Annotated in this window: 49 protein-coding genes and 2 rRNA genes (1 of these 51 running past the window's edge); 17 read left to right on the plus strand and 34 right to left on the minus strand. The window is 67.4% G+C overall.

All coding sequences use genetic code 11. The annotated features are described in order from the left end of the window. Positions 1–12 precede the first annotated feature (12 nt). The 4 genes from SBI67_RS26935 to SBI67_RS26950 all read right to left on the minus strand — a co-directional run bounded on the left by SBI67_RS26935 (position 13) and on the right by SBI67_RS26950 (position 7,348). Positions 13–3,128, minus strand: a 23S ribosomal RNA gene (locus SBI67_RS26935). Between the two features lie 396 nt (positions 3,129–3,524). Next, a 16S ribosomal RNA gene (locus SBI67_RS26940) occupies positions 3,525–5,044 on the minus strand. Together the 16S and 23S rRNA genes form the textbook arrangement of a ribosomal RNA operon. Positions 5,045–5,420: 376 nt before the next feature. Further along, a complete protein-coding gene (gene tyrS, locus SBI67_RS26945) occupies positions 5,421–6,740 on the minus strand; it encodes a tyrosine--tRNA ligase (protein ID WP_318983516.1) in 1,320 nt (439 codons plus the stop codon). Further along, positions 6,740–7,348 carry a DNA-3-methyladenine glycosylase gene (locus SBI67_RS26950; RefSeq protein WP_318983517.1) on the minus strand — a complete coding sequence of 203 codons (609 nt, stop codon included), beginning with the start codon at positions 7,346–7,348 and terminating at the stop codon, positions 6,740–6,742. Before SBI67_RS26950 ends, tyrS begins: the two co-directional genes overlap by 1 nt. 238 nt (positions 7,349–7,586) lie before the next feature. Here SBI67_RS26950 and SBI67_RS26955 point away from each other — a divergent pair, with 238 nt between their 5' ends. Genes SBI67_RS26955 through SBI67_RS26965 form a run of 3 tightly spaced genes read left to right on the plus strand, consistent with a single transcriptional unit; the run spans position 7,587 to position 9,737 of the window. Further along, positions 7,587–8,342 (plus strand): ABC transporter ATP-binding protein, encoded by a 756-nt coding sequence (locus SBI67_RS26955; protein WP_318983518.1) that lies wholly within the window; start codon positions 7,587–7,589, stop codon positions 8,340–8,342. Continuing rightward, a complete protein-coding gene (locus tag SBI67_RS26960; protein ID WP_318983519.1) occupies positions 8,285–9,112 on the plus strand; it encodes an ABC transporter permease in 828 nt (275 codons plus the stop codon). The genes SBI67_RS26955 and SBI67_RS26960 overlap by 58 nt, the downstream gene beginning before the upstream one ends. Positions 9,113–9,119: 7 nt before the next feature. Then, on the plus strand, positions 9,120–9,737 hold the full coding sequence (locus SBI67_RS26965; protein ID WP_318983520.1) for a TetR/AcrR family transcriptional regulator: 618 nt from the start codon (positions 9,120–9,122) through the stop codon (positions 9,735–9,737). On the opposite strand, the gene SBI67_RS26970 is transcribed toward SBI67_RS26965, so the two are convergent. The 3 genes from SBI67_RS26970 to SBI67_RS26980 all read right to left on the minus strand — a co-directional run bounded on the left by SBI67_RS26970 (position 9,709) and on the right by SBI67_RS26980 (position 13,402). Continuing rightward, positions 9,709–9,924, minus strand: coding sequence for a Trm112 family protein (locus tag SBI67_RS26970; RefSeq protein WP_318983521.1), 216 nt, complete (start codon positions 9,922–9,924; stop codon positions 9,709–9,711). The two genes, SBI67_RS26965 and SBI67_RS26970, sit on opposite strands and share 29 nt — an antisense overlap. Before the next feature lie 9 nt (positions 9,925–9,933). Continuing rightward, positions 9,934–10,371: a hypothetical protein gene (locus SBI67_RS26975; protein ID WP_318983522.1), complete on the minus strand. Its 438-nt coding sequence runs from the start codon at positions 10,369–10,371 to the stop codon at positions 9,934–9,936. Positions 10,372–10,432: 61 nt separating this feature from the next. Further along, the gene (locus SBI67_RS26980; protein ID WP_318983523.1) at positions 10,433–13,402 is read right to left on the minus strand and encodes an acyl-CoA synthetase; all 2,970 of its coding nucleotides are present in this window, start codon (positions 13,400–13,402) and stop codon (positions 10,433–10,435) included. Positions 13,403–13,533: 131 nt separating this feature from the next. Here SBI67_RS26980 and SBI67_RS26985 point away from each other — a divergent pair, with 131 nt between their 5' ends. Together SBI67_RS26985 and SBI67_RS26990 are read left to right on the plus strand one after the other, a co-directional pair. After that, positions 13,534–15,321 (plus strand): ABC-F family ATP-binding cassette domain-containing protein, encoded by a 1,788-nt coding sequence (locus SBI67_RS26985; protein ID WP_318983524.1) that lies wholly within the window; start codon positions 13,534–13,536, stop codon positions 15,319–15,321. Positions 15,322–15,339: 18 nt separating this feature from the next. Then, complete coding sequence (locus SBI67_RS26990; protein ID WP_318983525.1) at positions 15,340–16,638, plus strand: hypothetical protein; 1,299 nt, start codon at positions 15,340–15,342, stop codon at positions 16,636–16,638. Here the strand turns inward: SBI67_RS26990 and SBI67_RS26995 are convergent. From SBI67_RS26995 to SBI67_RS27065, 15 genes are all read right to left on the minus strand, one after another. Continuing rightward, positions 16,595–17,059 (minus strand): hypothetical protein, encoded by a 465-nt coding sequence (locus SBI67_RS26995; RefSeq protein WP_318983526.1) that lies wholly within the window; start codon positions 17,057–17,059, stop codon positions 16,595–16,597. The two genes, SBI67_RS26990 and SBI67_RS26995, sit on opposite strands and share 44 nt — an antisense overlap. Beyond that, the gene (locus SBI67_RS27000; protein WP_318983527.1) at positions 17,056–17,622 is read right to left on the minus strand and encodes a hypothetical protein; all 567 of its coding nucleotides are present in this window, start codon (positions 17,620–17,622) and stop codon (positions 17,056–17,058) included. The genes SBI67_RS26995 and SBI67_RS27000 overlap by 4 nt, the downstream gene beginning before the upstream one ends. Beyond that, complete coding sequence (locus SBI67_RS27005; protein WP_318983528.1) at positions 17,619–18,140, minus strand: hypothetical protein; 522 nt, start codon at positions 18,138–18,140, stop codon at positions 17,619–17,621. The genes SBI67_RS27000 and SBI67_RS27005 overlap by 4 nt, the downstream gene beginning before the upstream one ends. A gap of 111 nt (positions 18,141–18,251) precedes the next feature. Beyond that, positions 18,252–19,661 (minus strand): argininosuccinate lyase, encoded by a 1,410-nt coding sequence (argH, locus tag SBI67_RS27010; RefSeq protein WP_318983529.1) that lies wholly within the window; start codon positions 19,659–19,661, stop codon positions 18,252–18,254. Between the two features lie 88 nt (positions 19,662–19,749). Continuing rightward, positions 19,750–20,949, minus strand: coding sequence for an argininosuccinate synthase (locus tag SBI67_RS27015; protein WP_266049607.1), 1,200 nt, complete (start codon positions 20,947–20,949; stop codon positions 19,750–19,752). A gap of 29 nt (positions 20,950–20,978) precedes the next feature. Then, positions 20,979–21,455 carry an arginine repressor gene (locus SBI67_RS27020; protein WP_266049608.1) on the minus strand — a complete coding sequence of 159 codons (477 nt, stop codon included), beginning with the start codon at positions 21,453–21,455 and terminating at the stop codon, positions 20,979–20,981. Between the two features lie 3 nt (positions 21,456–21,458). After that, positions 21,459–22,382 (minus strand): ornithine carbamoyltransferase, encoded by a 924-nt coding sequence (gene argF / locus SBI67_RS27025; RefSeq protein WP_266049609.1) that lies wholly within the window; start codon positions 22,380–22,382, stop codon positions 21,459–21,461. Next, complete coding sequence (locus SBI67_RS27030) at positions 22,379–23,539, minus strand: acetylornithine transaminase (RefSeq protein ID WP_318983530.1); 1,161 nt, start codon at positions 23,537–23,539, stop codon at positions 22,379–22,381. The genes argF and SBI67_RS27030 overlap by 4 nt, the downstream gene beginning before the upstream one ends. Then, positions 23,536–24,414, minus strand: a complete 879-nt coding sequence (gene argB, locus SBI67_RS27035) for an acetylglutamate kinase (protein WP_318983531.1) — start codon at positions 24,412–24,414, stop codon at positions 23,536–23,538. Before argB ends, SBI67_RS27030 begins: the two co-directional genes overlap by 4 nt. Continuing rightward, entirely contained in the window at positions 24,411–25,625 is a 1,215-nt protein-coding gene (gene argJ / locus SBI67_RS27040; RefSeq protein WP_318983532.1) for a bifunctional glutamate N-acetyltransferase/amino-acid acetyltransferase ArgJ, read from the minus strand. The genes argB and argJ overlap by 4 nt, the downstream gene beginning before the upstream one ends. Next, entirely contained in the window at positions 25,622–26,653 is a 1,032-nt protein-coding gene (gene argC / locus SBI67_RS27045; RefSeq protein ID WP_318983533.1) for an N-acetyl-gamma-glutamyl-phosphate reductase, read from the minus strand. Before argC ends, argJ begins: the two co-directional genes overlap by 4 nt. A 126-nt stretch (positions 26,654–26,779) precedes the next feature. Further along, the gene (pheT, locus tag SBI67_RS27050) at positions 26,780–29,266 is read right to left on the minus strand and encodes a phenylalanine--tRNA ligase subunit beta (protein WP_318983534.1); all 2,487 of its coding nucleotides are present in this window, start codon (positions 29,264–29,266) and stop codon (positions 26,780–26,782) included. Continuing rightward, on the minus strand, positions 29,266–30,357 hold the full coding sequence (gene pheS, locus SBI67_RS27055; protein WP_318983535.1) for a phenylalanine--tRNA ligase subunit alpha: 1,092 nt from the start codon (positions 30,355–30,357) through the stop codon (positions 29,266–29,268). The genes pheT and pheS overlap by 1 nt, the downstream gene beginning before the upstream one ends. Next, the gene (locus SBI67_RS27060; RefSeq protein ID WP_318983536.1) at positions 30,300–31,094 is read right to left on the minus strand and encodes a rhomboid-like protein; all 795 of its coding nucleotides are present in this window, start codon (positions 31,092–31,094) and stop codon (positions 30,300–30,302) included. The genes pheS and SBI67_RS27060 overlap by 58 nt, the downstream gene beginning before the upstream one ends. Before the next feature lie 3 nt (positions 31,095–31,097). Then, positions 31,098–32,003 carry an adenylate/guanylate cyclase domain-containing protein gene (locus SBI67_RS27065; RefSeq protein ID WP_413232574.1) on the minus strand — a complete coding sequence of 302 codons (906 nt, stop codon included), beginning with the start codon at positions 32,001–32,003 and terminating at the stop codon, positions 31,098–31,100. 196 nt (positions 32,004–32,199) lie between these two features. On the opposite strand from SBI67_RS27065, the gene SBI67_RS27070 reads away from it, so the two are divergent. From SBI67_RS27070 to SBI67_RS27080, 3 genes are read left to right on the plus strand one after another with little or no spacing between them, the layout of a single operon-like run. Further along, on the plus strand, positions 32,200–33,255 hold the full coding sequence (locus SBI67_RS27070; protein ID WP_318983537.1) for an oxygenase MpaB family protein: 1,056 nt from the start codon (positions 32,200–32,202) through the stop codon (positions 33,253–33,255). Between the two features lie 4 nt (positions 33,256–33,259). Further along, entirely contained in the window at positions 33,260–34,504 is a 1,245-nt protein-coding gene (locus SBI67_RS27075; protein WP_318983538.1) for an acyl-CoA dehydrogenase family protein, read from the plus strand. A gap of 43 nt (positions 34,505–34,547) precedes the next feature. Next, a complete protein-coding gene (locus tag SBI67_RS27080) occupies positions 34,548–34,943 on the plus strand; it encodes a tautomerase family protein (protein ID WP_318983539.1) in 396 nt (131 codons plus the stop codon). A gap of 116 nt (positions 34,944–35,059) precedes the next feature. Here SBI67_RS27080 and SBI67_RS27085 read toward each other — a convergent pair whose 3' ends face one another. Genes SBI67_RS27085 through infC form a run of 4 tightly spaced genes read right to left on the minus strand, consistent with a single transcriptional unit; the run spans position 35,060 to position 37,164 of the window. Beyond that, positions 35,060–35,830: a TrmH family RNA methyltransferase gene (locus SBI67_RS27085; RefSeq protein WP_413232578.1), complete on the minus strand. Its 771-nt coding sequence runs from the start codon at positions 35,828–35,830 to the stop codon at positions 35,060–35,062. Between the two features lie 11 nt (positions 35,831–35,841). Next, on the minus strand, positions 35,842–36,231 hold the full coding sequence (rplT, locus tag SBI67_RS27090) for a 50S ribosomal protein L20 (protein WP_024451872.1): 390 nt from the start codon (positions 36,229–36,231) through the stop codon (positions 35,842–35,844). A gap of 48 nt (positions 36,232–36,279) precedes the next feature. Beyond that, positions 36,280–36,474, minus strand: coding sequence for a 50S ribosomal protein L35 (rpmI, locus tag SBI67_RS27095; RefSeq protein ID WP_318983540.1), 195 nt, complete (start codon positions 36,472–36,474; stop codon positions 36,280–36,282). A 12-nt stretch (positions 36,475–36,486) separates the two neighbouring features. Further along, the gene (infC, locus tag SBI67_RS27100) at positions 36,487–37,164 is read right to left on the minus strand and encodes a translation initiation factor IF-3 (RefSeq protein ID WP_081664344.1); all 678 of its coding nucleotides are present in this window, start codon (positions 37,162–37,164) and stop codon (positions 36,487–36,489) included. A gap of 214 nt (positions 37,165–37,378) precedes the next feature. On the opposite strand from infC, the gene SBI67_RS27105 reads away from it, so the two are divergent. The 3 genes from SBI67_RS27105 (at position 37,379) to SBI67_RS27115 (ending at position 42,581) form a co-directional block, all read left to right on the plus strand. Next, on the plus strand, positions 37,379–37,738 hold the full coding sequence (locus SBI67_RS27105) for a DUF1844 domain-containing protein (RefSeq protein WP_266049619.1): 360 nt from the start codon (positions 37,379–37,381) through the stop codon (positions 37,736–37,738). 45 nt (positions 37,739–37,783) lie between these two features. Continuing rightward, the gene (lysX, locus tag SBI67_RS27110) at positions 37,784–41,104 is read left to right on the plus strand and encodes a bifunctional lysylphosphatidylglycerol synthetase/lysine--tRNA ligase LysX (protein ID WP_318983541.1); all 3,321 of its coding nucleotides are present in this window, start codon (positions 37,784–37,786) and stop codon (positions 41,102–41,104) included. 94 nt (positions 41,105–41,198) lie between these two features. After that, positions 41,199–42,581 carry an alpha/beta hydrolase gene (locus SBI67_RS27115; RefSeq protein WP_318983617.1) on the plus strand — a complete coding sequence of 461 codons (1,383 nt, stop codon included), beginning with the start codon at positions 41,199–41,201 and terminating at the stop codon, positions 42,579–42,581. 4 nt (positions 42,582–42,585) lie between these two features. Here SBI67_RS27115 and SBI67_RS27120 read toward each other — a convergent pair whose 3' ends face one another. After that, positions 42,586–43,626 carry a hypothetical protein gene (locus tag SBI67_RS27120; protein ID WP_318983542.1) on the minus strand — a complete coding sequence of 347 codons (1,041 nt, stop codon included), beginning with the start codon at positions 43,624–43,626 and terminating at the stop codon, positions 42,586–42,588. Beyond that, positions 43,623–45,002 carry a hypothetical protein gene (locus SBI67_RS27125; RefSeq protein ID WP_318983543.1) on the minus strand — a complete coding sequence of 460 codons (1,380 nt, stop codon included), beginning with the start codon at positions 45,000–45,002 and terminating at the stop codon, positions 43,623–43,625. Before SBI67_RS27125 ends, SBI67_RS27120 begins: the two co-directional genes overlap by 4 nt. A gap of 69 nt (positions 45,003–45,071) precedes the next feature. Here SBI67_RS27125 and SBI67_RS27130 point away from each other — a divergent pair, with 69 nt between their 5' ends. Continuing rightward, positions 45,072–45,542, plus strand: a complete 471-nt coding sequence (locus SBI67_RS27130; protein WP_318983544.1) for a hypothetical protein — start codon at positions 45,072–45,074, stop codon at positions 45,540–45,542. On the opposite strand, the gene SBI67_RS27135 is transcribed toward SBI67_RS27130, so the two are convergent. The 3 genes from SBI67_RS27135 to SBI67_RS27145 all read right to left on the minus strand — a co-directional run bounded on the left by SBI67_RS27135 (position 45,491) and on the right by SBI67_RS27145 (position 49,022). Beyond that, positions 45,491–46,858 carry a CHAT domain-containing protein gene (locus SBI67_RS27135; RefSeq protein ID WP_413232575.1) on the minus strand — a complete coding sequence of 456 codons (1,368 nt, stop codon included), beginning with the start codon at positions 46,856–46,858 and terminating at the stop codon, positions 45,491–45,493. The two genes, SBI67_RS27130 and SBI67_RS27135, sit on opposite strands and share 52 nt — an antisense overlap. Then, positions 46,840–48,459 (minus strand): hypothetical protein, encoded by a 1,620-nt coding sequence (locus tag SBI67_RS27140; RefSeq protein ID WP_318983545.1) that lies wholly within the window; start codon positions 48,457–48,459, stop codon positions 46,840–46,842. The genes SBI67_RS27135 and SBI67_RS27140 overlap by 19 nt, the downstream gene beginning before the upstream one ends. Positions 48,460–48,527: 68 nt before the next feature. After that, a complete protein-coding gene (locus SBI67_RS27145) occupies positions 48,528–49,022 on the minus strand; it encodes a lipoprotein LpqH (protein ID WP_318983546.1) in 495 nt (164 codons plus the stop codon). 111 nt (positions 49,023–49,133) lie between these two features. On the opposite strand from SBI67_RS27145, the gene SBI67_RS27150 reads away from it, so the two are divergent. Beyond that, positions 49,134–49,373, plus strand: a complete 240-nt coding sequence (locus tag SBI67_RS27150; protein WP_318983547.1) for a hypothetical protein — start codon at positions 49,134–49,136, stop codon at positions 49,371–49,373. After that, positions 49,363–50,532: a winged helix DNA-binding domain-containing protein gene (locus SBI67_RS27155; RefSeq protein WP_318983548.1), complete on the plus strand. Its 1,170-nt coding sequence runs from the start codon at positions 49,363–49,365 to the stop codon at positions 50,530–50,532. Before SBI67_RS27150 ends, SBI67_RS27155 begins: the two co-directional genes overlap by 11 nt. 61 nt (positions 50,533–50,593) lie before the next feature. Here SBI67_RS27155 and uvrA read toward each other — a convergent pair whose 3' ends face one another. Further along, positions 50,594–53,506 carry an excinuclease ABC subunit UvrA gene (gene uvrA, locus SBI67_RS27160; RefSeq protein WP_318983549.1) on the minus strand — a complete coding sequence of 971 codons (2,913 nt, stop codon included), beginning with the start codon at positions 53,504–53,506 and terminating at the stop codon, positions 50,594–50,596. A gap of 91 nt (positions 53,507–53,597) precedes the next feature. Between uvrA and SBI67_RS27165 the strand changes: the two genes are divergently transcribed. Then, positions 53,598–54,284, plus strand: coding sequence for an MBL fold metallo-hydrolase (locus SBI67_RS27165; RefSeq protein WP_318983550.1), 687 nt, complete (start codon positions 53,598–53,600; stop codon positions 54,282–54,284). Between the two features lie 4 nt (positions 54,285–54,288). Beyond that, entirely contained in the window at positions 54,289–54,789 is a 501-nt protein-coding gene (locus SBI67_RS27170; protein ID WP_318983551.1) for a DUF427 domain-containing protein, read from the plus strand. Between the two features lie 12 nt (positions 54,790–54,801). Here SBI67_RS27170 and SBI67_RS27175 read toward each other — a convergent pair whose 3' ends face one another. Together SBI67_RS27175 and SBI67_RS27180 are read right to left on the minus strand one after the other, a co-directional pair. Then, positions 54,802–56,100 (minus strand): cytochrome P450, encoded by a 1,299-nt coding sequence (locus SBI67_RS27175; protein ID WP_318983552.1) that lies wholly within the window; start codon positions 56,098–56,100, stop codon positions 54,802–54,804. Positions 56,101–56,355: 255 nt separating this feature from the next. Continuing rightward, positions 56,356–56,799 (minus strand): universal stress protein, encoded by a 444-nt coding sequence (locus SBI67_RS27180; protein WP_024451889.1) that lies wholly within the window; start codon positions 56,797–56,799, stop codon positions 56,356–56,358. A gap of 444 nt (positions 56,800–57,243) precedes the next feature. Between SBI67_RS27180 and SBI67_RS27185 the strand changes: the two genes are divergently transcribed. Next, on the plus strand, positions 57,244–57,671 hold the 5' end (the start) of the coding sequence (locus tag SBI67_RS27185; RefSeq protein WP_318983553.1) for a glycosyltransferase family 39 protein. Its footprint extends 1,096 nt past the window's final position; the window shows 428 of its 1,524 coding nt (coding positions 1–428); its start codon is at positions 57,244–57,246; its stop codon lies beyond the right edge, outside the window.

Genomic DNA, 57,671 nt, shown 5'->3' on the forward strand with positions numbered 1-57,671 from the left:
GGGGGTGTGGGTGTGTGTAAGTTTTCGGCCGGTTAGTGCCAGTTCCCTGAACCTATTACTAGGTGTGTAGGTCTGGTCTATCAATCCCGTGGTCTGCGGGGGGCCTTATCCCTCCTAGAGGGTGAGAAGCCTGGTCTTGGAAGAGGTTTCCCGCTTAGATGCTTTCAGCGGTTATCCTGTCCGAACGTGGCTATCCAGCCGTGCCCCTGGTGGGACAACTGGTAAACCAGAGGTTCGTCCGTCCCGGTCCTCTCGTACTAGGGACAGGTTTCCTCAAGCTTCTGACGCGCGCGGCGGATAGAGACCGAACTGTCTCACGACGTTCTAAACCCAGCTCGCGTGCCGCTTTAATGGGCGAACAGCCCAACCCTTGGGACCTGCTCCAGCCCCAGGATGCGACGAGCCGACATCGAGGTGCCAAACCATCCCGTCGATATGGACTCTTGGGGAAGATCAGCCTGTTATCCCCGGGGTACCTTTTATCCGTTGAGCGACACCCCTTCCACTCAGAGGTGCCGGATCACTAGTCCCGACTTTCGTCCCTGCTCGACATGTCCGTCTCGCAGTCAAGCTCCCTTGTGCACTTACACTCAACACCTGATTGCCATCCAGGTTGAGGGAACCTTTGGGCGCCTCCGTTACATTTTAGGAGGCAACCGCCCCAGTTAAACTACCCACCAGGCACTGTTCCTGAACCGGATAGACGGTTCGAGGTTAGAGGCCCAATACGGTCAGAGTGGTATTTCAACAACGACTCCACAACCACTGGCGTGGCCGCTTCACAGTCTCCCACCTATCCTACACAAACCGAACCGAGCACCAATACCAAGTTGTAGTGAAGGTCCCGGGGTCTTTTCGTCCTGCCGCGCGTAACGAGCATCTTTACTCGTAGTGCAATTTCGCCGAGTCTATGGTTGAGACAGTTGAGAAGTCGTTACGCCATTCGTGCAGGTCGGAACTTACCCGACAAGGAATTTCGCTACCTTAGGATGGTTATAGTTACCACCGCCGTTTACTGGGGCTTAAATTCTCCGCTTCACCCTTACGAGTTAACGGGTCCTCTTAACCTTCCAGCACCGGGCAGGCGTCAGTCCGTATACATCGTCTTGCGACTTCGCACGGACCTGTGTTTTTAGTAAACAGTCGCTTCTCACTGGTTTGTGCCACCCCCCACCGCTACCCACCGCAAGGGTGTTGACAGTAGGAGGTCCCCCTTCTCCCGAAGTTACGGGGGCATTTTGCCGAGTTCCTTAACCATAGTTCACTCGTACGCCTTAGTATTCTCTACCTGACCACCTGTGTTGGTTTGGGGTACGGGCCGTGTGTGAGCTCGCTAGAGGCTTTTCTCGGCAGCATAGGATCACCAAATTCGCCTCAATCGGCTATGCATCACCTCTCAGGAAAAATGCTGGACGGATTTACCTATCCAACTCCCTACAGGCTTACCCCAGTATTACCACTGACTGGTATGGCTACCTTCCTGCGTCACCCCATCGCTTGACTACTACCAGAGAAGGTCCCACGCAGCCGGCGACTTTCCGCTCCCGAAGGATTAGATAGGCCACCATTTGGGTGGTTAGTACCTCTGATTCATCATGGGCGCGCACACACGGGTACGGGAATATCAACCCGTTGTCCATCGACTACGCCTGTCGGCCTCGCCTTAGGTCCCGACTCACCCTGGGCGGACTGGCCTGCCCCAGGAACCCTTGGTCTTTCGGCGGGCAAGGTTCTCACTTGCCTTATCGCTACTCATGCCTGCATTCTCACTCCCACACCCTCCACAGCTCCATTACCAGGCTGCTTCACTGGGTGCAGGACGCTCCCCTACCCAACGATTACTCGTTGCCGCGGCTTCGGCGGTGTGCTTGAGCCCCGCTACATTATCGGCGCACAATCACTTGACCAGTGAGCTATTACGCACTCTTTCAAGGGTGGCTGCTTCTAAGCCAACCTCCTGGTTGTCTTCGCGACTGCACATCCTTTTCCACTTAGCACACGCTTAGGGGCCTTAGCCGGCGATCTGGGCTGTTTCCCTCTCGACGCACGGAGCTTATCCCCCGCCGTCTCACTGCCACGCTTACACTTACCGGCATTCGGAGTTTGGCTGACGTCAGTAACCTTGTGAGGCCCATCGGCCATCCAGTAGCTCTACCTCCGGCAAGAAACACGCAACGCTGCACCTAAATGCATTTCGGGGAGAACCAGCTATCACGGAGTTTGATTGGCCTTTCACCCCTACCCACAACTCATCCCCTCAGTCTTCAACCTAAGTGGGTTCGGGCCTCCACGCGGTCTTACCCGCGCTTCACCCTGGCCATGGGTAGATCACTCCGCTTCGGGTCCAGAACACACCACTACACCAGCCACTCTTGACTGGATACGCCCTATTCAGACTCGCTTTCGCTACGGCTACCCCACCCGGGTTAACCTCGCGACATGTCCCTGACTCGCAGGCTCATTCTTCAAAAGGCACGCCATCACCCCACCACAAAGGAGGGCTCTGACGGATTGTAGGCACACGGTTTCAGGTACTATTTCACTCCCCTCCCGGGGTACTTTTCACCATTCCCTCACGGTACTAATCCGCTATCGGTCATCAGGAAGTATTCAGGCTTACCGGGTGGTCCCGGCAGATTCACAGCAGATTTCACGGGCCCGCTGCTACTCGGGGACAGTTCCACAACAGAGTGCATGTTTTCGCCTACGGGGCTCTCACCCTCTACGGCAGGCCATCCCAAGACCCTTCGACTAACACACACCTTTATCACTGCTGCCCAGCACGGCGGTGCTGAGAAGAAACGCCCCACAACCCCGCACACACAACCCCCGCCGGGTATCACATGCATACGGTTTAGCCATCCTCCGCTTTCGCTCGCCACTACTCACGGAATCACAATTGTTTTCTCTTCCTACGGGTACTGAGATGTTTCACTTCCCCGCGTTCCCCCCCAACGCCTATATATTCAGCGTTGGGTAACACGACATCACTCGTGCTGGGTTTCCCCATTCGGACATCCTCGGATCCACGCTCGGTTGGCAGCTCCCCGAGGCATATCGCAGCCTCCCACGTCCTTCATCGGCTCCTAATGCCAAGGCATCCACCATGCGCCCTTAAACACTTACAACACAAAAAACCAGAAAAAGAAAAAAAGAAATTGCACATCAAACACACACAACAACACCCCAGCCCCTCACGAGACCGGAATCTTCCTGTATGCGAGATGCTCGCAACCACTATCCACAAATCAAACACCACACCCCACCACCAAAGCAGGGCAACAACAAGCAACCGTCCACACCAGGAAAAACCCGGCACTCGCGGCCGACACCACCCTCCCGTAGGCGCGAGGTGTCGCTGGGCCTGTTGTCTCAAAGCCCAATAGTGTGTCTGGCAGTTCCACAGAAGTTTGTTGTTGCACCAGACCCGCCTCCACTACAGAGGTCGAGCCATCCAACGAATCGCCTCGATCACCGAACCCCCACACGATGTGGGCGGGCCGAGGTCTCGTGGTGCTCCTTAGAAAGGAGGTGATCCAGCCGCACCTTCCGGTACGGCTACCTTGTTACGACTTCGTCCCAATCGCCGATCCCACCTTCGACGGCTCCCTCCCACAAGGGGTTAGGCCACCGGCTTCGGGTGTTACCGACTTTCATGACGTGACGGGCGGTGTGTACAAGGCCCGGGAACGTATTCACCGCAGCGTTGCTGATCTGCGATTACTAGCGACTCCGACTTCACGGGGTCGAGTTGCAGACCCCGATCCGAACTGAGACCGGCTTTACAAGGATTCGCTCCACCTCACGGCATCGCAGCCCTTTGTACCGGCCATTGTAGCATGTGTGAAGCCCTGGACATAAGGGGCATGATGACTTGACGTCATCCCCACCTTCCTCCGAGTTGACCCCGGCAGTCTCCTACGAGTCCCCGGCATAACCCGCTGGCAACATAGGACAAGGGTTGCGCTCGTTGCGGGACTTAACCCAACATCTCACGACACGAGCTGACGACAGCCATGCACCACCTGCACACAGGCCACAAGGGAAACCACATCTCTGCAGTCGTCCTGTGCATGTCAAACCCAGGTAAGGTTCTTCGCGTTGCATCGAATTAATCCACATGCTCCGCCGCTTGTGCGGGCCCCCGTCAATTCCTTTGAGTTTTAGCCTTGCGGCCGTACTCCCCAGGCGGGGTACTTAATGCGTTAGCTACGGCACGGATCCCAAGGAAGGAAACCCACACCTAGTACCCACCGTTTACGGCGTGGACTACCAGGGTATCTAATCCTGTTCGCTCCCCACGCTTTCGCTCCTCAGCGTCAGTTACTGCCCAGAGACCCGCCTTCGCCACCGGTGTTCCTCCTGATATCTGCGCATTCCACCGCTACACCAGGAATTCCAGTCTCCCCTGCAGTACTCTAGTCTGCCCGTATCGCCCGCACGCCCACAGTTAAGCTGTGAGTTTTCACGAACAACGCGACAAACCACCTACGAGCTCTTTACGCCCAGTAATTCCGGACAACGCTCGGACCCTACGTATTACCGCGGCTGCTGGCACGTAGTTGGCCGGTCCTTCTTCTGCACATACCGTCACTTGCGCTTCGTCTGTGCTGAAAGAGGTTTACAACCCGAAGGCCGTCATCCCTCACGCGGCGTCGCTGCATCAGGCTTGCGCCCATTGTGCAATATTCCCCACTGCTGCCTCCCGTAGGAGTCTGGGCCGTATCTCAGTCCCAGTGTGGCCGGTCACCCTCTCAGGCCGGCTACCCGTCGTCGCCTTGGTAGGCCATTACCCCACCAACAAGCTGATAGGCCGCGGGCCCATCCCACACCGCAAAAGCTTTCCACCCCAACCCATGAAGGCCGGAGTCCTATTCGGTATTAGACCCAGTTTCCCAGGCTTATCCCAAAGTGCAGGGCAGATCACCCACGTGTTACTCACCCGTTCGCCACTCGAGCACCCCGAAGGGCCTTTCCGTTCGACTTGCATGTGTTAAGCACGCCGCCAGCGTTCGTCCTGAGCCAGGATCAAACTCTCCAAACAAAAACCCCTCGAACAAACGAGGCAGAATTCGAATCAGAAAAATCCGATCACAAACAAAAGACACCAAAAACTGGCATCAAAAAAACAAACCATCTTATGTGGCGGGAAGACGGGGAGTCCCCCACCAAGATGGCCAAAAAACAACAAACAAAAACCACCAAACACACTATTGAGTTCTCAAACAACACGCCCGATCCTGACCGCGCAACAAGTCCGCGGCTAAAAGCCGCGGTCCGTAGTGCGGGCAGTGAGGAACTCCCTTGTTAAGGGAATCTCTCTCGGATTTGGTCTTCGCTTCCCGGCCGGGGCCGTGTCGCTCTGACTTGGAATAAGTTACGTGAGGGCTAACAGCGAGTCAAATCCGCAGGTCAGCGCCCTATTTCTGCTGGTCAGAGGCGGTGCCGCGGCGCACGCCCGCGATGTGGCGCTTGCCACGCCGCAACACCAGCCAACGGTCATGCAGAAAGTCCGTCGTTTGTGGTAGCCAATCGGCGCTCTCGACACGCGCGTTGTTCACGTACACACCGCCCTCGGCGACGGCCCGCTTGGCCTCGCCGCGACTCTTCGACAGTCCCGTCGTGACCAGCAGGTCGGTGATGGCGTCCGGGCCGCCCGGCGGAAGTTCGGCGACATTACCGTTTCCTGCCTCGGTGAGCGCGGCCGCGAGAGTCGGTTCGTCGAGGTCAGCGAGCTCCGCTCGCCCGAAGAGCGCCTGACTGGCCAATTCCACCGCGGCGGTGGCCGCCGATCCGTGCACCAGCGTGGTGAGTTCCCTGGCCAACCGCCGCTGCGCCGCCCGCTCATGCGGGCGTTCCACGGTCGCCGTCTGCAAGGCACCCAGCTCCTCGGCGTCCAGGAAGGTGAACCACCGCAGATACCCGATGACATCCGCATCGCCGGTATTGACGAAGTACTGATACCAGGCATACGGCGAGGTCAGCTCCGGATCCAGCCACAGATTGCCGCCGCCGGTGGACTTGCCGAACTTCTTGCCCTCGGAGTCGGTGACCAGCGGCGTCGTCAGGGCATGCACGGTGGCGCCCTCCTTCTGGCGGACCAGTCGCACCCCGGCCACGATGTTCCCCCACTGATCGGAACCCCCGACCTGCAGCGCGCAGCCGTGCCGTCGATGCAGCTCAACGAAGTCGTTGGCCTGCAACAGCATGTAGCTGAACTCCGTGTAAGAGATGCCCTCGCCTTCCAGCCGGCGCCGCACGGTGTCGCGGTCCAGCATCACGTTCACCGAGAAGTACTTCCCGAGATCGCGCAGGAACTCGATGGCCGACAGCGGCCCCGTCCAGTTCAGGTTGTTCTCGACGATGGCACCGGTCGGCGAGTCGTCGAACTCGACGAAGCGCTCCAACTGGCCGCGTATCCGGTCAGCCCAGTCGGCGACGGTGTCGGCGGTATTCAGGGTTCGCTCCCCGGTATCGCGCGGATCGCCGATCATCCCGGTCGCTCCGCCGGCCAGCACGATCGGGCGGTGTCCGGCCTGCTGGAATCGGCGCAGCGTGAGCAGCGGGACGAGGTGACCGGCGTGCAAGCTGGGCGCGGTGGGGTCGAATCCCGAATAGACCGTCATGGGCCCGGTGGCCAGATCGGACGCCAGTGCGTCGCGGTCGGTCGACTGCGCGATCAGGCCGCGCCATTCCAGCTCTTCGAGGATGCCCGTGCTCACGGTGCCATCTTCCTGCATCAGTCGCTGCTACCCGGCATCGGCGCCCGCGGACTGCGCCGATAGGCCGACACCTCCGGATAGCCCGCCAACCAGAACCGCCACGGCCGATCCGCGGCGGTGCTCACACCAACCCGCGGGCCGGGCACCGCACCGGTGACCGGATTCAATCTCAGCCGCACCGGACTCCCCTCGGCTGCGAGGTCAATCCCGTTGTCCTCCATCAGGATTCCCAATGCCGAGCACAGGTTTCCCGGCCCACGCGCGAGCGCGGGCGAGGGCACGGCCACTCCCCTGCGGCTACGGGCCAGCTCCTCACCTTCGGTCACCACAGCCGCCCGCAAGAGCACAGCGGCCGCGAAACCTTCAGGCCCACACACCACATTGGCGCATACGTGGATCCCGTGGCTGCGATAGGTGTACATCCGGCCCGCAGGCCCGAACATCACCAGGTTGCGCGGCCGCGGACCACGGTAGGAGTGTGCCGCGGGATCCGGCCAGGGCTCGTCTAGAGGCCCGCCGTAGGCCTCGACCTCGACGACGGTGGCGACGACGCCGCGACTGCTCAGTTCTGCGCCCAGTAACAACCGCGCCGCGGTCACCGGGTCCACCGCCAGCGCATCGGCCAAAGTCCGGTCAGCCCGTCGCTCCGCTCGCCCTGCGCCTATCCCCCGTCGCTCCGCTCGCCCTGCGCTCATCCCCCGTCGCTCCGCTCGCCCTGCGCTCATCCCCCGTCGCTCCGCTCGCCCTGCGCTCATCCCCCGTCGCTCCGCTCGCCCCACACCTAACCCCCGTCGCTCCGCACCAATCCCCCGCATTGTGCCCGGCCTCTTGACACCCACACCCAGCGGGCGCAATATTCATCACATGATGACTTCATCGCACGATGAATTTTCTGGCCGGCACAGCGAACCGGCGATCCGCATCGACCATCTGCAGGTCACCCGCGGTAACCACCACGCCGTGCGCGATCTGTCGGTACAGATTCGGCCGGGGACCATCACCGGACTGTTGGGCCCCTCGGGCTGCGGGAAGACCACCCTGATGCGGGCCATCGTGGGCACCCAGGTCATCGCCTCGGGGACGGTCACGGTGCTGGGCCATCCGGCGGGCTCGGCCGAATTGCGCCACCGCGTCGGCTATGTCACGCAGGACGCGACCATCTACCGTGACCTGCGGGTCATCGACAACGCCCGCTACTTTGCCGCCCTGTACGGCGCGGACACCCAAGCCGCCGAGGACGCGATCGCCGCGGTAGGCCTGAGCGATCATCGAAACGCATTGTGCGACAACCTCTCCGGCGGCCAGCGCACACGGGTGTCACTGGCCTGTGCACTGGTTTCGCACCCCGACCTGCTGGTGCTCGACGAGCCCACCGTCGGACTGGACCCGGTGCTGCGCGTGGACCTGTGGGAGCAGTTCCACCAGCTCGCCCGGGCCGGCACCACGCTGCTGGTGTCCAGCCACGTCATGGACGAAGCCGACCATTGCGGCGAGCTGCTGCTCATGCGGGAAGGCCACCTGCTCGCCCACACCACCCCCACCCGATTGCGAGAGGACACAGGATGTTCGTCACTGGAGGAAGCGTTCCTGTCCGTCATCCGGCACAACACCGCAGCGTGAAAAAGCCGGGCACGCTGAGCCCGCGGGCGTACCTGGCCACCACCGGCCGGATCTTGCGCCAGCTGGCCGGCGACCACCGCAGCGTGGCGATGATCGTCGTGGTGCCCACGCTGATCATCACGCTGATGTATTTCATGTTCGATGACGTGCCGCACCGGCCGGGTGCGCCGTCGCCGTTCAACAACGCCTGCCTGGTCATGCTCGGCGTCTTCCCCCTGATCGTGATGTTCCTGATCACCTCGATCACCATGCAACGGGAACGGGTGTCGGGCACGCTCGAACGGATCCTGACCACGCCGCTGCGCCGGTTCGACCTCCTCGCCGCCTACGGCACTGCGTTTTCCATCGCGGCCACCATCCAAGCCACGTTGGCCTGCGTCGTGGCGTTCTGGTTCCTCGGATTCGACACCGCGGGCAGCCCGGCACTGGTGTTTCTCATCGCCATCATCAACGCGGTCCTCGGCGTGGGCCTGGGCTTGTTGTGCAGTGCCTTCGCCCGCACCGAATTTCAGGCCGTGCAGTTCATGCCGGTGGTGATCGCCCCGCAGTTGCTGCTGTGCGGGATCATGGTGCCCAGGGACATGCTTCCGGAGTGGCTGCAGTGGATCAGCAATGCGCTGCCGGCCAGTTACGCTCTGGAAGCACTGCAACAGGTCGGCGCACACAGCGAACCCACGGCCATCGCGGTCCGCGATATCGCGGTGGTCATCGGATTCGCGATCCTGGCCTTGGCGCTGGCCGCGGCGACACTCCGGCGCCGCACCCCATGAGGAGACCGTGACCAGCCACCACACCGAACGAAAACGGCCAGGGCGACCGCCCGGGGCGTCCGGCACTCGCGAGCGGATTCTGGCGAGTGCCCGGGAACTGTTCTCCCGCAATGGCTTCGACAAGACCTCGATCCGTGCGATCGCGACGGAAGCCGGCGTGGACGGCGCCCTGGTGCACCACTACTACGGCACCAAACAGCAACTGTTCGCGGCGGCGATCCAGATCCCGATCGACCCGATGCAGGTGATCGGGCCGCTGCGCGACACTCCGGTGGACGAGATGGGCCTGGTGCTCCCGTCGCTGCTGCTGCCGCTGTGGGATTCCGAGATCGGAAAGGGCTTCATCGCGACGCTGCGCTCGATTCTCGGCGGAGCCGACGTCAGCCTGGTGCGCTCGTTCCTGCAGGAGGTGATCACCGCCGAGGTCGGCTCCCGGGTGGACAACCCACCGGGATCCGGGCCGATCCGGGTGCAGTTCGTGGCGTCCCAGCTGGTCGGCGTAGTGGTGGCGCGCTACATCCTGGAGCTGGAGCCGTTCGCGTCGCTGTCGCCCGAGGCCATCGCCACGACGATCGCACCGAACCTGCAGCGCTATCTCACCGGGGAGCTGCCGAGCCTGAGTTGACCAGGCGGTCATGCTCGGCATCATCGGTCACCTCGACCGCTTCGTCGATCAGCAGCACCGGGATGTCGTCGACTATCGGGTAGCGACACCGTAACCGCGGGTTGTACAGGCACTCACCGGCGATATAGAGCAGCGGTCCGTGATCCTGCGGGCAGACCAGGATGCTCAGCAGTTTGGAATCGACCACGACAGCAGGTTATCCGCCACCCAGTGGCGGGCCGCTGATGGTGAAGCCACCCAGCACGCTGTCGTTGGCCGGGTTGTAGGTGTTGATCCCGATGGTGGTCGGGTTGGACGGCTTGACCGTGCGGGCCTGCGTCTTACGCTGGAAGTCCACCGTGTTCTTCAGCGCGTTGATCAGCGGCACCTGGTTCGGCCGCCGGTCCAGGCCGTCCTGGAGGTCGGCGTAGTTGCCCTTCGACGGCAGGAAACCCAGCGCACGCAACTTGAGCGCGTCGTGGATCAGATTGGAGATCTGACCACCACCGGCACCGGTGTCGTATTCGGCGGCAATATCGTCGAGCACATCGGCGCTGGCGATCCCGGATCCGAAAGCGGCCATCAAGCCGGTGGCCACCGCAACGCCTGCGATCGCGCGGCGCCAGCCGTTCGCCCGCTGTGACTCCGGTGCCATAGAACCTCCATTGCGTCGCGCCATCACGGGGAGCCTAACAGCGTCAAGGGCACCGGACTCGTCAAAGATCCCCGAGCTCGGCCCGCACCGCCGCCGTCAGGCGCTTGTACTGATGCGTATCGGCGTCGAAATACCAGGCGTTACGCGAGGCCTTCGGGACCCCCGCCGCCCGCAGCGGTCCCACCATGGGACGGTAGGACGCGCTGAGCGTCATGGCCGGTGTCACGTACACGATGTCGGGGCCGGCGCCGACGGGCAGCGCCGCCAGCGCGTCGTTGAGTTCGGCGCTGGGCACACTGCCGCCCGGCCGCAGCGTCACGGCCGTCACCGCGAGGCAGCGCCGCGGCAGGTCGAGGCTGTACGTGACGGCCAAATCGACCGATTCCACCTGGCTGACGGCGTCGTTGACCGCGGCGGTGAACACCGGGCCACGCGCGGTGCGGATCACCGCGCTGCGATTGTCGACGAACCAGTAGTCGCCGTCCTCGTCGCGCCGGAACAGCGACTCGGTGGACACCCAGGTGTCCGCGGCGGCGAAGACACCCCGCTTGACCGAGGCCGTCGGATCGACCGGGCCGCGCGGCTGCGCGAGCAGCACGCCCACTTCGTTGGTCTGCGCCAACCGCACGAAACCGTGCTCGTCCTCCAGGATCAGGTCGTCGACGGCGTCGTAAGCGGCCAACTGCACCCGGCCACCGCCCGGCAGCGGCCGGCCCTTGCTGCCGAACTTCGCGCCGGACACGTTGGCCAAGACCGCCTGCCCATCGGTGGTGGCGAAGAACTCCACCACATGCGCCGGATCGAACACGTCGACCACCCTGCGCCACAGCCCGGTCGGCATACCGGACCCGATGAACAACCGCACCGGGTGGTTACCGGACAGCCGGAACGCCGGATCGTCGATCACCTCACCGAGCATCGCCCAGGTGTAGGACACCACCGTGACCCCGTACTGCCGGATCTCGTGCAGGAAGCGGTCCGGGGACAGGCCTCTCGACAGCGCGATCCGGGTTCCGCCGACGACGGCACCGCCGAGGCTGACCAGCAGACCCGACTGATGGTGCAGCGGGGTCAGGCAGTAGACGGTGTCTCGGTTGCTCAGGTTGGCCGCCGAGGCGGTACCGAACGCCGACAGCGCCCAGCGGAAGTTGGTGATCTGGCGGGCCACCAACCGCCCGCGCGTGCCGGCGAACGCGACGTAGGCAAGGTCGCGAGCGAATCCCGGGTTCGGCTTGTACCAGCCGGGCAGGATGACCTTGTCCGGGTCGATGCGCTCCATGTCCACCACGTCGTCGGTGTCACCGGGCAGATGCAGGTCACGCGATTCACCGCCGCCGAGCACCAACACCCGGATGCCGAGGCCGCGGGCCACCTCCAGGTTGCCGGGATCGGCGAGCACATCGGCGATCCCGCCGATCCGGACCACCTCGGCCAGGTCGGCGTCCGGCGGGATGAGCACGGCCACCGCGCCGAGCCGGGACAGGGCGGCGATAGCCACCAGCGCACTGGGGCGGGTTTCCATCAGCACCCCGACCCGGACGCCTTGCCGGATGCCCACCTGGATGAGGCCACGCACCACGTTGTTGACCCGGCGGTCCACCGCCTCGTAGGTGTGCACGCGGCCGTCGAACAGCAGGAACTCGCCGTTGGGGTTGTTCTCGGCCTGCTCGGACATGATCCGGCCCAGCGAGATGCGGGTGTGGTCGTTGATCTGACCGAGGCGCGCCAACCTGGGCAGCGTGCGTGCGGTCTCCACCGCCAGTGTCCGGGCCGACTTCTGTGCCGCCACAACGGCATCCGCGGCCGTCCGGGCCAGACCGAACGCCACCTCGGTGGCCGCCGCGGTGCCCGCGGCTACCCGGGAGGCCAGCGGGACACCGCTTTCGGTGGCTGCGGTGGCCGGCCGATGCGCCATCGGCGCCACATCGTCGGGCAGCGGACCCTCACCGCTGCGCCATTTGACCCACGCCGCGACCGTCGGCCACGTCTGAGTGGCCGCCTTCGACCCGACGACGAGGCCGAAATGCCCTGCCCTGATCAGGTATTCGTACACGTCGGCCTTCGGAGCCGCGGCTCTGATACCGCGCACCGCGGCCGGCTGGCCGATATCGTCGACCTCACCGACCACCGCCAGGATCGGGCAGTCGATATCGGCGAGGGTCACCAGATCGCCGCGGATGGAGAACCCACCGGACATCATCCGGTTGTGCGCGATGAACTGCTTGAGCAGCTCCGAGATCGCGGGTCCGGACCAGGCGATCCAGCCCTCGGAGTCCAGGAAACGGCGCTGCTGTTCGCGCGGCAGCAACGCCTCACGATCGTGCAACTGGCGCAGGAAGTCCAACCGGGCCTGCGCGGTCTTGAGGGGGTCGAGCATCTGAAAACCGGTGCGCGCCAACCAACCCGGGATGTCGATCCGCGAGAACACGTGGTCGGCCATGAAGTTCGCCGCGACGGCGCCCATATTGGGCGGGATCCCCATCGGCAGCGCGGCCAGCGTGTCGACCGGGGAACCGAAGGTGATGATGCTGGCCAGGTCCTGCGCCCGCCGGTAGGCCGCCGTCTGGTAGCAGAACATGCCGCCCTGCGAATAGCCGGCCAGGTGGACGTCGCGGTCGGTCAGCTTCTTGACGGTGTCGATGGCCTCGCTGAGGGCCACCACGTGATCGGCGAGGTTGCGCCGCATCCCGCCCTCGATCTGGTCGGGTGACCCGAAATCGATGACCCACGGGTCGAGACCGGCGTTGTGCAGGATGCCGGCCGCGCCGTCGGCCCGGGTCACGTCCCACATATCGGCCGACATCATCATCGGGTGCACCATGAGCACCGGCGGCCCGGGCGTCGCCGCGCCCGGCCGGCTGTCCGGCGGAAAGTAGCGGCGCAGCTTGTACATCGGGACACTCTCGATGATCTGGAACGGTGACGGCACCGCGCCGGTCTCCAGCCCGCCGTAGCGGAGCACCTCGATCCCGTTCTGCGCGGTGGCCAGAAGACGGCCGACCGGTCCGGTGATCAGTGAGAAATCGACCAACGCCCGCTCCCCTAACGCCTCATAGTCCATTCCCCCGATGCCCCGGCCATCATGGCATAGCAGCATCGGGCGGCCACCGCGAATATGGTGGGTGAATGTCCGGCCCGGCGCCCGCCTAGCCTGGTGGGGACATGGCGCATCTTCTCGGGGCCGAGGCCCTTCACCTGGAATACCCCACCAAGGTCGTCTTCGACTCCGTCTCGCTGGGCGTGAACGAAGGTGACCGCATCGGCATCGTCGGTCGCAACGGCGACGGCAAATCCAGCCTGCTCGCCATGCTGGCCGGACGGGTGCGCCCCGACGGCGGCCGGGTCACCGTCCGGGGTGGGGTACGCATCGGCGTCCTCGATCAGGCCGACACGCTGGACCCGACCGACACCGTCGGGCACGCCGTGGTGGGAGACGTTCCCGAGCACGTATGGGCGGGCGACCCGCGCGGGCGCGACGTCATCGCCGGGCTGCTGGGCGACCTGGACTGGCAGGCGGTGCTGGGCACCCTGTCGGGCGGTCAGCGCCGGCGGGTTGCGCTGGCCCGGCTGCTGGCCGGTGACCACGACGTGCTGGCGCTCGACGAACCCACCAACCATCTCGACGTGGAAGCCATCACCTGGCTGGCCGACCATCTGAAACGACGGTGGAGCCCGAACGCCGGCGGACTGCTGGTGGTCACGCACGACCGCTGGTTCCTCGACGAGATCTGCACGACGACGTGGGAGGTGCACGACCGCATCGTCGAACCCTTCGAGGGCGGCTACGCGGCCTACATCCTGCAGCGCGTTGAGCGCGACCGGCAGGCCGCCGCGGTGGAGGCCCGCCGGCAGAACTTGGCCCGTAAGGAGCTGGCCTGGTTACGCCGCGGCGCGCCGGCGCGGACCTCCAAGCCGAAGTTCCGCATCGACGCCGCCAACGCCCTGATCGCCGACGTCCCGGAGATCCGCGACAAGGTGGCGCTGCAGTCGCTGGCGGTCACCCGCCTGGGCAAGCAGGTCGTCGACCTGCTCGATGCGTCGGTGAGCTACGACGGTCGGGAGGTGCTGCACGAGGTCGAATGGCGCATCGCGCCCGGCGAGCGCACCGGCATCCTGGGCGTCAACGGTGCGGGTAAGTCGACCCTGCTCGGGCTGATCGACGGCACCGTGGAGCCGACCGCGGGCCGGGTGAAACGCGGGAAGACGGTCAAGGTGGCCGCGCTGACCCAGGGTGTGGACAAGCTGGCCGAGCATCTGGACGAGCCGGTGCGCGTGGTGCTGGCCCGGCTGGCCACCACCTACACGTTCGGGGCGGGCTCCAAGGCCCAGGAGCTGACGCCCAGCCAGCTGCTGGAGCGGCTCGGCTTCGCCAGCGCGCAGCTGTCCACCCCGGTCAAGGACCTCTCCGGCGGTCAGCAGCGCCGGCTGCAGCTGCTGCTCATCCTGCTCGAGCAGCCCAACGTGCTGATCCTCGACGAGCCGACCAACGACCTGGACACCGACATGCTGGCCGCGATGGAAGACCTGCTGGATTCTTGGCCGGGAACGATGATCGTGGTAAGCCACGACCGGTATTTCCTGGAGCGGGTCACCGATCAGCAGTACGGCATCCTCGGCGGCCGGCTGCGCCACCTGCCCGGCGGGGTGGACGAATACCTGCGGCTGCGTGCCGCGCACGCCGCACAGACCGGCGCCGCACCGGCGAAAACCGAAGCTCGGGAAGGGTTGTCCGGCGCGGACCTGCGGGCCGCGCAGAAGGAGATCGCCTCGATCGAACGGCGGTTGGAGAAGCTGACCGGTCTGATCGACACCGCCCACCACCGCCTTGCCGAACACGATCAGGGCGATTACGAAGGGCTGCAACGACTTACCGGCGAGTTGCGCGAGCTGGAGGCCGAGGTCGAACAACTCGAGGAGAAGTGGCTGGAGCTCACCGAGCAGCTGGGCTGACCTCGCTACCATGAGGCGGTGCGCTATCTGCTGATGCCGGTGACGCTGTGCGTGCGTTACTTCCCGCAGCTGGTGGCGTGTTACCTGCTCGGCTACCTCGGCCGGATCGGTGCCATCGAGTGGGCGGCCTGGGCGGGATACGACAACTACCTCTGGGCGTCGCTGATCATGCCGCTGGCCGGGATGGCGCGGCTCGGGTCCTACGTCGCGATGTTCATGGTGATCCGGCCGGGCATCCCGGAGCTGGCCGGTCTGCCGCCGCGCTCGGCACGCCAGATCGACATCTTCGCGACGATCATCGTGCCGTTCTTCGCGATCTACCTCGCCTGGCAGATGTTCCGGGAGGACTGGCTGACGTTCCTCTACCGCGCCGGGGACTATCAACTCGACAAGGCGCTCACCTCCACTGCGCCCGTCGAGCTGGACCCGAACATGCTGCCGGTCAGCACGGTCAGCATCGCCGTCATCGTCGTCGCCCTGGTGGCGCGGCTGGTCCTCGGCCGGCTCAAAGACCGGGCACCGGGTTGGCTGCTACCCATCCGGGTGTATGTGGACGCGTTGTGGGTGTTCCTGGTGCTGACGGTGTCCGCCAGTCACGGTCTGACGCTGCTGATCAACCCGTCGGCGTGGCTGTCGGAACGGCGGATCATCGTGTGGTTCGACCACACTCGGGAGAGCGTCTTCTCGCATTTCGCACCGTTGGAGACGCTGTGGGACGGCGCGGTGTGGGCGGTCAAGACCGCGTTCGGCGGGGCCGCGGTCCCGTTGATCTGGCTTGCGGTGGCCTGCATCGTCTACGGCGCGACGGCGAAAGCCGATTGGCAGGCCGCGGCGCGCCGGGTCGCCGGCGATCGGTGGGGCCACTGGATCGACCGTTCCGAGGCCACCCGCACCCGGCTGAACACCGGGTGGAAACGCCTTCCCGGCAAAGTGCGCACCGAGGTGTACGACCAGCTGACCGGTCAGATCGGCAAGTTCAAACCGATCACCGACTCGGCGCATGTCATCGCCGCCGCCGGTGTGCTCGCGCTGGCCCTGTACGTGCTGGCCTATCTGGGACTGGCGTGGCTGGACATGTCGGGCAGCTACTACCGCGCGCAGCTGGGTTCGGGCTATCTGCTGCGCGCGATGGCCTGGCTGCTGGGGCCGCACGATGTCACGTTCTGGTACGGCACCTGGGATGCGATGGCACTGATTTCCCATTCGATCGTCGAACCGTTGCGCATCTGCGTCATCGCCACCGCGCTGGCCTGGTGCGTGCGGCGCAGCGCGGCTACAACTGCAGTCGAAGCAGAATCGAGCCATCCGATTTCGTGACGTCGACCGCCTCCGGTTCCGCGCTCGCCGGAATCAGGAAGCTCCACGGCATCGTCACCGCCGCACCGCAGGGCGGTCCGGCCGACGCCCGCCAGGACCTGTCCCCCTGGATCAGGTAGCCGGTGCAGCCGAATCCGTCCGCCGGGGCTCCCGATCGTTCGACGACGACATTCATCAGGACCGTCCCCTCGGGCAGCGCCGCGCCGGACCCGGCCGCCCGCGTCGAGCGGCTGACGGTCCGCACCGACCAGGTCTGCCCGTCGACGTCGATCGCCTGGTGGGGCGCTGCGATGTGGGCAGGTTGGACGGTGCGCTCGTAGTTCTGCCACGCCGGTCGCACGGTGGTCACCACGATCACCGCGAGCGCCGCCGCGGCGACCCCGGTGCCGATGAGGTTGCGCTGCCAGAGCCGGACGCTCATGTGCCGACCTGGGTGGCGGGTCCGAACGCGACGACGTCGGTGCGCTGTACCCGGGGATCGTCGAGCGGGATCGCGATGACCAGCCGGGAGTCCTGACGCCAGTCGTCCACCCAGACCCGCAGGGTGATGGTCTGTGCGCCGGGCGCGACGAGTTCCGGTGGCACGTCGAAGATCCACGAACTGCGCACGGCGATACCGGGAGTCAGATTGCCGGTGAGTGCGGTGAAACCGAGTCGGTTGGTCGGCACGTAGGTGTTCGGGCCGACCAGTAGATCGACGGTGGGCACATCATCGGCCACGGTGGTCATGGCCTCCCCGTCGATGACCACCCAGGTGCCGAGGGCATCGACGAGGCCCGGCGGGTACTGGGTCTTGCGGATCCGCGGGCCGATGCGCACGCCGGTGACCTGCGCGGTGATCGGTTCACCGGTGGCCCGCTGGCCCATACCGGCATGCACGTCGAACGATCCGTACACCTCGTCGGGGGTGGGCAGGTTGTGCCACATCCATGCTGCCGCTGCGATCACCACGGTGCTGGCCAGCGCATACAGCGGCCGCCTCACGGTCGGCCTCGCACCGGGACGGTCAGCTGGGCGTAGTCGTCGCCGCGCACCCACGCCTGTCCGGCGGTGACACTGGCCTTACGCACTTCCTTGTAGACCCGGACCGGTAATTGCGCGCCGACCGCGAGCGCGTTCTCGGGCAGCCGCCACAGCAGCACGATCTCGTCGGTGAGCCCGGGTCCCAGCCGTCCGGCGATGGTGCCATCGGCCACCCGCATGGCGGCCAGCGCCTCCGCGGCGGGCTGGTCGATCAGCCGTATCGGCTTGTCCACGACGCCGGGCAGGGTGCCGATGTTGTGCGCGGTGACCACCAGGCCGAGATAACGGCTGCCCGGCTTGCCCGCGTAGAGCACGCGGCTGCCCGCCCGCACCTCGGTGACCAGGGTGGCCCGCTGGATCGTCATCTCGAACTCACCGGTGTTGAACATCTCGCCGGGCGCGATATCGGTGATGTGGTCGTTGACCGTGTCCAGTCCACCGAAGGCCGCGGTGCCGGCCAGCACAGCCGTCAATGCCACCCGGCGCCACTCCTTGACACCCCACCCCGAGACCCAACGCCAAACACGCTGGCGGACACCCACCGTCGGCGTGGCGGTGCTCCCCCCGGGCTCCATGGCTGCCGATAGTACCTAGCGCAGTCCGATCCGAAGTCGATCCAAGGTGTCCCGCACGATACCGAGCTGGCGGGCCACCTGGGCCGGCGCGGTGCCGCCCCTGGCGTCCCGGGAATCGACCGAGCCCGCGATGGTGAGCACCTCGCGCACCTGCGCGGTCAGGCCGGGATGGATGCCGGCGAGCTCGTCGTCGGCGAGTTCCTCCAGCCCGACACCTCGCGACTCGGCGGCCTTGACCGCCGCACCGGCGGCCTCGTGCGCGACCCGGAACGGAATACCCTGGCGCACCATCCATTCGGCGATGTCGGTGGCCAGCGTGTAGCCCAGCGGCGCCAGCTGCGCCATCCGGTCGGTGTCGAAGGTGAGGGTGCCGACCAGTCCGGCCATGGCGGGCAACAACAAGGTCAGCTGCGCCACCGAGTCGAAGACGGGCTCCTTGTCCTCCTGCAGATCCCGGTTGTAGGCCAATGGTTGCGCCTTCAGCGTGGCCAGCAGCCCCGCGAGATTGCCGATGAGCCGCCCGGACTTGCCGCGGGCGAGCTCGGCGATGTCCGGGTTCTTCTTCTGCGGCATGATCGAGCTGCCGGTCGACCAGGCGTCGTGCAGTTTCACGTAGCCGAATTCGGTAGTGCTCCACAGGATGATGTCCTCGGCCAGCCGGGACAAATCCACCGCGATCATGGCGAACACGAAGGCCGCCTCGGCGGCGAAATCCCTTGCGGCGGTGGCATCGATGGAGTTGTCGGCGGCCGCATCGAAGCCCAGCTCGGCGGCGATGGCGTCGGGATCCAACCCCAGCGAGGACCCGGCCAGCGCGCCGGATCCGTACGGGGACACCGCCGCCCGCTTGTCCAGATCGATGAGCCGGTCGGCGTCGCGCAGCAACGGGTGAGCGTGCGCCAGCAGATGGTGGGCCAGCAGCACCGGCTGCGCCGACTGCAGATGTGTCTTACCCGGCATGATGGCCGTCGGGTGGGCGGCAGCCTGGGTGGCCAGCGCAGCGGCCACGTCGAGCACGCCGGCACCGACCGTTTTGATGGCGTCGCGCAGCCACATCCGGAACAGGGTGGCGACTTGGTCGTTCCGCGACCGACCGGCCCGCAACCGGCCGCCCAGTTCCGGACCGACCCGGTCGATGAGGCCGCGTTCCAGCGCGCCGTGCACATCCTCGTCGGTGGGCAGCGGACCGAAGCTACCGTCGGCGACGTCGGAACCCAGGCTGTCCAGACCGGCGAGCAACCCGTCGCGCTGCTCGTCGGTGAGTAGTCCAGCACGGTGCAGCACCCGGGCGTGGGCCTTGGACGCGGTGACGTCGTACGGGGCCAACACCCAGTCGAAATGCGTCGACTTACTCAGCGCGGCAAGGGCAGCGGATGGCCCGTCGGCGAACCGGCCGCCCCACAGGGAACCTTCGTTGGTACTCATTTCTGTCCTATCCCGTCCGCGAGCGGCCCCATTTGCACACCCAATGCGGCGTGTCGCTGTGCAAACACGGCCGCTCGCGGAATGAAGGTCACAAGCCGAGGTCGCGCTTGGCCGAGATCTTGGACGACAGGCCGTGCACGTGCACGAAGCCCTTGGCCGACGACTGGTCGAAACTGTCGCCCTCGTCGTAGGTGGCCAGGTTGAAGTCGTACAGCGAGGTGGGGCTGCGCCGGCCGTTGACGGCGATGTGCCCGCCGTGCAGCACCAGCCGGATCTCCCCGGTGACGTGCTCCTGGGTGTGCGCGACGAAGGCCTCCAGGGCGCGCTTGAGCGGCGAGTACCAGAGGCCGTCGTAGACCAGCTCGCCCCACTTCTGGTCGGTGCCGCGCTTGTAGCGGCCCAATTCGCGCTCCAGCGTGACGTGCTCGAGCTCGGTGTGCGCGGTGATGAGCACCATCGCCCCCGGCGCCTCGTAGATCTCGCGGCTCTTGATGCCGACCAGGCGGTCCTCGACGACGTCGAGCCGGCCCACGCCCTGAGCGCCGGCACGCCGGTTGAGCTCGACGATGGCCTCCAGCACGGTGACCGGGCGGCCGTCGATGGACACCGGCACACCCTTCTCGAAACCGACGATCACCTCGTCGGGAGTGCTCCAGTTGAGCGTCGGGTCCTCGGTGTAGTCATAGACGTCCTTGGTCGGCGCGTTCCAGAGATGTTCCAGGAAGCCGGTTTCCACCGCACGGCCCCACACGTTCTGGTCGATCGAGAACGGCGACCGCTTGGTGACGTTGATCGGGATGTCGTTCTCCTCGGCGAAGGCGATGGCCTTCTCCCGGGTCCAGGCGTAGTCGCGCACCGGGGCCAGCACCTGCAGATCGGGTGCCAGCGAGGCGAATCCGACCTCGAAACGCACCTGGTCGTTACCCTTACCGGTGCAGCCGTGCGCGACGGTGCCGCCACCGTGCTCGCGGGCGGCCTTCACCAGGTGTTTGACGATCAGCGGCCGGCTGATGGCCGACACCAGCGGGTAGCGGTCCATGTACAGCGCGTTGGACTGGATGGTCGGCAGGCAGTACTCGTCGGCGAACTCGTCCCGCGCGTCGACGACGACGGCTTCGACGGCGCCGCAGTCCAGCGCTCGCTGGCGTACGACCTCCATATCCTCGCCGCCCTGGCCCAGGTCGATGGCCACGGCCACCACCTCACGCCCGGTCTCCTTGCCGATCCAGCTGATCGCGACCGAGGTGTCCAGACCGCCGGAATACGCCAGGATGACGCGTTCGGACATTCGTTGCTCTCCCTTATTTGTCTGTACTGCTATTTCAAGTTCTCGAACATGGCCGCGAGCTCGGCGCCGGTCATCGGCTCACGCGCTATCACGAAGATGGTGTCATCACCGGCCACCGTGCCGACCACCTGGGGCAACGATGCCCGGTCGATGGCGCTGGCCAGGTAGTGCGCGGCTCCCGGCGGAGTGCGCAGCACGGCCAGGTTGGCGCTGGCGTCGGTGGACACCAGCAGCTCGCCCAGCAGCTTGGTCACCCGTTCGGTGCCGCCGGACACCCCGCGCACCGGGCTGCCGTCCTCGGGCACCACGTACACCCCGACACCGCCGTCGGCACCGCGCAGCTTCACCGCGCCGAGCTCCTCCAGGTCCCGCGACAGGGTGGCCTGGGTGACCTCGATGCCCTCTTCGGCCAGCATCGCGGCCAGCTCGCTCTGGCTGCTCACCGCATGCGCTGCCAGCAGCGCGACGATGCGGGCCTGACGGCCGACTCGGGTCGGGGTACTCATCGGTTATCGCTCCAACAGCCAGACCAGCAGTGCTTTCTGGGCGTGCAAGCGATTCTCGGCCTCGTCGAACACCGCGCTCTGCGGCCCGTCCATCACCTCGTCGGTGATCTCGTGCCCACGGTGGGCCGGAAGGCAATGCAGCACAACGGCTTCCGGGTCGGCCAGGGTGAGCAGCTCACTGTTGACCTGGAACGGCCGGAACGGGCGCACCCGGTCCAGTCCGTCGTTCTCCTGCCCCATCGACGTCCAGGTGTCGGTGACCAGCACGTCGACGCCCTCGGCGGCGACCTTCGGATCGCTGCTGACGGTGACGGTGGCGCCGGTTTCGGCGGCACGGCGCCGCGCGGCGTCGACGAACTGGGGATGCGGTTCGAACCCGGCCGGAGCGGCGATGGTGACGTCGATGCCCGCGGTCACGCCGCCCAACATCAGCGAGTGCGCCATGTTGTTGGCGCCGTCCCCGAAGTAGGTCATCTTCAGGCCCGTCAGCCGGCCCTTGCGTTCGGCCAGCGTCTGCAGATCGGCCAGCACCTGGCACGGGTGGAATTCGTCGGACAGTGCGTTGACGATCGGCACTGTCGAACCGCTGGCCATCGCGGTCAGGCGTTCCTGGGCGAAGGTGCGCCACACGATGGCATCCACATACCGCGACAGCACCACCCCGGTGTCCTCGAGCGTTTCCTCGCGCCCCAGCTGGGTGCTACGTCCGTCGACGACGATGGCGTGCCCGCCCAGCTGTGCGATACCCATCTCGAACGAGAACCGGGTGCGGGTGGAGTTCTTCTCGAAGATCACCGCCACCCCGCGCGGGCCCTCCAGGGGCCTGCGGCTGAACGGCTCCTTCTTCAGTGCGGCGGCCAGGGCCAGCACCTCGGCCTGCTCGGCGGGACTGAGGTCGTCGTCGCGGAGGAAGTGTCGCAGTGTCATGAGGCATCCAGGATCTCGGGAAGGGCGGTGAGGAACTGATCGATCTGCGCTTCGGTGATGATCAGCGGCGGGGCCAGCCGTACCACGTCGGGCGCGGCGGCGTTCACCAGGAATCCGGCATCGCGGGCCGTGGTCTCGAATACCTTGGCGTTGGGTTGGGTCAGCACGATGCCCTGCAGCAGCCCCTTGCCCCGGACGTGGGCGACCAGCGGGTGGCCGAGTTCCTCGATGCCGTGACTCAGGGTCTTGCCGAGCACACCCGCCTTGGCGATCAGGTCGTTTTCGGCGAGCGCCGTGAGCACCCCGAGTGCGGCCGCGGTGCACACCGGGTTGCCGCCGAAGGTGCTGCCGTGCAAGCCCGGGGTGAGCAGATCGGCGGTGGCGCCGAGGGCCAGGCAGGCGCCGATCGGCAGGCCGCCACCCAGGCCCTTGGCCAGCGTCACGATATCGGGGGTGATGCCGTCATGCTGATGCGCGTAGAAGGCGCCGGTACGCCCGACACCGGTCTGCACCTCGTCGAGCACCAGCAGCGCACCGTGTTTCGCGGTGATCTCGCGGGCCTTCACGAGGTAGCCCGGCGGCGGGACGACCACGCCGCCCTCCCCCATGATCGGTTCCAGGAACACCGCGGCGGTGGTGTCGTTGACGGCGTGTTCGAGTGCGTCGACGTCGCCGTAGGGCACGAAGGTGACCTCACCGGGCAGCGGCTCGAACGGCGCGCGCTTGGCAGGCTGGCCGGTGAGCGCCAGCGATCCCATCGTGCGGCCGTGGAATCCACCCTCTGCCGCAACGACTTTGGTCCGGCCGGTGAGCCGGGTGATCTTGAACGCGACCTCGTTGGCCTCGGTGCCGGAATTGCAGAAGAAGGCCCTCGCGGGCTGGCCCAGGTGCCCGACCAGCTTTTCGGCCAGCGCGATACCGGGTTCGGTGGCATAGAGATTCGAGGTGTGGCCCAGGGTGTTGAGCTGGGTGGTGACGGCCTCGATGACCGCGGGGTGACGGTGGCCCAGCACGTTGACCGCGATACCGCCGAGCAGGTCCAGGTAGGACTTACCGTCGGTGTCGGTCACCACCGCGCCGTCCCCACCGGCCAGGGCCAGCGGCGGGGTGCCGTAGTTGTTCATCATCACCGCGTCCCAGCGCTGCTGAAGTGTCACGAGGGGTTCACCACCTTGGTTCCGGTGCCTTCGTCGGTGAGAAGTTCGACGAGGACACAATGTTCGACGCGACCGTCGATGACGTGTGCGCTGGGCACCCCGTTGTGCACCGCCCGCAGGCAGGCCTCGATCTTGGGCACCATGCCCGATTCCAGTTTGGGTAGCAGCTGGGTCAGTGCGGCGGTGTCGATCTCGCTGACCAGCGATGCGCGGTTCGGCCAGTCGGTATAGAGCCCTTCGACATCGGTGAGCATCAGCAGCTTCTCGGCGCCGAGCGCCTCGGCCACGGCGGCCGCGGCGGTGTCGGCGTTGATGTTGTGCACCACGCCGTCCTTGTCGGGGGCGATGGTGGAGATCACCGGAATGCGGCCGGCCGCAATGAGATCCAGTACGGCCGCGGTGTTGACGTGCTCGACGTCGCCGACCAGGCCGATATCGGTGGGCACGCCGTCCACCAGGACACTGCGCCGCACCGCGGTCAGCAGGCGGGCGTCTTCCCCGGTGATCCCGACGGCGTACGGTCCATGGGCGTTGATCAAGCCGACCAGTTCGCGGCCCACCTGACCGAACAGCACCATCCGGGCCACGTCGAGCACTTCCGGGGTGGTGACCCGGAATCCGCCCTTGAACTCGCCGTCGATGCCGAGTTTCTTGAGCATGGCACTGATCTGCGGACCGCCGCCGTGCACCACCACCGGGTGCACTCCACAGTTGCGCAGGAACACCATATCGGCGGCGAAGGCGGCCTTGAGGGTGTCGTCGGTCATGGCGTTGCCGCCGTACTTGACGACGACGATCTTGCCGTTGAGCTGTTTGAGCCACGGCAGCGCCGCCGCGAAAACCCCTGCGGCGGTCGCCTGCGCCTCACGCGTCACGATGAGTAGGCCGAGTTCTCTTCGACGTACCCGTGCGACAGGTCGGTGGTCCTGATCGAGGCCGCGTCGTTGCCGACGGCCAGGTCGATGACCACCTCGATATCGGCGCCGGACAGATCCACCTCGCGCGCGCCCGGCGCGCCGGCGCCGTCGACGCAGACCGGAGAACCGTTGAAGGACACGCCGATCCGCTGCGGATCCAGTTTCACCGGCGCGATGCCGACGGCGGCCAGCACCCGACCCCAGTTCGGATCGGAACCGAACAGCGCCGTCTTGACCAGGCTGTCGCGGGCCACGGCGCGGGCGGCGACGAGGGCATCTTCTTCGTCCGCGGCGCCTTGCACGGTGATGGTGACCCGCTTGGTGACACCTTCGGCGTCGGCCTGCAGCTGGGCGCACAGGTCGTCGCACACCTGGAACACGGCGTCGTCGAGTTCGGCTTGGCTGGGCGTGATCTCGCTGGCACCGGAGGCCAGCAACAGCACCGTGTCGTTGGTGGAGCAGCTGCCGTCGACGTCGAGGCGGTCGAACGTGCGGGCGGCGGCGCGCCGCAGCGCGGTGTCGAGCGCCTGCGCATCGGCGACGGCGTCGGTGGTGAGCACCACCAGCATGGTGGCCAGCGACGGGGCCAGCATGCCCGCACCCTTGGCCATGCCGCCGACGGTCCAGTCACCGGGATGATGCAGCGCAACCTGTTTGGGCACGGTGTCGGTGGTCATGATGGCCCGCGCCGCCTCTTCTCCGCCGGTGAGGCCGCCTGCCATCTCGTGGACGATCTCGGTGACACCGGCCAGCACCTTGTCCATCGGCAGTCGATCACCGATCAGTCCGGTGGAGCAGACCGCGACCTCGATGGCGCCGGTCTCGGTGCCCCAGTCGCTCAGTGCGGCGGCCACGGCCTCGGCGGTGGCGTGGGCGTCCTGGAAGCCCAGTGCGCCGGTGCAGGCGTTGGCGCCACCGGAGTTGAGGATGACCGCGCGCAGCCGGCCGGTGGTGAGCACCTGCTGTGACCACTGCACCGGGGCGGCCTTGATCTGGTTGCGGGTGAACACCGCGGCCGCGCCGTAATCCGGCCCCTCGTTGAATACCAGCGCCAGGTCCAGATTGCCGGATGCCTTGATACCGGCCGAAATTCCGGTGGCCCGGAAGCCGGCGGGGGCGGTGACGCCCTGGTTCCGGACGAGATTGCCGGTCGCCGCTTGTGATGTCACGGTGCCACTCCCACGATGGACAGTCCTTCTGTTTCGGGCCAGCCGAGGGCCAGGTTCATCGATTGCACGGCGGCACCTCCGGTGCCCTTGGTCAGGTTGTCGATCGCACTGATCGCGACCAGTGTCTTGGCGTCGGCGTCGACCGTGACGGCCAGCTGCGCGGCGTTGCTGCCGATCACAGAACCGGTCTTGGGCAGCTGCCCCTCGGGCAGCAGGTGGATGAACGGTTCGTCGCCGTACGCCTTTTCGTAGGCGGCGCGGATCTCCTGCTCCGACGCGTCGGTGCGGGCGGTGCAGGTGGCCAGGATGCCGCGGGCGGTGGGGATGAGCACCGGGGTGAACGACACGGTGACGTCCTTGGCAGTCACACTGCGCAGCCCCTGGGCGATCTCCGGCGTATGCCGGTGCTTGCCCCCGACGTTGTAGGCCCGCGCCGACCCGATGACTTCGGAGCCCAGCAGGTCGACCTTGGCCGACTTACCGGCTCCTGATGTGCCGCTGACGGCGACGACCGTCACGTTCGGTTCGACCAGGTCGGCGGCGACCGCGGGCAGCAGCGCCAACAGCGCGGCCGTCGGATAGCAGCCGGGCACCGCGATCCGGGTCGCGCCGCGCAGTTTGTCCCGGGCGCCGGGTAGTTCGGGCAGGCCGTAGGGCCAGGTGCCGGCGTGCGCGGATCCGTAGAACCGCTCCCAGTCGGCGGCGTCGGTGAGCCGGAAGTCGGCTCCGCAGTCGATGATCACGGTGTCACCGAGCTGTTCGGCCAGGGCCGCGGAATGCCCGTGCGGCAGGCCGAGGAACACCACGTCGTGCTGGGCCAGCAGATCGGCGTCGGTGGCCTCCAGCACCCGGCCGGCCAACGGCAGCAGGTGCGGGTGATGTTCGGCCAGGGTGGTGCCGGTGCTGGCGGCCGCGGTCAGGGCGCCGATGGTGAGGCGCCCGTCGGCGTAGGCGGGGTGGCCGAGCAACAGGCGCAGGATCTCACCGCCGGCATACCCGCTGGCGCCGGCGACAGCTACCGAAGTCATGCACCGATCTTTGCATCGTTATGCATCGATATGCAAACTCATTAACACGACTCGCGTCGAGATCGACGTTTGGCCCGGTGCCACTCGCACTTTTCCGCCCGTTTGCGCAATTGGGCGGGGAGGGGGTCAGGCGCGTTGGGTGGCGCCGAGTTGGGTCGCGGCGGCGGCCACGGCGGCGTCGCGGGCGGCGCTGGCCTCGTCCTCGGTGAGGGTGCGGTCGGCGGCGCGGAACCGCAACGCCAACGTCAGCGACTTGCGGCCCTCCCCGATCTGCGGACCGGTGTAGACGTCGAACAGCCGGACATCCTCCACCAGTTCACCGGCACCGGCGCGGACCACGTCGATCACCGATTGGGCCGCCACGTCCTCGGCGACGATGAGGCTGACGTCCTGGAACACCGCCGGAAACGGCGACACCGACGGAGCGGGCAGCCGATCCACAATCGGGATCGCATCCAGGTCCAACTCCACCGCGCAGGTGCCCTTGGGCAGCCCCGCACGCTCGACGACGGCCGGGTGCAACTGCCCGGCGAAACCGACGGATATCTCCCCGGCGAACACCTCCGCGCACCGGCCCGGGTGCCACGGCAATTCCTGGGCGGCCCGAAGGGTCAGGTCGACGCCGACGGCTCGGCCGATCACCCGCACCGCCTCGAACGCATCAGCCGCCTCCACCTTGCGGCCCGGCCCCCACGGCCCGGCCGGCTCGCGCAGTCCGGTGAGCACCACACCGACATGCTCGGGCTGACGCGGCAGCGAGGCGTCCAGCGCCGCGATCTCCTCGTCGGTGGGCCGTCGATCGGTCGGGATGCGCTGCACCGCGCGGGTCTGCGGCGTCGGCAGCACCACCTCGGCGATCGCGAACAGCGCGACATCCACCGCACCGCGGGAGACGTTGCGCGCCAACGCTTCCAGCAGACCCGGAAGAAGCGTCGTCGCCAGCTCGGGCCGGTCGGCTTCCAGCGGGTTGAGCACCTTGGTGGTGTTCCGGCGCGGATCATCGGGGTCCAGACCCCAGGTGTCGAACACCCCGGCGGGCAGGAACGGGGTCGGCAGCACCTCGACGAAACCGGTCAGCGCGAGCGACTTGCCCACCGCGCGCCGGCGTTTCTGGATCGGGGTCAGGCCGCGTCCGGCCGGGGCGTGCGGCAGCACCGACGGAATGAGGTCGAGCCCTTCCAGGCGCAGCACCTCCTCCACCAGGTCGGCGGGTTCGCGCAAGTCCGGGCGCCAACTCGGGGGCACCGCGGTCACCACACCGTCGGCGACCGACACCTGCGCACCGATCTGACGCAGCCGCTTCGGCGTCACCCCTTCGGCGTAGCTCACGCCTGCGGTGCGATCGGGCAGATCCACCGGCATGCTGACCGGCGGGTGCGACCAGTCCTCGCGCGGCGGATCACCGCGCCAATCGGTCAGGGTGGGTTCGACTGTGCCACCGGCGATCTCGGCGAGCAGGCTGGCGCAGCGGTCCAGGGCGGCGACCGAGATGGCCGGGTCCACGGTGCGCTCGTACCGCCGGCCGGCCTCGCTGGTCAGGTGCAGGCGGCGCTGGGTGCGCGATACCGCGGCCGGATCCCACACCGCGGCCTCCAGCAGCACATCGGTGGTGGTGTCGCGCACCTCGGTGGTCCCGGCGCCCATCACACCGCCGATGGCCGCGGTCGCCACGTCGTCGACGATCAGTACGTCGCCGGCGTTGAGGGTGCGGGTGACGTCGTCGAGCGTCACCACCTTCTCCCCCTGCTCGGCGAAACGCACGGTGAACCCGCCGGTGATCAGCGACCGGTCGTGCGCGTGCATCGGATGCCCGATCTCGAGCATCACGTAGTTGGTGACGTCCACCGCGGGCGAGATGGCCCGGATCCCGGACAGCAGCAGCCGGCGTTGCAACCACCACGGCGACACCGCTGCCGGGTCGATGCCGGTGACGGGCCGCAGCCCGAACCGCTGCACACCGGTGCCGGGCTGGATGGTCAGCGGCCAGGCCTCACCCTGCGCCGGCAACGCCGGGACGTCGGCGGGGTCGACGAAGTCGAGGTCCAGCGCGCAGGCGATATCGCGGGCCATGCCGCGAATGGACAAGCAGTAACCGCGGTCCGGGGTGATCGCGAGGTTGAACACCACGTCGTCGAGCCCCAGCACCTCGATGCCCGAGTCCCCCGGTTCGGCGGTGCCCGGCGGCAGCACGATGATGCCGGACTGGTCGGCGCCCAGGTTCAGCTCGGCGGCCGAGCAGATCATGCCGTCGGAGGTGCGGCCGTAGGTCTTACGCTTGGCGATGGTGAAGTCACCCGGAAGCGTTGTACCGGGCAGGGCCACCGCCACCAGATCGCCGACCGCGAAATTGCGTGCCCCGCAGACGATGTCGCGCGGCTCGGCTTCACCCACGTCGACCTTGCAGGCCCGGATCGGCTTCTTGAACTCGGTGAGCTCTTCGATCTCGACGACCCGCCCCACGGTGAGCGGACCGGTGACCGGACCGACCGGCAGGATCTCCTCGACCTCGTGGCCGATGCGGATCAGCGTCTGCTCCAGCTCGTCGACACCAAGATCCCAGCCCGGCGCGCCGGCCCGGATCACGTCGCGGAGCCAGCTGTACGGAATACGCATCAGGCGCCTACTCCGAACGGCAGGGAGAAGCGCACGTCACCCTCCACCATGTCGCGCATATCCGGAATCCCGTTGCGGAACTGCAGGGTTCGCTCCAATCCCATTCCGAAGGCAAAGCCCGAGTACTCGGCCGGGTCGATACCGCAGGCGCGCAGCACATTCGGGTTCACCATGCCGCAGCCGCCCCATTCCACCCAGCCGGGGCCGCCCTTCTTGTTCTCGAACCAGACGTCGACCTCGGCCGAGGGTTCGGTGAACGGGAAGAAGTGCGGCCGGAACCGGGTGCGCCCCGCCGGGCCGAACTCGGCGCGTGCCAACGCATCCAGCGTGCCGCGCAGGTGCGCCATGGTCAGGCCCTTGTCCACCGCCAGCCCCTCCACCTGGTGGAACACCGGGGTGTGGGTGGCATCGAGCTCGTCGGTCCGGAAGGTCCGGCCCAACGAGATGATGTACACCGGCAACTCGCGCTCCAGCAGGGCGCGGATCTGCACCGGGGAGGTGTGGGTGCGCAGCACCTGCCGGGAGCCTTCCTGGGCAAGCGGAGCGCCGGGCTCAGACACAGGAGATATCTGGAAGGTGTCCTGCTCACTACGCGCCGGGTGATCGGGCGGGAAGTTCAGGGCGTCGAAGTTGAACTGCTCGGTCTCGACCTCGGGCCCCTCCGCCAGTTCCCACCCCATGGCGACGAAGGTGTCGGCGATGCGCTCGGTGAGCAGGGTGATCGGGTGCCGGGCGCCGACCGGCTGCCGGGTGGACGGCAGGGTCACATCGATGCGTTCGGCCACGAGTACCGCGGCGTCGCGTTCGGCGCGCAGCTGGGCCAGCCGGTCGTCGAAGGCCTGCTGCGCCTGCGTCCTGACGACGTTGACCCGCTTCCCCGCATCGGCGCGCTCGGTCTTGGGCAGCGAGCCGAGAGCCTGCCGGGCCAGCGCGATCGGCGAACGGTCGCCGAGATGTTCGGTCTTGGCGCGGGCCAGGGCGTCCAGATCGGCGGCAGCGTCGAACGCCGCGCGGGCCGCGTCGACCGCCTCGGTCAGGGCTTCTTCCGAGAGGTCGGCGGGCTCACCTTGTCGTTCAGTCTGGACAGCCACCCGGCGATCATAGCGACGGCCGGCCGCCCGCCCGCCGCCAGCGCTGCCGCGGCGGCAATGACGGTCACCACGGCAGGCGCGTAGGCAACGACCACCAGGTAACCGAAGGCCGACCCGACGGCCAGCAGGCCCAGTCGAGTCCGGGTCCAGCAGACGGGCCCACCCAGCCGGGTCGACACCAGCATGCCGAGCAGCAACGCGACCAGATGACCGGCGTCGGTGAAATCCCGGCCGGCCGCCACCACAGCCACCCCGAGCGTGATCCACCAGCACAGCCAGGCCGGGCGCCAGCGCGGCGGGATGGCGGCCGTCAACATGCCCAGGACGCCCATCGCGCCGTAACTCATCCCGACGTCGGTGGCCCGGGTGATCGAGCGGGGCATCCAGCCCTGGTGCACGGCGACGGCCAGTGCGGCCGCAATCACCAGCGTGGCGCCGATGTGGGCGAGCAGGAAGGTGGTCAGCAGTCTGCGGCTGCGCCACAGCAACTCGGCCAGCGCCAGCAGGCACACCAGTCCGGGCAACCACAGCGCCATGGCACCGACGTCGACGACGAAGGCACTGCCGAGCAGGGTGCCGATCCGGCCGTGCGCCAGGTTGTGCAGATTGGTACTCGCGTGCCGGATCACCCGGTCGTGCACCGCGGGCCCCAGCGCCGCAAGAACCGCTGCGACGGTGACCAGGGCGGCGGCGTAGCCGATGGTCACCCGCAGGCCCCAGACCCACTTGAGTGGCATGGGTCAGCCGCCGGTCGTGATGTCGTCCTCGGCATCGGCGCCGGCCTCCTCGGCGCGGGCGCGCAGCCAGTACATCTGCAGGTCGTCGGGCACGCCGCTGGGCCGCGGGCCGAACAGCTGTTTACGCACCCGCTTGGTTTGCAGGCGCATGGCCGCGAAATCCTCGTCGGAGATGCCGTCCAACGTGGGCTGCGACACCACGAGGCCGCCCCTGGTGGCCCGCTCCATGACCCGGGCGGCAATGTTGACGTCGACGCCCAGCCAATCCGACCCGATGCGCTGGGGCCTGCCGGTGTGGATCCCGGCCCGCATGGTCGGCGTGTAACCGTCCACCTCGACACCACCCACCGCGTCCAGCGCGGTCAGCACCGCACGCACCGCGGGCACCGGGTCCCGGAAGACCACCATGGCGCCGTCGCCCATCCGCTTCACGATGCGACCGCCGGCTGCCAGCAGGGGCGGCTCGACGACGGAGGTGACCCGGCGCAGCAGCCGCAGCGTGGCGTCGTCACCGACGCGTAGCGACCAGTCCGAGAAACCGACCAGATCGGTGAAGACCAGGGTGACTTCGTTATTGGCAGGCCGGCCCGAAACCCGCTCGGTGAGCGCCTGCCACACCTGCAGCGCACCGAGGCTGGCCTCCCGCGACGCCGCATCGCGTTCGAGCAGCCGATCCGCGGCACGGGCAGCGGCGCGCGGACCACCGTCACCGGCGGCCGACAGCGGATCGCCGAAGTCCGGATCGCCGGGTAGCGCCCGGCGCACCCGCCGGATCAGCGCGATCACCCCGGGGTTGTGGTTCGTGTCCTTGAGCCATTCCAGCGGTGTGCCCAGCGGCCCGACCGGGCGCGGCAGATCAACCGCTTGTTCTAGGCCGCCGGCCGGTTCGTCCAACCGTTCAGCGTCCACGACGCCACGATAGGTGGCACCACCGGTAGCGGCAATCACGCCGCGACACGACGTTGCTCACATATCGAAAGCGGCAGGTCACGGACGCGCGGCGACCAGATCGCCGGTCCATCACAGCGCCACCGCGGCGATGGACAACGCGCGTTGTCAAGAATAGGCTGGCCGGACAACCGTGGGTTTCGTCAGCGAGGACGCCATGACAACAGCACACTCCCGCGCCGCTACCGATGCGCAGCCCGGTATTCCGCTCGGCCCGGACTCGCTCACCTGGAAATACTTCGGCGACCTGCGCACCGGCCTGTTGGGGGTGTGGATCGGCTCGATCCAGAACATGTACCCGCAACTGGGTGCCGCTGTGGAGGAGCACTCGATCCTGCTGCGGGAACCGCTGCAACGAGTGGCCCGGTCGGTGTATCCGATCATGGGCGTGGTCTACGACGGTGACCGCGCCGCCGAGACTGGAGAGCAGATCAAGAATTTCCACCACGACATCAAGGGCGTCGACGATGCCGGCCGGCGTTACCACGCGCTCGATCCGCAGACCTTCTACTGGGCGCACGCGACGTTCTTCATGCTCATCATCAAGACCGCGGAGTACTTCTGCGGTGGGCTGACCGAGGCCGAGAAGCACCAGCTGTTCGACGAGCACGTGCAGTGGTACCGGATGTACGGGATGAGCATGCGGCCCGTCCCGGCCACCTGGGAGGACTTCTGCGAGTACTGGGATCACCAGTGCCGGGAGGAACTCGAGATCAACCGAGCCACCTTGGACATCTTCAGCATTCGCATTCCCAAACCGTGGTTCGTCCTGATGCCGACCCCGGTCTGGGATCAGTTGTTCAAGCCGATGGTCGGGGCCCAGCGCTGGGTGGCGGCCGGTCTGTTCGATCCGGCACTGCGGGAGAAGGCCGGGATGCGCTGGACACCCGGCGACGAGGTGGTGCTGCGACTGCTGGGCAAGATGGTCGAGCTGGCCTTCCTCGCGGTACCCGACGAGATCCGACTGCATCCCCGTGCGGTGGCCGCCTACCGTCGTGCCGCCGGAAAGGTGCCCGAGGACGCCCCGCTGGTGGAGGCGCCGGCTTTCATGGCACCGCCCAAGGACCGGCGCGGGCTGTCCATGCACTACCAGCCGCCGCACAAAACGCTGCTCGACCGCGCCGGGTCCCTGGTGCACACCACCTTCTCGCTGGCCGGACTGGGCCGACGCCCGTCATCCAGAAGGCCTGCGACCAAACGAAAGGCAGCCTGACACGATGCTGGACTGGTCTGACGTCGATATCGCCGTGCGCGACGCGGTGCGTGAATTCATCGACAAGGAGGTCCGGCCGAACATCGACGCCCTCGAAGACGGCGACATGGAGCCCTACCCCATCGTCCGGAAGCTGTTCGCCACCTTCGGTATCGACCTGATGGCGCGTGAAGCGCTGGAGCGCCGGTTGTCCCGGCTGCGGGCCGGGGAGGCTCCGAAATCCGGCAAATCCTCCGGCGGCATATTCGGCGGCGGACCCGACCAGGCCGGCATGGGTTTCGTCCTGATCAGCGAATTATGCCGGGTATCCATGGGTTTGGTGACGGGCATGGGTGTCAGCCTCGGCCTGACGGTGCCCACCATCCAAAGCCGCGGGACCCTGGCCCAGCAGGAACGCTGGCTGCCCGGGCTGGTGACCTACGAGAAGATCGGGGCATGGGCCATCACCGAGCCCGATTCCGGGTCGGACGCGTTCGGCGGGATGAAGTCCTATGTCGTGCGCGACGGTGACGACTACATCCTCAACGGGCAGAAGACGTTCATCACCAACGGGCCGGATGCCGATGTGGTGGTGGTGTACGCCAAGCTCGACGAGGGCGACAAGACCGATAAGCGTGACCGCAAGGTGCTGACCTTCGTATTGGATCGCGGGATGGAGGGCTTCGTACAGTCGAAGCCCTTCCGCAAGATGGGGATTCACTCCTCACGGACGGGCGAGTTGTTCTTCAACAATGTGCGGTTGGGTCGCGACCGGCTGTTGGGCGAGACCGAGGACAACAGTTCCGGGGACGGCCGGGACAGCGCGCGGTCCAGCTTCTCCGCCGAGCGTATCGGCGTCGCGGCGATGGCTCTGGGGATCATCGAGGAGTGTCTGCGGTTGTCGGTCGACTACGCCAAGAATCGGGTGCTCTGGGGTAAGGAGATCGCCCAGTTCCAGTTGATCCAGCTCAAGCTGGCCGGCATGGAGGTGGCGCGAATGAACGTGCGCAACATGCTGTTCCGAGTGATCGAGTCGGCCAAGGAGGGCGTCCCGATCTCGCTGGCGGAGGCCTCGGCGATGAAGTGGTACTGCTCGCAGGCAGCCACCGACGTGGCGATGGAAGCGGTGCAGCTCTTCGGCGGTAACGGCTACATGACCGAATACCGGGTCGAACAACTGGCGCGCGACGCGAAATCGCTGATGATCTACGCCGGCAGCAACGAAGTGCAGATCACGCACGTGGCCAAGGGGTTGTTGCGGGACGGGTGAATATTCGCGCGACCGGAGTCGGTACGGCGTGTGAAAATCCGCTATGCCCAGCACAACCATCGAAGTCCGGCGGCGATACACGCCGGCTGAGGAAGGCGCCATCATCGACGCGGTGCACGGCGCGCTGGTGGCGGCATTCCGGATACCTGTCGTCGATAGGCACGTCTGGCTGGTGTCGCACGAGCCGCACCGGTTTGCCGTCCCACCCGGCCTCCAGACGCCGGAGTTGTACACCCTGGTCGGCATCGATTGTTTCGCCGGACGATCAGTGCGGGCCAAGCGAGATCTCTACCGCGAAATCACCGATGCGTTGCACGCCTTGGGCATTCCGCATGACCACGTCACCATCCTGGTGCGGGAAAGCTCGCTGGAGAACTGGGGCATCCGCGGCGGCCAGGCGGCCTGCGATATCGACCTCGGGTTCGACGTCACCGTCTGAGTCCCTCCGACGAGATTGAACCCAGGGCTGCTGCCTGCCACCACGACCGTGAGTGCAGTCTCGTCGGAGCAGCCGAACAGATACCCATTCCGGGACCTCGCACGGAAAGTGGGACTCTATGCCTGGTCGCGGGGCACGGCCTGCGCGCTCGCGTACAGACAGATCGCCGCGGCGGCGGCGATGTTGAGGCTCTCGGCGCTGCCGTGCATCGGGATGGTCACCCGGGCATCAGCAGCGGCGGCGACGGCGGGCGCGAGCCCATGTGCCTCGGAACCGAACAGCCACGCCGTCGGGACGGCCAAATCGGCTGCAGGCAAGGGAGTCTCACCGTCGAGCGTGGTGGCCAGCACCTGCAGTCCGGCACCGCGCATCGCGGCGATGAGCTCCAGCGTGTCCTGCGCCTGCACCACCGGCACCCCGAAGATGCTGCCGGCCGACGATCTCAGGCATTTGCCGTTGTACGGGTCGACCGAGTCACCGGCCAGAACCACGGCATCGGCGCCCATGGCGTCGGCCAGCCGGATGAGGGTACCGGCGTTGCCCGGTTCGGATGTTTCCACCGCCACCGCGACCAACCGCGCGTCGGTCAAGACATCGGCCAGGGACACCTCGGGTAGCCGGCACACCGCCACCAGACCGACCGGGGTCACAGTGTCCGACAACGCCTTCGCGGCGCGTTCGGTCACCTCGTACACGGGGGCGTCCCCGAGCAGGTCACCGAAGCGATCGAGGGCCGCGGCGGTGGCGAACACCTCGGAAACGACACCGCGCCGCAGCGCTGCCTCGACAAGGTTGGGACCTTCGGCGAGAAAGCGTGCGGCCCGGCGACGTGCGACGGCGCGATGCAGCTTGACGGCTGCGGCTACGCGGTCGGCCCGCTCGGTCAGCGGAGTGGTGCTCAGGCGGCCTCGTCCGAAGGAGCATTCACATCGGCGGGCAGCGCGGCCTTGGCGACCTCCACCAGCGCGGTGAACGCGGCCGGGTCGCTCACGGCGATCTCGGCGAGGTTCTTGCGGTCCACCTCGACACCGGCGGCCTTGAGGCCCTGGATGAGGCGGTTGTAGGTGATGTCGTTGGCGCGGGCCGCGGCGTTGATACGCGAGATCCACAACTTGCGGAACTCACCCTTACGGGCGCGACGGTCGCGGTAGGCATAGGTCAAGGAGTGCAGCTGCTGTTCCTTGGCCTTGCGGTAGAGCCGCGAGCGCTGGCCGCGGTAACCCTTCGACGCCTTGAGGACTGTGCGCCGCTTCTTCTGGGCATTGAGTGCGCGCTTCACGCGTGCCATGGGAGTGTTCCTATTCTTACGGGGGGAGGTTCAAAGGTGAGGCGGCTGTTAGCCGTTCAGCAGCTTGTTGATACGGCCGGCATCGCTGGCGGCGACCACGGCGCGGCCGTCGAGGCGACGGGTGCGCTTGCTGGCCTTGTGCTCCAGCAGGTGGCGGCGGTTCGCCTTCTGGCGCACGATCTTGCCGGTGCCGGTCTTACGGAAGCGCTTCGAAGCTCCGCTGTGGGTCTTTGCCTTGGGCATGTGTCCTCAGTTCTAACTCGATGGTTCTTGGTTCTCGCCGGACTCGGCGGTGCCGCGCTGGGCTGGTGGCGCATCGGCGTCATGGGCCGCCTTGGCGCGAGTCTTCGCGCCGCGGTGCGGCGCCAGCACCATCGTCATGTTGCGGCCATCCTGTTTGGCTGACGTCTCGACGAAGCCGTAATCGGCGACGTCGGCGCCCAGGCGCTGCAGCAGTCGGTAACCCAGTTCGGGGCGGGACTGCTCACGACCGCGGAACATGATCGTGACCTTGACCTTGGATCCGGCCTCCAGGAAGCGGACCACATGGCCCTTCTTCGTCTGGTAGTCGTGATCGTCGATCTTCGGCCGCAGCTTCTGTTCCTTGACGACGGTCTGCTGCTGGTTCTTGCGAGACTCGCGCTCCTTGAGTGCCGTCTCGTACTTGAACTTGCCGTAGTCCATGATCTTGCAAACCGGGGGTTTGGCGTCCGGAGCTACTTCGACAAGGTCGAGATCGGCGTCGACGGCGACGCGGAGCGCATCTTCGATGCGCACGATGCCTACCTGTTCACCACCCGGTCCGATCAGGCGGACTTCAGGTACGCGAATGCGCTCGTTGATGCGGGTCTCAGTGCTGATGGGGCCTCCTACGTTGTCTTCTCGTCCACGACCGTGGGGAGACGACGGGGCCAGCGGGGAATCCGACACCATCAGCACTCTGCTCTTGCGAACAGAAAGGCCCTGCACGTAGCAGGGCCCGATGCCGACCGATCACGGCTTTCGCCGTCCGCGCGGTGCGCAGAACAGGACATCCGCAGATGCCTGCGACCGGACCGCTGGACCGGTATGGTCTGCGGTGGGAGCGGGACTCCACTTGCTGTCCCTGGCGTTCGCCGGGACGGTCGATCATGCCAGTCTATCAGGCATGACCGATGATCCGAAAACTCCAGCCGCCGCAGACCCGCAGGTGAGGGAACTCGCCGAGATCCCCGCGGTCGAGGTGATCACCCGTTCGGCCGTGATGCTGATGAGCGCGGCCGCCGAGAAACTCGGTCTGGCGTCCGAAGATCCCGACGAAAGCCCGCATCGTGACCTCGACGAAGCCCGCCGGCTGATCACCGCGTTGGCCGGTCTCGTCACCGCATCTGCGGAGTTTCTCGGCCTGCACGCGGGCCCGCTGCGGGACGGCCTGAAGAGTCTCCAGTTGGCCTTCCGGGAAGCCAGCGCCGCCCCCGAAGAACCCGGAAAAGGGCCTGGCGAGAAATACACCGGCCCCGTCTGGTAGCCACTCACACGAAATTCATTGGCCGAAGGCATATCCTCGCGGCCTATGACCTCGACAATCGCCCCGCAGTCGAGAACGGGCCACCGGTCCCGATTCACGTGGGTACCCGCGGTCGCCGGCTGGATCGTCGGCGTCATCGCCACACTGTCGTTGTTGGCCAGCGTCTCACCTCTGGTGCGAGTCCTCATCCGGGTACCGCGGGAGTTCGTCAACGACTACATCTTCAACTTCCCCGACACCAGCTTCGCCTGGGCCGTGGTGCTGGGCCTGCTGGCCGCCGCGCTGGCCGCCCGCAAGCGCATCGCGTGGTGGATCCTGGTGCTCTACATGGTCGCCGCGGTCGGCTGGAACCTCGGCGACCTGGCCACCGGCGACGAGACGGTCGCCGAGGAGATCGGCGAGGTCATCGGCCTGGTGTTCCACGTCGCCTCCATCGGCGCGCTGGTGCTGGCCCGACGGCAGTTCTGGGCCAAGGTGCGCCGCGGGGCGCTGTTCAAGGCTGCCGCCACCCTGGTCGCCGGCATGGCCGTCGGCACCCTCGTCGGCTGGGGGTTGCTGGAGCTGTTCCCCGGTTCGCTGGCCCCGGCCGACCGGCCCTGGTATGCGCTGAACCGGGTCAGCGCGTTCGCCGGCGCCGACGCCGACGCGTTCAGCGGGCATCCGCACGGTCTGGTCAACGTCCTGCTCGGGCTGTTCGGCGCGCTCGCGCTGATCGTCGCCGCGGTGGTGCTGTTCCAGTCCCAGCGCGCCGCGAACGCGCTGACCGGTGAGGACGAATCCGCCATCCGCGGTCTGCTGGAGTTGTTCGGCAAGAACGATTCGCTGGGCTACTTCGCCACCCGCCGGGACAAGTCGGTGGTGTTCGCACCCAACGGCCGCGCCGCCATCACCTACCGCGTCGAGGTCGGCGTCTGCCTGGCCAGCGGTGACCCGGTCGGCGATCCGCGGGCCTGGCCCGCCGCCATCGAGGCCTGGTTGCACCTGTGCGAGACCTACGGGTGGGCGCCCGGAGTCATGGGGGCCAGCGCCGCCGGCGCGCAAGCCTTCCGGGAGGCCGGTCTGAACGCGCTGGAACTCGGCGACGAGGCGATCCTGTATCCGGACAATTTCCGACTTTCCGGGCCAGATATGAAACCGGTGCGCCAGGCGGTCACCCGGGCCCGCCGCGCCGGACTGACGGTGCGCATCCGCAGGCACCGCGACCTGACCACCGATGAGATGGCCCAGGTCATCGAGCGCGCCGACACGTGGCGCGACACCGAAACCGAGCGCGGATTCTCGATGGCGCTGGGCCGGCTCGGCGACCCCGCCGACAGCGACTGCCTGTTGGTCGAGGCCATCAAGGCCGGTGACGACGGCGCAGCCGACGACGTGGTGGCGCTGTTGTCCCTGGTCCCGTGGGGCAGCAACGGCGTGTCGCTGGACGTCATGCGTCGCTCACCGCAATCCCCCAACGGCACCATCGAATTGATGGTCAGTGAACTCTGCCTGCAGGCAGAGGACCTCGGGATAAGCCGGATCTCACTGAACTTCGCGATGTTCCGGTCGGCGTTCGAGCAGGGCGCCCAACTGGGCGCCGGCCCGATCGCCCGACTGTGGCGTGCCCTGCTGGTGTTCTTCTCGCGGTGGTGGCAGCTGGAGACCTTGTACCGGTCGAACATGAAGTACCAGCCGGAATGGGTACCGCGATTCGCCTGCTACGAAGATGCCCGGCTCATCCCGCGGGTCGGCGTCGCCTCGGTGATCGCCGAGGGCTTTCTGGTGCTGCCGTTCTCCCGGCGCAAGGACCACACCGGCGAACACATCGCCGCCCCGCAGCGGTTGGTGGACAGCGGCCTCCTGCACCAGGACGGCAGCGCCCCGGACGTCAGCGGCCTGCGCGCCGACCTGCCGGACGACGAAGCGCCCCGCCTGCCCGATCAGGTCCGGGTCCGGATGGCCAAGCTCAAGGACCTGCAGGACCGGGGCGTGGACGCCTACCCGGTCGGTCAGCCGCCCAGCCACACCGTGGCCGCCGCGCTGGACGTCACCGATCCGACGACCGTCGTCACCGTGGCCGGGCGCATCCTGCGCATCCGCGATTACGGCGGTGTGCTGTTCGCCGTGCTGCGGGACTGGTCCGGTGAGGTCCAACTGCTGCTCGACGGCCCCCCGGCCACCCAGGACTACCCGGACTTCGGGGCGTCGGTCGATCTCGGCGACCTGGTCGAGGTAACCGGCACCATGGGACACAGCCGCAACGGCACCCCCTCGCTGCTGGTGACCGACTGGCGGATGACCGGAAAATGCCTGCGCCCGTTGCCCGACAAGTGGAAAGGGCTCACCGACCCCGAGGCGCGGGTACGCACCCGGTACGTGGACCTGGCGATCAACACCGATGCGCGTGACCTGATCACCGCCCGCAGCGCGATCCTGCACGCCATCCGCGAAACATTGGTGGGCAACGGTTTTCTCGAGGTCGAGACGCCGATCCTGCAGCAGATCCACGGCGGGGCCAACGCCCGCCCCTTCCAGACCCACATCAACGCCTACGACCTGGATCTGTATCTGCGGATCGCCCCGGAGCTCTATCTGAAGCGGTTGTGCGTGGGCGGCGTCGAGCGGGTCTTCGAATTGGGCCGCGCGTTCCGCAACGAGGGCGTGGATTTCAGCCACAATCCCGAGTTCACCCTGCTGGAGGCCTATCAGGCGCATGCCGACTACACCGTCTGGATCGACGGGTGCCGCGAGCTGATCCAGAATGCCGCCCAGGCCGCCAACGGTGCGCAGGTCGTCATGCGGCCGGGTGCAGACGGAGCGCTTCAACCGGTGGACATCTCGGGCGTGTGGCCGGTGAAGACGGTGCACGGCGCGGTCTCGGAGGCGCTGGGCGAGGACATCGGTCCCGACACCGCACTGGCCCGGTTGCGTGAGCTGTGCGACGGCGCGGGCGTGCCGTACCTCAAGCACTGGGACGCCGGAGCAGTGGTGCTCGAACTCTACGAACGGCTGGTCGAAGGCCAGACCGAGCACCCGACGTTCTACAAGGACTTCCCCACCTCGGTCTCGCCGCTGACCCGCCCGCACCGCAGCATCGCCGGTGTCGCCGAACGCTGGGATCTGGTGGCGTGGGGAGTCGAACTGGGTACCGCCTACAGCGAGCTCACCGACCCGGTCGAGCAGCGGCGGCGGCTGCAGGAACAGTCCACCCTCGCCGCCGGCGGCGACCCGGAGGCGATGGAGCTCGACGAAGACTTCCTGCAGGCGATGGAGTACGCCATGCCGCCGACCGGTGGCCTGGGCGTCGGGGTGGATCGGGTGGTCATGCTGATCACCGGGCGCAGCATCCGTGAGACGCTGCCGTTCCCGCTGGCAAAACCGCGCTGACGCAACGTCGGGAGCGGACTCACAGCTACCCCCAAGGATCGGCAGCCACGATAGTGGCGTGACACCTTCGACGAAGACGGTCGCCGCACCCTTGATGGCCGATGCCAATAACGAATTCTTGCAGCACATTTCGCTGATGCACGGGTGGCTTCCGGTGATCGTGCAGTTGGTCGCCGCCGCCGTGGTGATCGCCGCCGTCGGGTGGCGCAGTAAGCGCTGGCACCAGCTGGGCCTACCGATATCACTGGTGGCCGGGGTGGCTGTGGCTACCGCCGTGCACTGGTACATCAACAGCCAGGGGCTGGCCGGTGACCCCGCCCCGCATGCGTTGTGGATATGGGTGGGATTGATCGGCTTCATGGCCGCCGTGTTGGTGACCGGTTGGCGGCGCACCGGCTGGTGGCGCCGCGGGGCCACCGCACTGGCGGTACCGCTGTGCGCCCTGTGCGCCGCGCTGGCGTTGAACCTCTGGGTCGGATACTTCCCGACGGCCCAGACCGCCTGGAGCCAGTTGACCGCGGGACCGCTACCGGACCAGACCGACATGGCCACCGTCACCGCCATGCAGCAGAAGCGGATGATCCCCGCCAACGGCACCGTGGTCCCGGTGGACACCGGTGACGCTGGATCCGGCTTCCGGCATCGCGGCGAACTCGTGTACCTGCCCCCGGCCTGGTACGCCACCAATCCCCCGCCGAAACTGCCGACCCTGATGATGATCGGCGGTGAATTCAACACCCCCGCCGACTGGCTGCGGGCCGGGGACGCCATCCGCGTGGTCGATCGGTTCGCCGCCGCGCACAACGGCAACGCGCCGGTGCTGGTATTCGTCGACTCCGGCGGCGCCTTCAACAACGACACCGAATGCGTGAACGGATCGCGCGGCAAGGCCGCCGACCATCTCACCAAGGACGTCGTGCCCACCATGATCGCGAAATTCGGGGTGAGCGCCGCGCCCGCCAACTGGGGCTCGGTCGGGTGGTCGATGGGCGGCACGTGCGCCGTCGACCTGACGGTCATGCACCCGGACATGTTCTCGGTGTTCGAAGATATCGCCGGTGACATCAGCCCCAACTCGGGCACGAAGGCGCAAACCATCGACCGGCTGTTCGGCGGCAACGTCGCGCAGTATGCCTCCTTCGATCCCACCACGGTGATGAACCGGCACGGCCGCTACTCCGGCATCGCCGGCTGGTTCGCCGTCAACGACCCCGGCACACCGCCCGGCACCCACCCGCGGGCCAGCGATCAGGCCGTCGCCGCCCAGTCGTTGTGCGGCCTGGGCGCCACCAACGGCATCGACTGCGCGGTAATCGTCCAGCCAGGTAAACACGACTGGCCGTTCGCATCACGTGCGTTCGAAGCAGCGCTGCCGTGGCTGGCCGGTCAGATCGGCACACCGGACGTGGCGCGGGTCGCGCTCCCCCGCTCGGGGCCGCCGACCCTGCAGGCCTCCGGACCGGGGATGGCCCGCTGACCGGTCAGTAATCGGATTCGGCGGCCAGGATCTCGGCCAAAAACGCGTCATCGGCCGGACCGGCCAGGCGGGCTCGGGCGAACGTGCGCAGGCGGTCGCGGACCTCGCGGGTGTCACCAGGATCGGCCGGGCCCCCGACGGTCGTCACCGCTGACGACCAATCCTGATTCCAGGCAGCCGATTCCGAGACCGGTAGGGCGATGGTCGCTCGCCCCTGCTCGTCCAGCACCCCGTCGGCACCGTCGAAGCGCACCGGTATCCCGTTCGCCGGTCCGATCAGTTCGGTGCGAATCTCGGCCTGCACCACCCCCGCCACGGCGGTGACCACCCAGGAGACGGTGTCCTCGGCGGCATCGAACACGCGGGGCGGTACCGCACTCCATGGGATGGATGCGGTTCCCGACGCGATCGTGCCGGTCCGCTGTCCCCCGGCCGCGCCGGCGGCCAGCGCGTAATCCTGCTGTCGTCGCTGCGCCGGAATCTCGTCAAGGTCAACCCAATCCACCACCGAGTCGACGAGCGCGGCCACCCGTGGGTCTCCGTCTGCCATCAGGGCCGCCAGCGACGCGCGGTGCGGTTCGAGCAGACCGCTCACGTCGGAATCGAAGGTATCTCCGGCGAAGAACTCCTCGGCCGCCGCGGTGAGTGCGGCGATCTCGGCGTCCAGCACGGCCGCGTCGAGTTCGGCGATACCGTCGCGGACGCTGGCCGGCCACCAGCGGCGCAGCCAATGTCCCAGTGCCAGGCGCCGCAGCGGAGCCAATGCGGCAGCGGCCCAGTGAACATCGACGAGATCGACCGCGGCCGCGGTGTGCGCCGGCCGCCCGGACAGCGCTTCGACGAAGCTGACATGACCGGCTTCGCCCAGCACCCGCCACAGCCAGTCGGCGGCGCCCACGTCGGTGAACGTGACGGCGACCGGCGCGTGCGGCTCATCGACGGTCCAGGCCAGGACCGCGCCCGCCACCTCGAGCACGGCGACCGCGGGTGGCGCGGCGACCGCCTGGCCGGTGGTCCATAAACCTTGTTCTACAACGAGTTTCATTGTGCTGCCGCCATTTCCAGCATCGCCTTGATGCGCTGCCGGTGATCCAGGCTGACCGATCGGGCCACACCTTCCAGCAGAGCGCGGACGTCGTCGACATCGGCGCAGGATTCCTGCCAGACGTCACGACCGTGCAGCCGGGCCCACAACCGGCTCAGGTAGGGCCTGGCGAAGGCGGCCAACTCGTCGGTGACCTGTTGCTGGCGCGGATGCAGCGCCGCGTCGGCGGTGAGATAGCGCCGCGCGTGCAGCACATACGCTTCCTTGCGCAGACGGGCCTGAATCTGCTCGGCCACCCGGTAACGCGGCGCGGCGTCCTCGCGCAACGGTGCCAGCTCGACGGCCACTTCCACTCCGGCCACGAGCGTGGCCTGCATGTCCTCGGCCAGCAGACCCCACGGCGCGCAGGCCCGGTCCACCTCCTCCGCACACAGCATGGGCACGTCGGGCAGCTCGTCGCGGTCGAGCGCGCGCCGCAGGGTGGCCCGAACCCGGTCCACCACACTGCGATCGAGCGGACGGTCACCGTCGGATCCCCCGTAGACCGGTGGCGGCTGTTGTGGCACAGCCGAACTCAGGCCGATATCGACGATCGACCAGGGCAGCTGCGCATCCGGACCGTGCGCACGGGCGCCGAGGTTGTACGGCGTGGCGTCGGCCACCAGCGCCGTCCACACCCGCTGCCGGGCCGACCGCGCCGAATGGCCCTCTGCGTCACCGAGAACCGTGGCCAGACCGGCCAGGAAGGGCGCGGTGATGGCCTCCGACGGGCGCACGTCGCGCCAGCTGCGCTGCACCTGCGCCGAGAGCGCCGCCATCGCGGCGGCATCGGTCACGTACCGGTTGAGAACTTCGATGGCGGTGCGGTCCCGGTCCCCGTGCACACCGCGCAACACCCGCTCGGCGGTCTCCGAAAGATCGCAGTCTCCTTGTCCGGGTTCACCTTTGGTGACCGCCAGTTCGAAACACACCGGGAAATAAAGCTCCTGGGCGTTTCCGGTGGTCAACCGCAGCCGTCGCCGGTGGGTTTTGAGCACCGCAAACCAGGCGGCCGTGGCGCGCAGCCGGCCGGCGTGGGCCAGGATCAGCTGGTGCATCTCGTCGGCCACCTCGGCGGTGACCACCGGCGCGGAATACTGCGGGTTGGACCGCAGCCGCAGCACCAATGGATCCAGGATGCGTTTGACCGTCCGGCTGAGCGGACCGCCGTCATCGCTGCTGAGCACCTCGACACCCGGCCCCAGCGCCCGCCAGGCCCGGTCGATGACGGCGCGGCGTGGGGCGGCCGGGCGCGTCGCGAACCCGGTGTCATTTCCCGTCGCTTCGCTCGCCCCGGCATCGTTCCCCGTCGCTTCGCTCGCCGAGGTGGTGGACATCGCCCCAGGATAGAGGGGCGCGACCAAACTTGGGTTCGGTAGCCGACGGTCACCCCGATGCTGGTCGGCATGTTCGAAGTCATGATGCTGGTGCTGCTGTTCATCGCAGCGGCCGCCGCGGCCGCATTGCTCGCACTGGCCTTCCTGCGTCGGGGCACCGAGCCGACGACAGATGACGACCCCGCGGCCGCCGAACGGCTCGTCCGGCCCGACGAAATCGCCGCAGCGCGTGCCACCTTCGACCGGATGCTGCTCGACAAGGGTTTGGTGACCGACACCCAGTTGGAACTCATCCGGCACGGCACCCGTAGTCACGGCGTGGTGACCGCGTCGCAACCGACCGGCACCGCGCGGGAGGGCCACCGCGAGGTGGTACTCGATCTGATGGTGCGCAAACCCGAGGGCGGCCAATTCCCGGCGCATGAGACGGCGTTGATCCCGGTGACCGCGCTGGACCGCATCTGCCCGGGCAGCATCGTGGAGGCCTACTACCGCAGCGGCGACGAGTCGGCGGTCGCGGTGTGCGTGCCGCCGGCCTGAGACAGGGCGAAGGTCGCCAGCGCGGCCCAGTACACCGGACTGGCCGAGGTGTCCCCGTCCCGCCAGCGGCGCATCTGTTCGCGTTGCCAGCGGTTCACCGCGCGGGCGGCCGCCGCGACGGACTCCTCCTGGTGGGCGGTGTCGACCGCGGCGATGACCTCGCCCATCGGGTCGGCGGGCCCCGCGATATCGACGCGGTCGGCGAACCGCCGGTAGCCGGCGGTGGTGGGCAGCGACCACAACGTGGCGGTGACGATCTGGGCGCCACCGAGCACCATCGCGGCCACCAGACCAGTGGCCTCGTCGAAGCGGTAGTCGCCGCCGGAGGCACAGGCCAGCAGGGCCACCCGGCACGGGATCACCAGGTCGGCGGCCATCAGGTCCGCCGCGGTGAGGGGTCGGTGGTCCCCGATCGGCTCGGCCAGACCCGGCGCGCTCGCGCGGCACGCCAAGTGCAGGGCCGCCCGGTCGGCATTCCCGAGATCGCCGTCGGCGACGCTGGCATGCCCGACGAACACCAGCCGTCCCGGACGCTGCGCGAGCATGCCTGCCAGCCAGCTGCGATCGGCATCGGTGCGCCGGAACAGTTCCACGGCGGTGTCGACGCGTGGCAGCACCGCTTGCCGCTCCAGAACATCCGCGTAGTGGCGGGCCAACAAGGTGTCCGGGGCCGGACGACCAAGGACAGAACCCAGGGTCGAGTCCGGGCGCTGGCCGGGCACCCGCGGATCGAGGATCAACAGCGGATCACCGCCGGCCGTTGGCGCGGTGGCACGGCGCGATGCGGCGATATTCGTGGGCACCGCCATCAGTACGTCGACCAGTTCCATCAGCCGGTAACCGTCGGTGAGTTCGGCGGTGACGGCCTCCGCGCGGCGCTCCAGCACCTCGTCCGCCGTCGGGAACGACACCGGCTTGGCCAGCAGACTCCACGGCACGCGGCCCAGGCGGGCACTCGGTGCGACGAACAGCACGGCCCGCGGCGAGGTCACGCATTCGGCCAGCAACTGCCATGCCTGTTCGGCGATGAGCAGCACGCCGAGGCGGTAGGCCAGCGCCAGCTCGGTCGACGGTGCGGTGAAGGCACCGTCCGAAAGCGCGCGCGCCAACCCCTGTAGCGGCGTTTCGTCATGGCGGGGGTCTGGCAGTGCCGCAGCGAGTTCATCCAGTGCGGCAATAAGAATGCGCTCGGCCACCACCCAGGTGACGGTCCGCTCGGGTTGTCCGACGATGCGCAGGCTGGCATAAGTGGCGACACCGACATCGGCGTAGCGCAACACCAGGGTAAGCGGTTCGGTCACGGCCAGGTGGCCCATTCGGGCTCGAGGGAGGTGACGGTGATCCCGTACCGCTGTTGGGCGAGTTCACGGTAGCGCGCCAGCACCGGCCCGGTGGTCGGATCCATGCGCAGCGGCGGCAGGGCACCGAGCCGCGTCAGCGAGCCGCGGGCCACGGATACGGATCCGGACGCGACCAGCGCGTAGTCGTCCGCCTCGTCGACGGGCACCGCCGCGGTCGCGGTATCCGCCCAGTCCACCGCACCTGCTGCTGCCGGCACGCTGAGTGCGCCTCGGGCGCAGTGATATTCGACGAGTTCACTGCCCAGCGTCGTGTTACCCCAGTCCCAGGCGACGGCGAACGCCCCCGCCAGCAGCCGCGCCGAGACGTGGGTTGCCCATCGCATCCGTGCGTCGGCGTCGACGATGGCGTACCGCACCGTGTCAACCGCCAACGCGGCGGGCAGTTTGAGTTCGGCGGCCTGAGCGAACTTCCGATCGGCGTTCGCCGGGTCGGCCAGCGCCTCGGCACGCAGGATCGAGCCCAGGTGATCGTCGAGCCGTGCGTACTGCAGCCAGGTGTGGCGGGGCCAGCCGTCGAGCAGCGCACGGGCCGCGTCGGCTCGGTCGGTGGCGGCCGCGAAGTCGCCACGAAGGATATCGACCCAGCTGCGCTGCAACAGGATTCGGTGAATGTGCAGCGGCTTTTCCACCTCGCGCCAGTGCCGCTCGGCATGACCGAACCGTTCGTCGGCGTCGTCGAGGGCTCCGACCGAGAGGCTGATCAGCCCGAGGTACAGCCAGCTGCGCGAGACGTCGTGGGCGCGGGCGTGCTCGGCGATCACCGGATAGGCGCCGTGCACCAAATCCTGCGCACGGGCCCGATCCCCGGCCGCCCACGCCGCGGTGGCGCGTTCCAATTCCGTTCTGGCCGTGGCCAGGTACCAAGCGCGTGCCTGCGCCCGGGAACCGGCCCGGCGCAGCCAGGGCTCGGCTTCGGTCAGCCGGCCCGTCTCGACACAGAACCGACCGTAGCCGGTCGCGGCCAGGACGCGCAGGCTGTCGTCGGACTCGCTGCCGTCACCCGGCCCGTCGAGGGTATCGAACACCTTCTCCCACAGCGGAAGTGACTGCACGTGCAGGTCATCGTCACACAGGGCGACCGCGCACAGGATGCGGGCATGGGTCACCAGATAGGCATGCTCGACGGCCAGATCGTCGAATGGCGCCGGATCTTCGACGAGCGACTGCAGGGCCGCGGCCGCTGCCTCGTGCTCACCGTGGGCGGCGGCCAATCCGGTCTGCAGAAACCGGGCACGCCGGGTGTACCGGCACACCATGTGGTCGATCTCGGCGTCGGTCATGGTCGTCTGTGCCGCGAGATCGGGTCGCGTGCCGGCCCTGATCTCCCGATAGATCCGCAGGCAGTCATCGATGCGCTTGACCGCCTCGACCACCCCGTCGTAGGCCGTCCGCACCAGGTAGAGCTCGCCGAGCTGGGCGAGCACCTCCAGCATCAGGTCGTCCCTGTTGGCTGCCTCGATGGGCGCCATCAACGACAGCAGCAGCTCTTTGGCACCGACTTCATCGGAGGCGAAGGCCAACGAACGAGCCCGCTCCAATTCGTCGGGGATCGACATCGCGCCATCATAAAGCGATAGCCGAAGGCGGCGGGCGCAGTGCGCCCGCCGCCCACGAGGTGATCCGGTCAGTTGCAGGAGACCTTGATCTCGAACTTCTTGCTGATCATCCCGGCCATGGGGTTCTTCAGATCGGCGCCGGTGGCCTCCCCGGTGATGGTGTAGGTGTTGCCGTCCACCTTGACGTCGGCCGAACCGGAGCTCGCACCACCCATGGCGGCCACGGCCAGCGCGTTGCCGTCCACCACCAGGCCCAGCGATTCGACCTTCGGGGTGGCCTCGTCGGTCATCACGACCCCCAGGCCCTGCTGCCCGCCGATCGCACCGCTGGCGATGTTGATCTTGCCGCCCTGCTTCACGCAGGTCACGGTCTTGACGTCGAGGCCGGCCAGGTCCTGTCCCTCGACCTTGACCTCGGTGTTGCCGCCGGTGCTGACCTGGGCGTTGCCGTTGCCGGCAGAGGGCGCGTTGCCCTTGGCCGAGTTGTCATCCGAGCAGCCGACCAAGACCGCGGCCGCCGCGATCATCCCGATGCCCGCGACCAATACGCGATTCTTCGTCATTTCCGTTGAGTCCCTTCGTTTCGCCCTGCGCCCCGGTGGCGCGGCGTACGCCAAGTAGATGCGGCCGCCATTGCTACCGATCCCAAAGTCCGCGGTGGGTATCGTGACGATATGGCCGATGACCAGCAGCCTTCCCCGCCCGACCCGGCGTACGACGCCGGCGGGGTGCCGACCTTCGACGCCGTCCGGGAGAAGATCGAGACCCGGTTCGGCACGGCGATCGGCGCCGCCGAACTGGCCCAGGACACCCCCGAGGGCCGCTCGGTGGCCGAGCAATACCAGCAGCGTCAGGAAGCGGCCGCCGAGCGATTGCGTCAGATCAGGGAGTCGATGGCCGACGGTGCGGACTGAGCGCGTCTTCACGGTCGAGGAACGGCGCGCCCGGCTGGCCCGGCGGCATTTCCTGGCCGCGCCGGGCGGCACCGCGGAGACCGTCACGGCGGCCCTGGTCGGTCTGCATGCCACCGATCCGGCCACGCCGTATCTGTCGTTGTGGGCGCGGGTGCCCGAATTCGCCGTCACCGATCTGGACGAGGCCCTCTACCAACGCCGTTCGCTGGTCAAGCACCTGGCGATGCGCCGGACATTGTGGGTGGTGGCCGCCGACGACCTGCACGCCGTGCAGGCGGCGTCCAGCGACCGGGTGGCCGCCAACGAGCGGCGCAAGCTGATCGCCGATATCGAGAAGGGCGGCATCGCGACTGACGGGGCGGCCTGGCTGGACACCGCATGCGCCGCGGTGCTCGAGTATCTGGACTCCCATGGTGCGACCACTGCCGCCGAATTGCGCGCGGCGCTGCCGGAGCTGGCCGGCAGCTACGATCCGGCACCCGGAAAGCGTTGGGGCGGAGCCACTCCGGTGTCCCCTCGGGTGTTGACGGTGCTGGCCGTGCGCGGCGATATCGTGCGCGGACCGAATACCGGTGGCTGGACGGTGTCCCGACCACGCTGGGCATCGCGCAGGTCCTGGTTGGGTGCCGGCGCGACAGCGGACGCCGATGCCGCCGGCGCCGCACTGGTCGGCACCTGGCTGCGGGCGTTCGGTCCGGCGACCGTCGCCGATATCGCCTGGTGGTTCGGCCACACCCGCACCTGGACCGGGAAGGCGCTGGCCGCCGTCGGCGCGGTCGAGGTCGACCTGCACGGATCCCCGGGCGTGGCACTACCCGATGACCTGGAGTCCGAACCGCCCGTCGAGCCGTGGTGTGCGCTGCTGCCGGGCCTGGATGTCACCGTGATGGGCTGGTTCGACCGGGAGTGGTATCTGGACGGGCACCGTGGGCAGGTGTTCGACCGCAACGGCAATGCCGGTCCCACCGCCTGGGCCGACGGCCGGGTGGTCGGCGGTTGGGTGCACGACACCGACGGCCGGGTGCAGCTTCGGCTCACCGCGGACGTCACCACGGACACCCTGAAGGGGTTGCAGCACAAGGCCGACGAGTTGACCGACTGGCTGGACGGGGTGCAGGTCAAGCCCCGGTTCCCGTCCCCGCTCAGCAAGGGCAGTTGACATGGCGCTCACGGCGGCAACTACTCGCACATTCCCGCCATGAGCGCCAAGTCGACGCGGGCTACGCGCTGACCTTGCGCCGCTTCCGCACCGGCGCGGGGGCCGGGGCCGCTGCGGGCGGGTCCAGCATCTCGGCGAGGAACTGCCCGGTGTAGCTGCCCGCGGTCGCCGCCACCTCTTCCGGGGTGCCCTGCGCGACGACGGTGCCGCCGCCCGCACCACCCTCGGGACCCATGTCGACGATCCAGTCCGACGTCTTGATGACGTCCAGGTTGTGCTCGATGACGATGACCGTATTGCCCTTGTCGACAAGGCCGTTGATCACCCTGAGCAGCTTTCGAATGTCCTCGAAATGCAAACCGGTGGTGGGCTCGTCGAGGATGTAGACCGTGCGGCCGGTCGAGCGCTTCTGCAGTTCGGCGGCCAGCTTCACGCGTTGCGCCTCGCCACCGGACAGCGTCGGCGCCGGCTGCCCGAGCCGGACGTAGCCCAGACCGACGTCCACCAGCGTCTTGAGATAGCGGTGGATCGAGGAGATCGGCTCGAAGAACTCGGCGGCCTCCTCGATAGGCATGTCGAGCACCTCGGAGATCGTCTTGCCCTTGTAGTGCACCTCGAGGGTTTCCCGGTTGTACCGGGCGCCGTGGCAGACCTCGCACGGCACGTACACATCCGGCAGGAAGTTCATCTCGATCTTCAACGTGCCGTCACCCGAACATGCTTCGCAGCGGCCACCTTTGACGTTGAACGAGAACCGGCCCGGCTGATAGCCGCGGACCTTGGCCTCGGTGGTGGCGGCGAACAGGGTGCGGATCTTGTCGAACACGCCGGTGTAGGTGGCCGGGTTGGACCGCGGTGTGCGACCGATCGGCGATTGGTCGACCCTGACCAGTTTGTCCAACTGGTCGATACCGTTGATCCGGGTGTGCCGGCCCGGCACCTGCCGGGCCCCGTTGAGCTTGTTGGCCAGCACCGTGGCCAGGATGTCGTTGACCAGAGTGGACTTACCGGACCCGGACACCCCCGTCACCGAGGTGAGCACCCCGAGCGGGAAGGCCACGTCGACCTCTTTGAGGTTGTGCTCGCGGGCCCCGACCACGGTGAGCTGCCGCTTGCGGTCCACCGGCCGGCGGATGGCGGGCACCTCGATGCTCTCCTTGCCGGAAAGATAGGCGCCGGTGAGCGACTCGGTGTTCTTCAACAGATCCTGGTAGGTACCGCTGTGCACGATGCGGCCGCCGTGTTCACCCGCGGCGGGGCCGATGTCCACGACCCAGTCGGCGTGCGCGATGGTGTCCAGGTCGTGCTCCACCACGATCAAGGTGTTGCCCAGGTTGCGCAGCCGGACCAGAGTGTCGATGAGCTTGCGGTTGTCTCGTTGGTGCAGCCCGATGGAGGGCTCGTCGAGGACGTACAGCACGCCGACCAGGCCGGAGCCGATCTGGGTGGCCAGCCGGATGCGTTGCGCCTCGCCGCCGGACAGGGTGGCCGCCGCACGGGACAGCGACAGGTACTCCAGCCCGACGTCGAGCAGGAAGCCCAGCCGGGACTGGATCTCCTTGAGCACCTGGCCCGCGATGGCCTGCTCACGCGCGCCCAGGGTCAACGCGTTGAGGAAGTCCGCGCAGTCGGCGATGGACAGCTCGGCGACTTCGGCGATCGACTTGGACCCGTGCACATCGGCGGCCAGGGTGACCGCGAGGATCTCCGGCTTGAGCCGGGTGCCCGCACATTCCGGGCACGGGATGTCGCGCATGAAGCCCTCGTAGCGTTCCTTCATCTGCTCGGACTCGGTCTGCTCCATCCGCCGCTGCAGGAAGGCCAGCACACCCTCGAAGTCGGCGTAGTAGGAGCGGGTGCGCCCGTACCGGTTCTTGTAGCGCACGTGCACCTGGTGGTCGGAGCCCTCCAGGATCGCCCGGCGCGCCTTGGCCGGCAGCTTCTTCCACGGGGTGTTGACGTCGAACCCCAGCTCCTCACCGAGGCCGGCCATCATCCGGGTGAAGTACTCGGACGTGTGTCCCATGGACCACGGCGCCACCGCACCCTCGGCCAGTGTCAGCTCCGGATCCGGGACGACGAGCTCCGGGTCCACCTCCTTCTTGATGCCCAGGCCGGTGCATTCCGGGCAGGCGCCATAGGGCGAGTTGAAGGAGAAGGACCGCGGCTCAAGGTCGTCGACGGCCAGCGGGTGTCCGTTGGGGCAGGCCAGCTTCTCGGAGAAGCGCTGTTCACGGTGCGGGTGGTCGTCCTCGCGGTCGACGAATTCGAGCACGACGATGCCGTCGGCCAGACCCAGTGCCGTCTCCACCGAATCGGTGAGCCGCTGCTTGCTGCCTGCCTTTACGGTGAGGCGGTCGACCACCACCTCGATATCGTGCTTCTCCTGCTTCTTCAGCTTGGGCGGGTCGGTCAGCGGATACACCACGCCGTCGACCCGGACTCGGCTGTAGCCCTGTGAGTTGAGCTTGTCGAACAGGTCCACGAACTCGCCCTTGCGGGTGCGCACCACCGGGGCCAGCACCTGGAAGCGCAGGCCCTCGTCCATCGCCAAGACCTGGTCGACGATCTGCTGCGGAGTCTGCCGGGCAATGCGCTCACCGCAGACCGGGCAGTGCGGCGTCCCGGCCCGCGCGTAGAGCAGGCGCAGATAGTCGTACACCTCGGTGATGGTGCCGACGGTCGAGCGCGGGTTGCGGTTGGTGGACTTCTGGTCGATCGACACCGCCGGGGACAAACCCTCGATGAAGTCGACATCGGGCTTGTCCATCTGGCCGAGGAACTGCCGGGCGTAGGCCGACAGCGACTCGACGTAGCGGCGCTGACCCTCGGCGAAGATCGTGTCGAACGCCAGCGACGACTTCCCCGATCCCGACAAACCGGTGAACACGATCATCGCGTCGCGGGGCAGGTCAAGGTCGACGCCGCGCAGATTGTGCTCGCGGGCGCCCTTGACGACTAGACGGTCAGACACCGATTTTCCTCCTGAGGACAGAATTCACAGCCATGCTAGGTGTACCCACCGACAAGTTGGAGCCAAGCCTGAGCCGGATAGCGTGGACAGGGTGAACAGTCCACACAGCCTTGTCAGTGACGACTACACCGGCCACCTCGACCCCGGTACCGCCGCCCGGCGCACCCTGCCCGCCGCGACCATCATCAAGGTGTCAGTCGGCCCCATGGACAACAACGCGTACCTGATCACCTGTTCCGAGACGGGCAAAACCCTGCTCATCGACGCGGCCAATGACGCCGACCGGCTCATCGAGGTGATCAGGACACACGCTCCCGACGTCTCGCTCATTGTGACCAGTCACCAGCATCCCGACCACTGGCAGGCGCTGCAAGCCGTGGCGGAGGCCACCGGGGCGCCGACCGCCGCGCACGCGCTGGACGCCGAACCGCTGCCCGTGCGCCCCTACCGGATCCTGTCCGACGGGGACACCGTGCCCGTCGGGAAACTCATGTTCGACGTCATCCACCTGCAAGGCCACACCGAGGGGTCGGTCGCGCTGGCGCTGCGCGGGGCCGACGGGGCGGTGACTCACCTGTTCACCGGGGACTGCCTGTTCCCCGGCGGCGTCGGCAAGACCTGGAAGGACGGCGACTTCGAACGGCTCCTCGGTGACGTCAGCACCAAGGTGTTCGACCGCTACCCCGACTCGACCGTCGTGTACCCCGGCCACGGTGACGACACCACGCTGGGTGCCGAGCGCCCACACCTGACCGAGTGGCGCGAGCGCGGCTGGTGACCCGATGAGCAGGTGGCCGACCCCGGACAAGCCCGGCCCCGGGCAGGAGTCGGTGTGGGATTACCCGCGCCCGCCCCGGCTCGAGCCGTTCCGCGGGTCCATCACCGTCGAGCTCGGCGGTGTGCGCATCGCGTCGACAGAGCAGTGCTGGCTGGTGTTGGAAACCAGCCACCCGCCGACCTACTACCTGCCCAGGGCAGCGTTCGCCGAGGAGGCACTGCGCGACACCGCGGGCTCGTCGTGGTGTGAATGGAAGGGTGCGGCCAGCTATTACGACCTGGTGTCCGGGTCCGTCGTCGCGCCGCGGGCGGCCTGGACCTACCTGGCGCCGACCCGCGGCTTCGAACCCCTGGCCGGCGCCATCGCGGTGATGGCGGCCGCCGTCGACCGCTGCACCGTCGACGGGGAGATGGTCACCCCGCAGCCGGGCGGCTTCTACGGCGGTTGGATCACCAGCCGGGTGTGCGGACCGTTCAAGGGCATCCCCGGTTCGATGGGCTGGTAGTCAGATCCGGGCTCAACGCCACGCGACGGGCAACCGTTTGATGCCGTGGATGAACGCCGACCGCAGGATGGCCGGCTCGGCGGTCGCCACGATCTCGGGCACCTGTGCCCGCAGCTCGTCGAAGAGCACCCGGATCTCGCGGCGGGCCAAGTTGGCGCCCAGGCAGAAGTGCGCACCGCCCGCGCCGTAGCCGATCTGCGGGTTCGGATTCCGGGTGACGTCGAAGCGGTACGGGTCGGCGAACTTCGTCTCGTCGCGGTTGGCCGAGGCGTACCACATCGAGACCTTGTCGCCAGCCCTCATCGTGATGCCCCGCATGTCGATGTCCTGGGTCAGGTTGCGGCGCATGAAGATCAGTGGCGATGCCCACCGGACGATCTCTTCGACCGCGGTCGGGGCCACGGTGCCGAAGTCGTCCCACCAGATCTGGCGCTGTTCTGGATATCGGGTCAGTGCGACCATGCCGTGGCTGATCGCATTGCGGGTGGTTTCGTTGCCGGCCGCCGACAGCAGGATGAAGAACGAGGCGATCTCGGCGGAGCTCAGCCGTTCCCCGTCGACTTCGGCCTGCACGAGGTTGGTGGTCAGATCGTCTGCCGGCTGTACCCGCCGCCGCTCGGCCAGTTCCATCCCGTAGGTCGCCAAATCCGTTGACACCTTGACGATTTCGTCGTAGTCACCGGACACCTCGTCATCTCCGGCGCCGAGCAGCACCGTGGTCCAGTGAAAGACGTCGGCCTCGTCCTCTTCGGGGATGCCCATCAAGTCGCAGATGATCTGCAACGGAAGTTGCCCGGCCACCTCGGCCACGAAGTCCGCTTCGCCATCCGGGTGCCGATCGATCATCTGCGCGACCAGTCGCCGCGCCCGCTCACGCACGCTGTCCTCGATACGGGCCACCACCTTGGGCGTGAACGCGCGGTTGACGATCCCCCGCAACCGCAGGTGCCGCGGATCGTCGAGGGTGATCATCGACCCGAAGAATTCGGCGATCTCGGCAGGCACATCGGACAACGAGGTGCTCGTCGGGCTGGAACTGAAGATCTCCGGATGCCGGCTGGCGTGCCGCACGTCCTCGTAAGTGGTCAACGCCCAGTGCCCCGCACCGGACGGGAAGCCGGCGAATTCGGGGACCGAGAAGAAGGTGATCGGCGACTCGCGCCGCAGGGTGGCGAAGGCGCCGTCGCGGAGGTCGTCGTCCCACTCCCAGAACTCCAGCGCGCCGAGGTCGATATCGGCCAACGGCACCTCGGGCGGCGGTACGCCGTTCCGGCGGGGTGCGATACCGGTGTGATTGAGTGTCGCGGTCATGGCTCGACCTCCCTCATGGCCGAGTGTGGCACCGTGCGCCCCGGGATGTCGCCGTTTCGCCAACTCACCCGGTGGCGATCACCCGTTCACCGAACCGACCGGTGGCCTCGCTGGCCTGGGCCCGCCGCCGATCTCATCGAAACCGGCTCCCGGCGTGGTGAATTCACGATTGTCGGTCGTCTCAAGGTGCCGCAGAACGTGCCCGAGAACCACGAAAGGCCCGGCGCATGAGCGCCGGGCCTTTCGTTGGTCGGATCAGGACGTGTGCACGATGAGGACGTCGACCTTGGAGCGGCGCGCCACGTTGGCCGGCACCGAACCCAGCAACCGGCCGGCGATGGTGGACAGGCCGACATTGCCAACCACCAGCAGGTCGGCCCCGGAATCGTTGGCCAGGTCGACCAGGGCGTCCACGGGCGCCCCGACGATGGCCTTCTCCTCGATATCGGTGGCCCCGGCAACCTTGGCCCGGTCGCTGGCCTCCTTGAGGATGGCGTAGATGGGGGCGTTGCCGGTCATCTTGTAGCCCTCGTCCTTCAGGACGTCGGCGGCGTGATGGTCTTCGCTCTGCGGGAAGTATGCCGTCGCGACGATCAGCTTCGCGCCCGCATTGGCCGCGATCTCCCCTGCCCGCTCAACCGCTCGCAGTGACGAATCCGATCCGTCCGTGCCCACGACCACGGTCCGATAGGCGCTCATTCTTCCCTCCAAGTCTCAGAACCTCATCCATAGCTACGCCACCCGAGACAGTAACCCTTTGCTCGACGACCAGGGGCGCGATTCGCGACACCCGGCGCGCCGACCACCGGCTCGGCGGCGTCATTCGAGTACCGATGGTATCGGTCCGCCGCCCGGATCAGGCCTTATGGTGACGCAGGACATGTCGATACCGGCCCGCGGACGTGACCTGGCTCAAACCATCGGCACCCGTTGCGCGAACATCACAACGACACTCAATATCGTTCGCCGCGCCGGTGTTTGGGGACCGCGACGGCGCGGGTTGCCGAGCCGACCGACACCGCACCCGGAAGGCGCTGCGCCCCAGCAGCAATAGCCCCTCGCCAGCTTCTCGTGCGCGCCGACTGGACCGGTACCCGCGGGGGCATTACGGTTGCGCCCACAACCTGAACGGGGGTCGACCAGGTGGAATTGTCCCTGCTCACGCGCCGCGAACCGGCTGTGCTGCTGCGTTCGGGCCGCCTGGACGGCGTGCTGGTGGCGGTCTTCGCGATCGGCGTGAGCGCGGCCGGTGCCGCCCGGCCGTCGTTCTGGTTCGACGAGGCCGCCACCATCTCGGCGAGCACACGCACCATCCCGGAGTTGGTACGCCTGCTCGGCAACATCGACGCCGTTCACGGCGCGTACTACCTGCTGATGCACGGTTGGTTCGCGGCGTTCCCGGCCACCGAGTTCTGGTCCCGATTCTCCAGTTGCCTGGCCGTCGGGCTCGCCGCCGCCGGAGTGGTGACGCTGGCCAAGCGGTTCGTCGGCCGCTCGGCCGCGGTGACCGCGGGGGTGGTGTTCGCGATCCTGCCCAGGGTGACGTGGGCCGGTATCGAGGCCCGGTCGTA

Source organism: Mycolicibacterium chengduense (assembly GCF_033741155.1).
Taxonomy (GTDB): Bacteria; Actinomycetota; Actinomycetes; order Mycobacteriales; family Mycobacteriaceae; genus Mycobacterium.

Bases quoted from the DNA above. Each gene is read 5' to 3' on its own strand.
- tyrS (WP_318983516.1), bottom strand. From the start codon at position 6,740: ATGCAGGAAGATGGCACCGTGAGCACGGGCATCCTCGAAGAGCTGGAA.
- SBI67_RS26955 (WP_318983518.1), top strand. From the start codon at position 7,587: ATGATGACTTCATCGCACGATGAATTTTCTGGCCGGCACAGCGAACCG.
- SBI67_RS26960 (WP_318983519.1), top strand. From the start codon at position 8,285: ATGTTCGTCACTGGAGGAAGCGTTCCTGTCCGTCATCCGGCACAACAC.
- SBI67_RS26975 (WP_318983522.1), bottom strand. From the start codon at position 10,371: ATGGCACCGGAGTCACAGCGGGCGAACGGCTGGCGCCGCGCGATCGCA.
- SBI67_RS26985 (WP_318983524.1), top strand. From the start codon at position 13,534: ATGGCGCATCTTCTCGGGGCCGAGGCCCTTCACCTGGAATACCCCACC.
- SBI67_RS26995 (WP_318983526.1), bottom strand. From the start codon at position 17,059: ATGAGCGTCCGGCTCTGGCAGCGCAACCTCATCGGCACCGGGGTCGCC.
- argH (WP_318983529.1), bottom strand. From the start codon at position 19,661: ATGAGTACCAACGAAGGTTCCCTGTGGGGCGGCCGGTTCGCCGACGGG.
- SBI67_RS27015 (WP_266049607.1), bottom strand. From the start codon at position 20,949: ATGTCCGAACGCGTCATCCTGGCGTATTCCGGCGGTCTGGACACCTCG.
- SBI67_RS27020 (WP_266049608.1), bottom strand. From the start codon at position 21,455: ATGAGTACCCCGACCCGAGTCGGCCGTCAGGCCCGCATCGTCGCGCTG.
- argF (WP_266049609.1), bottom strand. From the start codon at position 22,382: ATGACACTGCGACACTTCCTCCGCGACGACGACCTCAGTCCCGCCGAG.
- argC (WP_318983533.1), bottom strand. From the start codon at position 26,653: ATGACTTCGGTAGCTGTCGCCGGCGCCAGCGGGTATGCCGGCGGTGAG.
- pheT (WP_318983534.1), bottom strand. From the start codon at position 29,266: ATGCGTATTCCGTACAGCTGGCTCCGCGACGTGATCCGGGCCGGCGCG.
- SBI67_RS27060 (WP_318983536.1), bottom strand. From the start codon at position 31,094: ATGCCACTCAAGTGGGTCTGGGGCCTGCGGGTGACCATCGGCTACGCC.
- SBI67_RS27070 (WP_318983537.1), top strand. From the start codon at position 32,200: ATGACAACAGCACACTCCCGCGCCGCTACCGATGCGCAGCCCGGTATT.
- SBI67_RS27075 (WP_318983538.1), top strand. From the start codon at position 33,260: ATGCTGGACTGGTCTGACGTCGATATCGCCGTGCGCGACGCGGTGCGT.
- SBI67_RS27080 (WP_318983539.1), top strand. From the start codon at position 34,548: ATGCCCAGCACAACCATCGAAGTCCGGCGGCGATACACGCCGGCTGAG.
- rplT (WP_024451872.1), bottom strand. From the start codon at position 36,231: ATGGCACGCGTGAAGCGCGCACTCAATGCCCAGAAGAAGCGGCGCACA.
- rpmI (WP_318983540.1), bottom strand. From the start codon at position 36,474: ATGCCCAAGGCAAAGACCCACAGCGGAGCTTCGAAGCGCTTCCGTAAG.
- infC (WP_081664344.1), bottom strand. From the start codon at position 37,164: ATGGTGTCGGATTCCCCGCTGGCCCCGTCGTCTCCCCACGGTCGTGGA.
- SBI67_RS27105 (WP_266049619.1), top strand. From the start codon at position 37,379: ATGACCGATGATCCGAAAACTCCAGCCGCCGCAGACCCGCAGGTGAGG.
- lysX (WP_318983541.1), top strand. From the start codon at position 37,784: ATGACCTCGACAATCGCCCCGCAGTCGAGAACGGGCCACCGGTCCCGA.
- SBI67_RS27115 (WP_318983617.1), top strand. From the start codon at position 41,199: ATGGCCGATGCCAATAACGAATTCTTGCAGCACATTTCGCTGATGCAC.
- SBI67_RS27120 (WP_318983542.1), bottom strand. From the start codon at position 43,626: ATGAAACTCGTTGTAGAACAAGGTTTATGGACCACCGGCCAGGCGGTC.
- SBI67_RS27125 (WP_318983543.1), bottom strand. From the start codon at position 45,002: ATGTCCACCACCTCGGCGAGCGAAGCGACGGGGAACGATGCCGGGGCG.
- SBI67_RS27130 (WP_318983544.1), top strand. From the start codon at position 45,072: ATGTTCGAAGTCATGATGCTGGTGCTGCTGTTCATCGCAGCGGCCGCC.
- SBI67_RS27135 (WP_413232575.1), bottom strand. From the start codon at position 46,858: ATGGGCCACCTGGCCGTGACCGAACCGCTTACCCTGGTGTTGCGCTAC.
- SBI67_RS27140 (WP_318983545.1), bottom strand. From the start codon at position 48,459: ATGTCGATCCCCGACGAATTGGAGCGGGCTCGTTCGTTGGCCTTCGCC.
- SBI67_RS27145 (WP_318983546.1), bottom strand. From the start codon at position 49,022: ATGACGAAGAATCGCGTATTGGTCGCGGGCATCGGGATGATCGCGGCG.
- SBI67_RS27150 (WP_318983547.1), top strand. From the start codon at position 49,134: ATGGCCGATGACCAGCAGCCTTCCCCGCCCGACCCGGCGTACGACGCC.
- SBI67_RS27170 (WP_318983551.1), top strand. From the start codon at position 54,289: ATGAGCAGGTGGCCGACCCCGGACAAGCCCGGCCCCGGGCAGGAGTCG.
- SBI67_RS27175 (WP_318983552.1), bottom strand. From the start codon at position 56,100: ATGACCGCGACACTCAATCACACCGGTATCGCACCCCGCCGGAACGGC.
- SBI67_RS27180 (WP_024451889.1), bottom strand. From the start codon at position 56,799: ATGAGCGCCTATCGGACCGTGGTCGTGGGCACGGACGGATCGGATTCG.